53 protein-coding genes and 1 tRNA gene (1 of these 54 running past the window's edge) are annotated in these 56000 nt (G+C 63.3%); 34 read left to right on the top strand and 20 right to left on the bottom strand.

Annotation, left to right across the window (positions count from 1 at the left end; genetic code table 11):
- Positions 1 to 879, bottom strand: partial view of a ribonuclease E gene (rne, locus tag H3H51_RS15360; RefSeq protein ID WP_183089947.1) — the 5' end (the start) only. It extends 2196 nt beyond the left edge of the window; 879 of the gene's 3075 nt are visible here — the first part of the coding sequence; its start codon is at positions 877 to 879; the stop codon falls past the left edge of the window.
- A gap of 566 nt (positions 880 to 1445) precedes the next feature.
- On the opposite strand from rne, the gene rluC reads away from it, so the two are divergent.
- From rluC to sppA, 3 genes are read left to right on the top strand one after another with little or no spacing between them, the layout of a single operon-like run.
- Positions 1446 to 2399 carry a 23S rRNA pseudouridine(955/2504/2580) synthase RluC gene (rluC, locus tag H3H51_RS15355; protein ID WP_183089946.1) on the top strand — a complete coding sequence of 318 codons (954 nt, stop codon included), beginning with the start codon at positions 1446 to 1448 and terminating at the stop codon, positions 2397 to 2399.
- Positions 2392 to 3087, top strand: coding sequence for an HAD-IA family hydrolase (locus H3H51_RS15350; protein WP_183089945.1), 696 nt, complete (start codon positions 2392 to 2394; stop codon positions 3085 to 3087). Before rluC ends, H3H51_RS15350 begins: the two co-directional genes overlap by 8 nt.
- Positions 3077 to 4057, top strand: coding sequence for a signal peptide peptidase SppA (gene sppA, locus H3H51_RS15345; RefSeq protein WP_183089944.1), 981 nt, complete (start codon positions 3077 to 3079; stop codon positions 4055 to 4057). Before H3H51_RS15350 ends, sppA begins: the two co-directional genes overlap by 11 nt.
- A gap of 64 nt (positions 4058 to 4121) precedes the next feature.
- Here the strand turns inward: sppA and H3H51_RS15340 are convergent, their stop codons facing one another.
- Positions 4122 to 4700: a Maf family protein gene (locus tag H3H51_RS15340; RefSeq protein WP_183089943.1), complete on the bottom strand. Its 579-nt coding sequence runs from the start codon at positions 4698 to 4700 to the stop codon at positions 4122 to 4124.
- A gap of 108 nt (positions 4701 to 4808) precedes the next feature.
- Here H3H51_RS15340 and H3H51_RS15335 point away from each other — a divergent pair, with 108 nt between their 5' ends.
- The 13 genes from H3H51_RS15335 to H3H51_RS15275 all read left to right on the top strand — a co-directional run bounded on the left by H3H51_RS15335 (position 4809) and on the right by H3H51_RS15275 (position 14896).
- Complete coding sequence (locus H3H51_RS15335; protein ID WP_183089942.1) at positions 4809 to 5336, top strand: YceD family protein; 528 nt, start codon at positions 4809 to 4811, stop codon at positions 5334 to 5336.
- A gap of 13 nt (positions 5337 to 5349) precedes the next feature.
- On the top strand, positions 5350 to 5532 hold the full coding sequence (gene rpmF / locus H3H51_RS15330) for a 50S ribosomal protein L32 (protein WP_003245185.1): 183 nt from the start codon (positions 5350 to 5352) through the stop codon (positions 5530 to 5532).
- A 3-nt stretch (positions 5533 to 5535) separates the two neighbouring features.
- Positions 5536 to 6546: a phosphate acyltransferase PlsX gene (gene plsX / locus H3H51_RS15325; RefSeq protein ID WP_183089941.1), complete on the top strand. Its 1011-nt coding sequence runs from the start codon at positions 5536 to 5538 to the stop codon at positions 6544 to 6546.
- A 164-nt stretch (positions 6547 to 6710) separates the two neighbouring features.
- A complete protein-coding gene (fabD, locus tag H3H51_RS15320) occupies positions 6711 to 7646 on the top strand; it encodes an ACP S-malonyltransferase (protein WP_183089940.1) in 936 nt (311 codons plus the stop codon).
- A 19-nt stretch (positions 7647 to 7665) separates the two neighbouring features.
- The gene (gene fabG / locus H3H51_RS15315) at positions 7666 to 8409 is read left to right on the top strand and encodes a 3-oxoacyl-ACP reductase FabG (RefSeq protein ID WP_183089939.1); all 744 of its coding nucleotides are present in this window, start codon (positions 7666 to 7668) and stop codon (positions 8407 to 8409) included.
- 187 nt (positions 8410 to 8596) lie between these two features.
- On the top strand, positions 8597 to 8830 hold the full coding sequence (acpP, locus tag H3H51_RS15310; protein WP_160081363.1) for an acyl carrier protein: 234 nt from the start codon (positions 8597 to 8599) through the stop codon (positions 8828 to 8830).
- A gap of 113 nt (positions 8831 to 8943) precedes the next feature.
- Positions 8944 to 10188 (top strand): beta-ketoacyl-ACP synthase II, encoded by a 1245-nt coding sequence (gene fabF / locus H3H51_RS15305; protein WP_183089938.1) that lies wholly within the window; start codon positions 8944 to 8946, stop codon positions 10186 to 10188.
- A complete protein-coding gene (pabC, locus tag H3H51_RS15300) occupies positions 10188 to 11003 on the top strand; it encodes an aminodeoxychorismate lyase (RefSeq protein ID WP_183089937.1) in 816 nt (271 codons plus the stop codon). The genes fabF and pabC overlap by 1 nt, the downstream gene beginning before the upstream one ends.
- A gap of 3 nt (positions 11004 to 11006) precedes the next feature.
- The gene (gene mltG / locus H3H51_RS15295) at positions 11007 to 12056 is read left to right on the top strand and encodes an endolytic transglycosylase MltG (RefSeq protein WP_183089936.1); all 1050 of its coding nucleotides are present in this window, start codon (positions 11007 to 11009) and stop codon (positions 12054 to 12056) included.
- On the top strand, positions 12053 to 12685 hold the full coding sequence (gene tmk / locus H3H51_RS15290) for a dTMP kinase (protein WP_183089935.1): 633 nt from the start codon (positions 12053 to 12055) through the stop codon (positions 12683 to 12685). Before mltG ends, tmk begins: the two co-directional genes overlap by 4 nt.
- A complete protein-coding gene (locus H3H51_RS15285) occupies positions 12678 to 13664 on the top strand; it encodes a DNA polymerase III subunit delta' (RefSeq protein ID WP_183089934.1) in 987 nt (328 codons plus the stop codon). The genes tmk and H3H51_RS15285 overlap by 8 nt, the downstream gene beginning before the upstream one ends.
- A gap of 34 nt (positions 13665 to 13698) precedes the next feature.
- Positions 13699 to 14055, top strand: coding sequence for a PilZ domain-containing protein (locus H3H51_RS15280; protein WP_043310025.1), 357 nt, complete (start codon positions 13699 to 13701; stop codon positions 14053 to 14055).
- Positions 14056 to 14113: 58 nt separating this feature from the next.
- Positions 14114 to 14896: a TatD family hydrolase gene (locus tag H3H51_RS15275; protein WP_183089933.1), complete on the top strand. Its 783-nt coding sequence runs from the start codon at positions 14114 to 14116 to the stop codon at positions 14894 to 14896.
- 237 nt (positions 14897 to 15133) lie between these two features.
- On the opposite strand, the gene H3H51_RS15270 is transcribed toward H3H51_RS15275, so the two are convergent.
- The gene (locus H3H51_RS15270; RefSeq protein WP_183089932.1) at positions 15134 to 16267 is read right to left on the bottom strand and encodes an aminotransferase class V-fold PLP-dependent enzyme; all 1134 of its coding nucleotides are present in this window, start codon (positions 16265 to 16267) and stop codon (positions 15134 to 15136) included.
- Positions 16268 to 16340: 73 nt separating this feature from the next.
- Here H3H51_RS15270 and H3H51_RS15265 point away from each other — a divergent pair, with 73 nt between their 5' ends.
- From H3H51_RS15265 to H3H51_RS15245, 5 genes are all read left to right on the top strand, one after another.
- Complete coding sequence (locus H3H51_RS15265) at positions 16341 to 16979, top strand: TetR/AcrR family transcriptional regulator (protein ID WP_183089931.1); 639 nt, start codon at positions 16341 to 16343, stop codon at positions 16977 to 16979.
- Positions 16980 to 17061: 82 nt separating this feature from the next.
- Positions 17062 to 18030, top strand: a complete 969-nt coding sequence (locus tag H3H51_RS15260; RefSeq protein WP_183089930.1) for a GTP 3',8-cyclase MoaA — start codon at positions 17062 to 17064, stop codon at positions 18028 to 18030.
- Positions 18031 to 18133: 103 nt separating this feature from the next.
- Positions 18134 to 19024 carry a radical SAM protein gene (locus H3H51_RS15255; RefSeq protein ID WP_183089929.1) on the top strand — a complete coding sequence of 297 codons (891 nt, stop codon included), beginning with the start codon at positions 18134 to 18136 and terminating at the stop codon, positions 19022 to 19024.
- A gap of 118 nt (positions 19025 to 19142) precedes the next feature.
- Entirely contained in the window at positions 19143 to 19748 is a 606-nt protein-coding gene (locus H3H51_RS15250; RefSeq protein WP_183089928.1) for a DUF4823 domain-containing protein, read from the top strand.
- A 45-nt stretch (positions 19749 to 19793) separates the two neighbouring features.
- Positions 19794 to 20363, top strand: coding sequence for a DUF1285 domain-containing protein (locus tag H3H51_RS15245; RefSeq protein WP_183089927.1), 570 nt, complete (start codon positions 19794 to 19796; stop codon positions 20361 to 20363).
- An 86-nt stretch (positions 20364 to 20449) separates the two neighbouring features.
- Here the strand turns inward: H3H51_RS15245 and H3H51_RS15240 are convergent, their stop codons facing one another.
- From H3H51_RS15240 to H3H51_RS15205, 8 genes are all read right to left on the bottom strand, one after another.
- Positions 20450 to 20815, bottom strand: coding sequence for a VOC family protein (locus H3H51_RS15240; RefSeq protein ID WP_183089926.1), 366 nt, complete (start codon positions 20813 to 20815; stop codon positions 20450 to 20452).
- A gap of 26 nt (positions 20816 to 20841) precedes the next feature.
- On the bottom strand, positions 20842 to 22482 hold the full coding sequence (locus H3H51_RS15235; protein WP_183089925.1) for a BatD family protein: 1641 nt from the start codon (positions 22480 to 22482) through the stop codon (positions 20842 to 20844).
- Entirely contained in the window at positions 22479 to 24269 is a 1791-nt protein-coding gene (locus H3H51_RS15230) for a VWA domain-containing protein (protein WP_183089924.1), read from the bottom strand. The genes H3H51_RS15235 and H3H51_RS15230 overlap by 4 nt, the downstream gene beginning before the upstream one ends.
- Positions 24266 to 25288, bottom strand: a complete 1023-nt coding sequence (locus tag H3H51_RS15225) for a vWA domain-containing protein (protein ID WP_183089923.1) — start codon at positions 25286 to 25288, stop codon at positions 24266 to 24268. Before H3H51_RS15225 ends, H3H51_RS15230 begins: the two co-directional genes overlap by 4 nt.
- Positions 25281 to 25775: a DUF4381 domain-containing protein gene (locus tag H3H51_RS15220; protein ID WP_183089922.1), complete on the bottom strand. Its 495-nt coding sequence runs from the start codon at positions 25773 to 25775 to the stop codon at positions 25281 to 25283. The genes H3H51_RS15225 and H3H51_RS15220 overlap by 8 nt, the downstream gene beginning before the upstream one ends.
- A complete protein-coding gene (locus tag H3H51_RS15215) occupies positions 25772 to 26713 on the bottom strand; it encodes a DUF58 domain-containing protein (RefSeq protein ID WP_183089921.1) in 942 nt (313 codons plus the stop codon). The genes H3H51_RS15220 and H3H51_RS15215 overlap by 4 nt, the downstream gene beginning before the upstream one ends.
- Positions 26714 to 26738: 25 nt before the next feature.
- Complete coding sequence (locus tag H3H51_RS15210) at positions 26739 to 27698, bottom strand: AAA family ATPase (protein ID WP_183089920.1); 960 nt, start codon at positions 27696 to 27698, stop codon at positions 26739 to 26741.
- Positions 27699 to 27840: 142 nt separating this feature from the next.
- Positions 27841 to 28698 (bottom strand): DUF1353 domain-containing protein, encoded by an 858-nt coding sequence (locus H3H51_RS15205; protein WP_183089919.1) that lies wholly within the window; start codon positions 28696 to 28698, stop codon positions 27841 to 27843.
- Between the two features lie 499 nt (positions 28699 to 29197).
- On the opposite strand from H3H51_RS15205, the gene H3H51_RS15200 reads away from it, so the two are divergent.
- The 5 genes from H3H51_RS15200 to H3H51_RS15180 all read left to right on the top strand — a co-directional run bounded on the left by H3H51_RS15200 (position 29198) and on the right by H3H51_RS15180 (position 38548).
- Positions 29198 to 34060, top strand: coding sequence for an NAD-glutamate dehydrogenase (locus tag H3H51_RS15200; protein ID WP_183089918.1), 4863 nt, complete (start codon positions 29198 to 29200; stop codon positions 34058 to 34060).
- Between the two features lie 207 nt (positions 34061 to 34267).
- Complete coding sequence (locus H3H51_RS15195) at positions 34268 to 34993, top strand: type 1 glutamine amidotransferase (protein ID WP_183089917.1); 726 nt, start codon at positions 34268 to 34270, stop codon at positions 34991 to 34993.
- A gap of 389 nt (positions 34994 to 35382) precedes the next feature.
- On the top strand, positions 35383 to 36792 hold the full coding sequence (locus tag H3H51_RS15190; RefSeq protein ID WP_183089916.1) for a circularly permuted type 2 ATP-grasp protein: 1410 nt from the start codon (positions 35383 to 35385) through the stop codon (positions 36790 to 36792).
- A gap of 11 nt (positions 36793 to 36803) precedes the next feature.
- On the top strand, positions 36804 to 37754 hold the full coding sequence (locus H3H51_RS15185) for an alpha-E domain-containing protein (RefSeq protein ID WP_183089915.1): 951 nt from the start codon (positions 36804 to 36806) through the stop codon (positions 37752 to 37754).
- Positions 37751 to 38548 (top strand): transglutaminase family protein, encoded by a 798-nt coding sequence (locus tag H3H51_RS15180; RefSeq protein ID WP_183089914.1) that lies wholly within the window; start codon positions 37751 to 37753, stop codon positions 38546 to 38548. Before H3H51_RS15185 ends, H3H51_RS15180 begins: the two co-directional genes overlap by 4 nt.
- A 422-nt stretch (positions 38549 to 38970) precedes the next feature.
- Here H3H51_RS15180 and H3H51_RS15175 read toward each other — a convergent pair whose 3' ends face one another.
- From H3H51_RS15175 to H3H51_RS15165, 3 genes are all read right to left on the bottom strand, one after another.
- Positions 38971 to 39612, bottom strand: coding sequence for a Vat family streptogramin A O-acetyltransferase (locus H3H51_RS15175; protein ID WP_183089913.1), 642 nt, complete (start codon positions 39610 to 39612; stop codon positions 38971 to 38973).
- A gap of 167 nt (positions 39613 to 39779) precedes the next feature.
- The gene (locus H3H51_RS15170) at positions 39780 to 39941 is read right to left on the bottom strand and encodes a DUF2986 domain-containing protein (protein ID WP_183089912.1); all 162 of its coding nucleotides are present in this window, start codon (positions 39939 to 39941) and stop codon (positions 39780 to 39782) included.
- A 63-nt stretch (positions 39942 to 40004) separates the two neighbouring features.
- Positions 40005 to 40808, bottom strand: a complete 804-nt coding sequence (locus tag H3H51_RS15165; protein ID WP_183089911.1) for a c-type cytochrome — start codon at positions 40806 to 40808, stop codon at positions 40005 to 40007.
- Between the two features lie 758 nt (positions 40809 to 41566).
- Between H3H51_RS15165 and H3H51_RS15160 the strand changes: the two genes are divergently transcribed.
- The 3 genes from H3H51_RS15160 (at position 41567) to H3H51_RS15150 (ending at position 45930) form a co-directional block, all read left to right on the top strand.
- Positions 41567 to 42772 carry an acetyl-CoA C-acetyltransferase gene (locus tag H3H51_RS15160; RefSeq protein WP_183089910.1) on the top strand — a complete coding sequence of 402 codons (1206 nt, stop codon included), beginning with the start codon at positions 41567 to 41569 and terminating at the stop codon, positions 42770 to 42772.
- Between the two features lie 79 nt (positions 42773 to 42851).
- Entirely contained in the window at positions 42852 to 44996 is a 2145-nt protein-coding gene (locus H3H51_RS15155; protein ID WP_183089909.1) for a 3-hydroxyacyl-CoA dehydrogenase NAD-binding domain-containing protein, read from the top strand.
- 163 nt (positions 44997 to 45159) lie between these two features.
- Positions 45160 to 45930 (top strand): substrate-binding periplasmic protein, encoded by a 771-nt coding sequence (locus H3H51_RS15150; RefSeq protein WP_183089908.1) that lies wholly within the window; start codon positions 45160 to 45162, stop codon positions 45928 to 45930.
- 7 nt (positions 45931 to 45937) lie between these two features.
- Here H3H51_RS15150 and ptrC read toward each other — a convergent pair whose 3' ends face one another.
- Positions 45938 to 46147, bottom strand: a complete 210-nt coding sequence (gene ptrC / locus H3H51_RS15145; protein ID WP_183089907.1) for a type III secretion system co-regulatory protein PtrC — start codon at positions 46145 to 46147, stop codon at positions 45938 to 45940.
- 369 nt (positions 46148 to 46516) lie between these two features.
- Between ptrC and H3H51_RS15140 the strand changes: the two genes are divergently transcribed.
- Positions 46517 to 47248: an amidotransferase gene (locus H3H51_RS15140; protein ID WP_183089906.1), complete on the top strand. Its 732-nt coding sequence runs from the start codon at positions 46517 to 46519 to the stop codon at positions 47246 to 47248.
- A 138-nt stretch (positions 47249 to 47386) separates the two neighbouring features.
- On the opposite strand, the gene H3H51_RS15135 is transcribed toward H3H51_RS15140, so the two are convergent.
- The 3 genes from H3H51_RS15135 to H3H51_RS15125 form a co-directional block, all read right to left on the bottom strand.
- A complete protein-coding gene (locus tag H3H51_RS15135; protein WP_183089905.1) occupies positions 47387 to 48358 on the bottom strand; it encodes a magnesium and cobalt transport protein CorA in 972 nt (323 codons plus the stop codon).
- 89 nt (positions 48359 to 48447) lie between these two features.
- Positions 48448 to 49170 carry a 1-acylglycerol-3-phosphate O-acyltransferase gene (locus H3H51_RS15130; protein WP_183089904.1) on the bottom strand — a complete coding sequence of 241 codons (723 nt, stop codon included), beginning with the start codon at positions 49168 to 49170 and terminating at the stop codon, positions 48448 to 48450.
- A 184-nt stretch (positions 49171 to 49354) separates the two neighbouring features.
- Positions 49355 to 50044 (bottom strand): crotonase/enoyl-CoA hydratase family protein, encoded by a 690-nt coding sequence (locus H3H51_RS15125; RefSeq protein ID WP_183089903.1) that lies wholly within the window; start codon positions 50042 to 50044, stop codon positions 49355 to 49357.
- A gap of 195 nt (positions 50045 to 50239) precedes the next feature.
- On the opposite strand from H3H51_RS15125, the gene H3H51_RS15120 reads away from it, so the two are divergent.
- Both H3H51_RS15120 and H3H51_RS15115 read left to right on the top strand, forming a co-directional pair.
- Positions 50240 to 50446, top strand: a complete 207-nt coding sequence (locus H3H51_RS15120; RefSeq protein ID WP_183089902.1) for a hypothetical protein — start codon at positions 50240 to 50242, stop codon at positions 50444 to 50446.
- Positions 50447 to 50538: 92 nt separating this feature from the next.
- Positions 50539 to 50628, top strand: a tRNA-Ser gene (locus H3H51_RS15115).
- Positions 50629 to 50722: 94 nt separating this feature from the next.
- Here H3H51_RS15115 and H3H51_RS15110 read toward each other — a convergent pair.
- Positions 50723 to 50986, bottom strand: a complete 264-nt coding sequence (locus tag H3H51_RS15110) for a Txe/YoeB family addiction module toxin (protein WP_183089901.1) — start codon at positions 50984 to 50986, stop codon at positions 50723 to 50725.
- Positions 50983 to 51225: a type II toxin-antitoxin system Phd/YefM family antitoxin gene (locus H3H51_RS15105; RefSeq protein ID WP_183089900.1), complete on the bottom strand. Its 243-nt coding sequence runs from the start codon at positions 51223 to 51225 to the stop codon at positions 50983 to 50985. Before H3H51_RS15105 ends, H3H51_RS15110 begins: the two co-directional genes overlap by 4 nt.
- Before the next feature lie 625 nt (positions 51226 to 51850).
- On the opposite strand from H3H51_RS15105, the gene H3H51_RS15100 reads away from it, so the two are divergent.
- Entirely contained in the window at positions 51851 to 54208 is a 2358-nt protein-coding gene (locus tag H3H51_RS15100) for a DNA polymerase II (RefSeq protein WP_183089899.1), read from the top strand.
- A 220-nt stretch (positions 54209 to 54428) separates the two neighbouring features.
- Entirely contained in the window at positions 54429 to 55805 is a 1377-nt protein-coding gene (gene ppnN, locus H3H51_RS15095) for a nucleotide 5'-monophosphate nucleosidase PpnN (protein ID WP_183089898.1), read from the top strand.
- Positions 55806 to 56000 lie beyond the last annotated feature (195 nt).

The following is a 56000-nucleotide window of genomic DNA, read 5'->3' as shown; positions in this document are numbered from 1 at the left end:
CGGGTCGATGACGATGGAACCGCCGGACGGCAGTTTCACTTCGCGCTGGAAGGCGGTTTCGATCTGGCTTTCGATCTGGAAGCGGTTGAACAGCGGCACGCTGTCTTCATACAGCTTGATCTTGCTGGCGTACTGCGGCATCACCTGCTGGATGAAGGACAGGGCTTCTTCCTGGGCTTCGACGCTGTCGACCAGCACTTCGCCGATGTCCTGGCGCAGGTAGTCGCGGATGGCGCGGATGATAACGTTGGATTCCTGATAGATCAGGAATGGCGCAGCGCGATCCTGCGAGGCGTCCTTGATCGCAGTCCACAGTTGAACCAGGTAATCGAGGTCGAGCTGCAGTTCGTCGCTGGAGCGGCCGAGGCCGGCGGTGCGCACGATCAGGCCCATATCGCCCGGGGCGTTGAGGCCGTTCAGGGCTTCACGCAGTTCGTTGCGCTCTTCGCCTTCAATGCGGCGGGAGATGCCGCCAGCACGCGGGTTGTTCGGCATCAGCACCAGGTAGCGGCCGGCGAGGCTGATGAAGGTGGTGAGGGCGGCGCCCTTGTTGCCACGTTCTTCCTTCTCGACCTGGACGATGACTTCCTGGCCTTCCTTGAGCACTTCCTTGATGTTGACGCGGCCGCCTTCGGGCGACTTGCTGAAGTATTCGCGGGAGATTTCTTTCAGCGGCAGGAAGCCGTGGCGCTCGGCGCCGAAGTCGACAAAAGCCGCTTCGAGGCTCGGCTCGACGCGGGTGATGCGACCTTTATAGATGTTGGCCTTTTTCTGCTCACGGGCGCCGGACTCGATGTCCAGGTCGTAGAGTTTCTGGCCGTCTACCAAGGCTACACGCAACTCTTCAGGTTGAGTTGCGTTGATCAGCATTCTTTTCATGTTGTACCAATGGTTTCCGGTGCTGCCGGAAACGGCGGTTGGCACACACGACTCTCACGGTCGGTGTCAGGGCGCGTCAGGAATGGGCGTAAATCATTCCAGTGTCTAGCAACCTTTGGCCAATGGGGCCTGGGCCGCGACGACGCTCCTGCTTGCTGTGGTGACAGAAGCACTCAGTCAGGGGAGGAATCAACCAATCGCTGCGGACGATAATGAAGCGTCTGAGAAAGCTTTGTTGCTACGCAGTCCGACGGTTGTGCATCTCCACCCTACACGTATCGCTAAAATCGGGTGCCGCTCGCAGAATCCGCAGCGGGTTAGCATTTACCGCAAGCTACCTTGGGAGGCTTGCGCGTCTATGGCTCAAGGCTTTGATTTCGGGGCTCTTCGCGCTCTAGTGCGGCGAAGGTCACGTCGGACGGCCTCACGTCCTGAAAGGGTTGCGCTCGGCAGGGATGGCTGTGTTGTTGATCATCCACTGACCGGGCCGCTTTTGGCGGCGTTCGCGACTATATCAGTAATGATTAAGTGCTTCAATTCCATAAAAAATTGTTATGATCGCCAGCATGACTACTGACAATTCTCCAACCTCCGGCGTCCAGCTGCTTGAGGTTGCGCCGGAGCTTGCCGGCCAGCGCATCGACAATTTTTTGCGCACTCAGCTCAAGGGCGTTCCGAAAACCCTGATCTATCGCATCCTGCGCAAGGGTGAGGTGCGGGTTAACAAGGGGCGGATCAAGCCTGAGTACAAATTGCAGGCGGGTGACATCGTGCGGGTTCCGCCGCTGCGCTTGGCTGAGCGTGACGAGCCGGAGCCGTTGGCGCAGGGGCTGCTCGAGCGTCTCGAGGCGGCCATCGTTTTCGAGGACAAGGCGCTGATCGTGCTGAACAAGCCGGCCGGTATTGCCGTGCATGGCGGTAGCGGTCTCAATTACGGGGTGATCGAGGCCTTTCGCCAGTTGCGCCCGGATTGCAAGGATATCGAGCTGGTACACCGCATCGATCGCGACACCTCCGGCCTGCTGATGATCGCCAAGAAGCGCAGCATGTTGCGTCACCTGCACGAGGCGCTGCGCGGCGATGGTGTAGACAAGCGCTACATGGCGCTGGTGCGTGGCAATTGGCCTACATCGAAGAAGCGCATCAGTGCGCCATTGCTGAAAAGCAATCTGCGTTCGGGTGAGCGCATGGTTGAGGTGAATCCGGAGGGCAAGGAGGCGCTCACCGAATTTCGCGTGCTGCGCCGCTTTGGCGAGTTCGCCACCCTGATCGAGGCCAGTCCGATCACCGGGCGTACCCATCAGATTCGTGTGCACGCCATGCATGCCGGCCATTCGATTGCCGGCGACAGCAAGTACGGCGATGACGATTTTTCCCGCGAAATGCGCGACCTGGGTGGCAAGCGCCTGTTTTTGCACGCCTATGCCCTGAAGATCACGCTGCCGGATGGGCAGGTGTTGCAGGTCGAGGCGCCGGTCGATGAGATGTGGGCGCGGACCCTGGAGCGTTTGGGTGCGTGACTATCGTCTGCTGATCTTCGATTGGGATGGCACGTTGGTGAACTCCATCGGTCGTATTGTCGAGGCCATGCACCTGGCGGCCGATGTTTGTGGCTTGTCGCGACTTGATGATGAGTTGGTCAAGGGCATCATCGGGCTGGCATTGCCGGAAGCGATTGCGCAGCTTTATCCCGATATCGATGATCCGTTATTGAACGAGCGGTTTCTGTGTGCCTACAGCGAGCAGTACCTGCAGCTGGAAAGTGAGCCTTCGCCGTTGTTTTTGGGTGTTGCCGAGTCGCTTGAGGCGTTTCGTGCTCAGGGCTATCAGCTGGCGGTGGCTACCGGAAAAAGTCGGCATGGCCTACAGCGCGTGCTGCAGGGGCGGGGTTGGCTGGATTATTTCGATATCACCCGCTGCGCCGATGAAACGGCAAGCAAGCCGCATCCGCTGATGCTGCAGGAGATTCTGGCGCATTTTCATTTGGCGCCCGAGCAGGCGCTGATGGTGGGTGACTCGGTCTTCGATTTGCAGATGGCGCGCAACGCAGGGATGGATTCGGTTGCGGTCGGTTTTGGGGCGCAGTCGCTAGACAGTCTCAAGGTGCATGGCCCGAAGCTGGCTATCAATGAGTTTTCCGAATTGCGCGCCTGGCTTGGGTCGCGCGTACATGAAAAGGCCATCAAGGTGGGCGAGTATGTCGGATGAAGGCAAGGTGTCGGGCGCTGCTAGTGGCGATGACAAGAGCTGGAAGTTGCTGGAGAAAACGCTGCTGGCGAGCGTGCACGAGCAGCGGAGTTCGCGGCGCTGGGGGATATTTTTCAAGCTGCTGACGTTTGTTTACCTGTTTGGCGCGCTGGCGCTGTTCATGCCAGGTCTTGATCTGAAGAAGAGTGCCGCGGCGGGCTCTGAGCATACGGCGCTGATCGAGGTCAAAGGCATGATCATGGCAGACGAAAATGCCAGTGCCGACAATGTCGTCGGCAGTTTGCGTGCCGCCTTCGAAGACGAGAAAACCAAGGGCGTGGTGCTGCGCATCAACAGTCCTGGCGGCAGTCCAGTGCAGTCCGGCTATATCTACGACGAGATCAAACGCCTGCGCGGCGAGCATCCGGATGTGAAGGTCTATGCGGTAATCACGGATCTGGGGGCTTCCGGTGCCTATTACATCGCCAGTGCGGCTGACCAGATCTATGCCGACAAGGCCAGTTTGGTGGGTTCCATTGGTGTGACGGCGGCGACTTTTGGTTTCGTTGGGGTGATGGAAAAGGTGGGTGTCGATCGCCGGGTCTATACCTCGGGGGCGCACAAGGCCTTTCTTGATCCGTTCCAGCCGCAGAAGGCGGAGGAAACCCAGTTCTGGCAAGGCGTGCTGGAAACCACCCATAAGCAGTTCATCGACAGCGTGAAGAAGGGGCGTGGTGATCGGTTGAAATCTGCCGAGCATCCTGAATTGTTTTCCGGCCTCATCTGGTCGGGTGAGCAGGCACTGGGGTTGGGGTTGGTCGATGCGCTGGGCAGTGCTAGCTATGTGGCGAGGGAAGTGATCGGCGCCAAAGAAATCGTCGACTACACCCGCCAGGACAATCCGCTGGATCGTTTCGCCAAGAAGCTCGGCACTAGTGTGGCTGAGCGTATGTCGATCTGGATGGGCTTCCAGGGGCCGTCGCTGCGTTAACGTTGGATAGCTGAGAAAAGAAGCCCGGATTTTCCGGGCTTCTTCATTTATATGGGTATGTGGCTCAAGGGATGCTGACTCCCTGATTGTTGAGCATGCTGACCAGGCGGATCAATGGTAGGCCGACCAGGCTGGTGGCGTCCTCGCCCTCGGTGGCGCGGAACAGGCTCACGCCCAGGCCTTCGGCCTTGAAGCTGCCGGCGCAGTCGTAGGGTTGTTCGGCTTCGAGGTAGCGGTTGATCTGTTCGTCGCTCAGTTGGCGAAAATGTACGGTGAACGGAATGGCGTCGATCTGGCAGTCACCAGTGGCGCTATTGAGTACGGCCAGTCCGGTAATAAAGGTCACGCTGGTACCGCTGGCGGCCACTAGTTGGCGGTGGGCGCGGGTAAAGTCATGGGGTTTGCCGAGGATCTGCTCGCCAAGCACTGCGACCTGGTCGGAGCCGATGATCAGGTGGTGCGGATGTGCTTCTGAGAGGGCGCGTGCCTTGCTTTCGGCCAGGCGGCGTACCAGGTTTTCAGCGTTTTCGCCGGGGTGTGGGGTTTCGTCGACTGCAGGCGCGCTCCAGGTGAAGGGCTGGCGCAGGCGCGTCAGCAGCTCTCGGCGGTAGGGCGAGCTCGATGCAAGCACCAGAGGCTGCATGGGTGTCTCCTGATTGAGTGGTGCGAAATTCTAGTGGCTGCGCCAGGCGACGGACAGTCCGGAATTTCCTTTGACAGGGGTAGGGTGCATCCCTAGAATGTCGCGCCTATGTTGAACGGACCGATTCCACCTCACGTTGATCCGCGCAAACTGGCCGATCGTGGTGTGACCCTTGAGGGGGTGATACCGCTGGCAAGTTTGGAGCGTCTGTGCGACCCGCTGACAGATAATGTCGGTACGGTGCATGCGAAGCTGGACTTCGTACGTGGTGAGCGCCGCGCTGTGAGTATTCATAGCGAGCTGCGGGTTGAGGTCAAGATGATTTGCCAGCGTTGTCTGGAACTGGTCGTCCTGCCGATCCAAAGCGAGTGTGATTACGCTGTGGTGAAGGAAGGTGCGGATACCCAGTCGCTGCCCAAGGGCTATGACGTGCTGGAAGTGGGTGAGGATCCATTGGATCTGCTGGCGTTGGTCGAAGATGAGCTGTTGCTCGCTCTGCCCATCATTCCGGCCCATGCCCATGAAGATTGCCAGCAGCCGGCCGGTCTCGAAGAGCCCGAGTCGAGCGAGGACGAGGTACCGCGGTCCAACCCGTTCAGTGTTTTGGCGCAGTTAAAGCGTGACCCAAACGTTTAGGAGTTAATCAGTTATGGCTGTTCAGCAGAACAAAAAATCCCGCTCTGCCCGCGACATGCGTCGTTCCCACGATGCTCTCGAGGCCAGCACCCTGTCCGTCGAGAAGAGCACCGGTGAAGTTCACCTGCGCCACCACGTTTCGCCAGAAGGCGTATACCGTGGTCGTAAAGTGATCGACAAGGGCGCTGACGAGTAATCCTTGTCCGCTCCGCTGATCGCGATTGATGCAATGGGTGGGGACTTCGGTCCCCACTGCATTGTTCCAGCCAGCGTCGCCTGTCTGGCTGAGTTCCCCTCGCTGCACCTGGTCCTTGTCGGCCAAGCCCCCATTCTCGAAGAACTGATTGCCCGCCACCCGGGTGTCGATCGCGCACGCCTGCGCGTTGAGCACGCCAGTGAAGTCATCGGCATGGACGAGCGTCCTTCCCAAGCCTTGCGTGGCAAACCTGATGCGTCGATGCGTGTAGCGCTCGAGCTGGTGCGCAGTGGTCGGGCGCAGGCGTGTGTCAGTGCCGGCAACACCGGTGCGTTGATGGCGCTTTCCCGTTATGTGCTGAAAACCTTGCCGGGAATCGATCGGCCGGCGATGGTCAGTGCCGTGCCGACCGCGAAAGGCGTATGCCATTTGCTCGATCTGGGTGCCAATGTCGATTGCAGCGCCGAGCACCTCTATCAGTTTGCTGTCATGGGTTCCGTGGCTGCCGAGGCGCTGGGTGTAGTGCGACCGCGCGTGGCGCTGCTGAATGTCGGCATGGAAGAAATCAAAGGCAATCAGCAGGTCAAGCTGGCCGCCAGCCTCCTGCAGCAGGCGCAGGGGCTGAATTACACCGGTTTTATCGAGGGTGACGGCCTGTATCGCGGTGAAGCAGATGTGGTGGTGTGCGACGGTTTTGTCGGCAACATCCTGCTCAAGTCCAGCGAAGGCCTGGCGTCGATGATCCTGGCGCGTATCGAAGCACTGTTCAATGACGGTCTGGCGGCGCGCCTGGTTGGCAGCATGGCATTGCCGCTGCTGCGGCGTCTGCGCAGTGACCTGGCGCCCGCGCGGCACAACGGTGCCAGCTTTCTCGGTTTGCAGGGCATTGTGGTGAAAAGCCATGGTGCGGCTGGCGTCGAGGGCTTCCAGAGCGCCATTCGTCGTGCGCTGGTCGAGGTGCGCGAAAATCTGCCGCAGCGCCTGCACGGTCGTTTGGAAGACCTTCTTCTCTAAATAAGATGGGGCGCATGTCCTGCCCGCTGAACCCTATTGATTTCGCTGGTTCCAAGCCGAGATTGCTCCGCACTGTGACCGCAGGTTTTTCCGTGTCATCCAATGTGCAGTTCCACAGTCTGGCGCTGTCGCGCCAGCCAACTCATTGATAAGGGAATGTTTTGATGCCCACCTCCCTCGCATTTGTCTTTCCCGGCCAAGGTTCGCAGTCGCTCGGCATGCTGGCCGAGCACGCTCAGCAGCAACGGGTTCTGGATACCTTTGGCGAAGCCTCCGAAGCGCTTGGTTATGACCTGTGGGCGCTGACTCAGCAGGGGCCGGAAGAGCGTTTGAATCAGACGGACAAGACGCAGCCGGCCATTCTCACGGCTTCCATCGCGTTGTGGCGTCAGTGGCTGGCTGATAGTGGTGCACAGCCGGCTTTCGTCGCCGGGCACAGCCTGGGTGAGTATTCGGCGCTGGTGGCTGCCGGCAGTCTGAGTCTCACCGAGGCAGTCAAACTGGTCGAATTGCGTGGTCAGTTGATGCAACAAGCCGTACCAGCAGGGCAGGGTGGCATGGCGGCGATTCTCGGTCTGGAGGACGCCGATGTACTGGACGCCTGCGCCGAAGCGGCCAATGGCGAAGTGGTCAGTGCGGTGAACTTCAACGCACCGGGCCAAGTGGTAATTGCCGGCGGTGCGGCTGCTGTCGAGCGTGCGATCGAGGCCTGCAAGGCCCGTGGCGCCAAGCGTGCCATGCCGCTGCCGGTCAGCGTACCGTCGCATTGTGCGCTGATGCGTCCGGCGGCGGAGAAGTTCGCCGAGTCCGTGGCTGCGCTGAATTGGAGCATGCCGAGTATTTCCCTGGTGCAGAACGTCAGTGCGGCGGTACCTGCTGACCTGGATACCCTCAAGCGTGATTTGCTGGCGCAGCTGTACAGTCCGGTGCGCTGGGTGGAAAGCGTGCAGTTCCTGGCGGCGCAAGGCGTTACAGAGCTGGTCGAATGCGGCCCGGGCAAGGTGCTGGCTGGTTTGAACAAGCGCTGCGTGAAAGGCATCACTACTCACAATCTGGACAGTGCGGACGCTTTTGCAGCGGCTCGTGCGGCCCTGGTCTGATCTGGCAAGGAGAGAGCACATGAGTCTGCAAGGTAAGGTTGCATTGGTAACGGGCGCTAGCCGTGGCATCGGCCAGGCGATCGCTTTCGAGCTGGGTCGTCAGGGTGCGCTGGTCATCGGCACGGCCACTTCCGCGGCTGGCGCCGAGCGTATCGGCGAGGCGTTGAAGGCCAATGGCATTCAGGGTGCCGGGCTGGTGCTGGACGTCAGCGACAATGAATCGGTCAGCAGTGTGCTGGAGCAGATCCAGAAGGATTTCGGCAGCGTGGCGATCCTAGTCAATAACGCCGGCATCACCCGCGACAACCTGATGCTGCGAATGAAGGACGAGGAATGGTCCGATGTGATCAATACCAACCTCAATAGCCTGTTCCGTCTGTCCAAGGCTGTGCTGCGTGGCATGACCAAGGCGCGCTGGGGGCGCATTATCAGCATCGGTTCGGTGGTCGGTGCCATGGGCAATGCCGGGCAGGTCAACTACGCGGCGGCCAAGGCCGGGCTGGAAGGCTTCAGTCGCGCCCTCGCGCGTGAAGTCGGCTCGCGCTCGATCACCGTGAATTCGGTGGCGCCAGGCTTCATCGATACCGACATGACCCGCGAGCTGCCGGAAGCCCAGCGTGAAGCACTGCTGACCCAGATTCCTCTGGGGCGCCTGGGGCAGGCGGAAGAAATTGCCAAAGTAGTTGGCTTCCTGGCCTCCGACGGCGCAGCCTACGTCACAGGTGCTACCGTACCGGTGAATGGCGGCATGTACATGAGCTGAATGTGACTCGAGCCTTCAGGAAACTGTCATAAAACCTGTCTAAAGTCGTTACAAAAGTGCAACTGGCCGTAGACAGCGACGTGAACTGTTCCAGAAGGGTCAGGCGTTTGGCTTGAAAGTTAGAAAACCCTTTCTATACACTGCGGCTCAGCTGCACGGATTTTTTCCATAGGAGTGAAAACAAGACATGAGCACCATCGAAGAACGCGTCAAGAAAATCGTCGCCGAGCAACTGGGCGTTAAAGAAGATGAAGTCACCAACAGCGCTTCCTTCGTAGAAGACCTGGGCGCCGACTCCCTTGACACCGTTGAGCTGGTGATGGCTCTGGAAGAGGAATTCGAGACCGAGATTCCGGACGAGCAAGCTGAGAAGATCACCACCGTTCAGGAAGCCATCGACTACATCAACGCCCACGGCTGATTGATCAGTAATCGACGGTTTTCGGACCAGGAGAAACCGCACTGCCTCTAGCGAGGCGTGCGGTTTTTCTTTAGTGGGTGGTAGCGTTTCAAACAAAACAAGAGGATTTCGCTGTGTCGCGTAGACGCGTAGTGGTTACCGGTATGGGCATGCTGTCGCCGTTGGGCGTTGATGTGGCGAGTAGCTGGCAGGGCATCCTGGCCGGTCGCAGTGGCATCAACCTGATCGAGCATATGGACCTTTCCGCCTATTCCACGCGTTTTGGCGGCTCGGTCAAAGGCTTCAACGTCGAGGATTACCTCTCGGCCAAGGAAGCGCGCAAGCTCGATCTGTTCATTCAATATGGTCTGGCGGCCAGTTTTCAGGCCATGCGTGATTCCGGCCTGGAAGTCACCGACGCGAACCGCGAGCGTATCGGTGTGGCTATGGGCTCCGGCATCGGCGGCCTGACCAATATCGAGAACAACTGCAAATCGCTGTTCGAGCAAGGGCCGCGGCGCATTTCGCCGTTCTTCGTGCCCGGCTCGATCATCAACATGATTTCCGGGTTCCTGTCGATCCACCTGGGGCTGCAGGGGCCCAACTACGCCATCGCCACCGCGTGCACCACCGGCACGCATTGCATTGGCATGGCTGCGCGCAACATCGCTTACGGCGAAGCGGACGTGATGATTGCCGGCGGTGCCGAAATGGCCACCAGCGGCCTGGGCATGGGCGGTTTCGGTGCGGCGCGGGCATTGTCCACGCGCAATGACGACCCGACCCGCGCCAGCCGGCCGTGGGACAAGGGCCGTGATGGCTTCGTGTTGTCCGATGGTGCCGGTGCCCTGGTGCTGGAGGAGTTGGAACACGCCAAGGCACGCGGCGCGACCATCTATGCCGAGCTGATCGGTTTCGGCATGAGTGGCGACGCCTACCACATGACTTCGCCGCCCGAAGACGGCGCCGGTGCCGCGCGCTGCATGAAGAATGCCCTGCGTGATGCGGGCCTCAATGCGGACCAGGTGCAGTACATCAATGCCCATGGCACCTCGACCTCGGCGGGCGACAAGGCCGAGGCGGCAGCCGTGAAGTCGGTGTTCGGCGAGCAGGCGTACAGGCTGTCGGTCAGCTCGACCAAGTCGATGACCGGCCACCTGCTCGGCGCTGCCGGTGCGGTAGAGGCGATCTTCAGCGTGCTGGCCCTGCGCGACCAGGTGGCGCCGCCGACCATCAACCTCGATGAGCCGGACGAAGGCTGCGACCTCGACTTCGTGCCGAACCAGGCCAAGGCCATGGCCATCGACGCGGTGCTGTCCAACTCCTTCGGCTTTGGCGGCACCAACGGCTCTCTGGTATTCAGCCGGTTCGCCGGCTGATGCTGAGCTGGGTCGACGGCCGTCCGGCCGGGCAGCTGTCGATCCTTGATCGCGGCCTGGCCTATGGTGACGGCCTGTTCGAAACCCTTTCCGTGCGCCATGGCAAACCGCGCCTGCTGGCGCGTCACCTGACGCGCTTGCAGGAAGGGCTGCAGCGTTTGCGCATTGCGCTCGACCTGTCTGCGCTGGAGGCGGAGTTGCTCGCGTTCAGCGGCGAACTGGGCGAGGGCGTGGCCAAACTGATCGTCACCCGTGGCGAGGGGCTGCGTGGCTACGCAATGCCCGACGCTGCACAGCCTCGGCGTATTCTTCTGGGTAACCCAGCGCCAGCCTATCCCGTTGATAACGCAGTGCAGGGGGTGCGGCTGTTTCCCTGCGCCACTCGTTTGGCCGAGCAGCCGCTGCTGGCGGGGCTCAAGCACCTCAATCGCCTGGAACAGGTGCTGGCCCGTGGCGAATGGCAGGATCCTGCCTATGCCGAAGGGCTGATGTGCGACAGCAGTGGGCGGGTGATCGAGGCTGTATTCAGCAACCTGTTCCTGGTTCGTGATGGCGTGCTGCTGACGGCTGATCTGTCGCGCTGCGGCGTGGCGGGGGTGATGCGTGCGGAGCTGTTGCAGCGCGCGAGCGAGGCGGGCATCGCCGTGCAGGTGCGTGATATCACCCACGCAGAGCTGCTGGCGGCCGATGAAGTGTTCCTGTGCAACAGCCTCTACGGTATCTGGCCGGTGCGTGAGTTGCAGGGGCGCGACTGGTCGGTGGGGCCGTTGACCCGTAAACTGCAGGCCCTTATCCGCAGCCTTCTGGATTCCTGATTCGTGATTCGCAAGTTATTGCTGCTGCTCGCTGTCGGCCTGCTCCTGGCTGTGCTGGCGTTGGCCGTCGCAGCCTGGCGGCTGCATGTTGCGCTGGAGCAGCCGTTGCAGCTCTCTGCTGAGCGCCTGATCGAAGTGGTACCCGGCGATACGCCCAGCGGGGTGCTCAACCGTCTGCAGACTGACGGTGTGCTGGATGGTGCGCTCTGGTTGCGGTTGTACTGGCGCTTCAATCTGCCTGGCCAGCCCTTGCACAGCGGCGAATACCGACTGACCCCTCAACTGACGGCCCGCGATGTGCTGGGTCTCTGGCAGCGGGGTGAAGTGGTGCAGTACAGCCTGACCCTGGTGGAAGGCTGGAACTTCCGCCAGGTCCGCATCGCCCTGGCGCGCCAGGAGGCCCTGCAGCAAAACCTGCCCGCGCTCGACGACAAGGCCTTGATGGCCGCGCTCGGCGAGCCGGATGCCAGCCCTGAAGGGCGTTTCTTCCCCGATACCTACCGCTATGTGCGCGGCATGACGGACCTTGAGCTGCTAAAGGCAGCCAAGCTGCGCCTCGATCAAATTCTTGATCAGGAATGGCAGCAGCGTGCCGCTGACCTGCCGTACAGCAAGCCCTACGACGCCTTGATCATGGCCTCCATGGTGGAGCGCGAAACGGGCGTGCCTGAAGAGCGCGGGCAGATCGCCGGGGTGTTCGTCCGTCGTCTGCGCATCGGCATGCGCCTGCAGACCGATCCCACCGTTATCTTCGGCCTGGGCGACAGCTACAAGGGCAATCTGACCCGCAGCCATTTGCTGATGCCGAGCCCTTACAACACCTACCTGATCAACGGCATGCCGCCGACCCCGATTGCCTTGGCCGGGCGTGAGGCGATCCATGCGGCACTGCACCCGGTTGACGGCAAGAGCCTGTACTTCGTCGCGCGTGGCGACGGCAGCCATGTATTCTCGGACAGCCTGGATGCGCACAACCGCGCGGTACGCGAGTTTCAGCTCAAGCGCCGCAGCGATTACCGTTCCAGCCCCAAACCCGACAAGGAAAAGCCGTGAGCGGTCTGTTCATTACCCTCGAGGGCCCGGAAGGGGCCGGTAAAAGTACCAACCGCGAATACCTCGCCGCGCGCCTGCGCGAGCAGGGCATCGATGTCCTGCTGACTCGTGAGCCCGGCGGCACGCCGCTGGCCGAGCGCATCCGCGAACTGTTGCTGGCGCCCAGCGATGAGGCGATGGCGGCCGATACCGAGCTGCTGCTGGTGTTTGCCGCGCGTGCCCAGCATTTGGCCGAGGTGATTCGCCCGGCACTGGCGCGGGGCGCGGTGGTGCTGTGCGATCGCTTTACCGATGCGACCTATGCCTATCAGGGTGGCGGCCGCGGGCTGTCGATGGAGCGCATTGCGGCGCTGGAAAGTTTCGTCCAGGGCGACTTGCGCCCGGACCTGACCCTGGTCTTCGACCTGCCGGTGGAAGTTGGCTTGGCGCGTGCGGCGGCACGTGGTCGGCTGGATCGCTTCGAGCAGGAAGGGCAGGGCTTCTTCGAGGCAGTGCGCCAGACCTACCTGCAGCGCGCCGCGGCAACAACCAGCCGCTGTCGGATCCTGGATGCCAGCCAATCCTTGGGGGCGGTGCAGCAATCCATCGATGCCTTGCTCCCGGAAATATTGGAGCGTTGCCGTGGCTGAGGCCTACCCCTGGCAGCAAGGACTCTGGCAGCAGATGGCGGGTCGCACCCAGCATGCGCACGCCTACCTGCTGCATGGCCCGGCCGGTATCGGCAAGCGCGCCCTGGCCGAACGCCTGATGGCGCGCTTGTTGTGCCAGCGGCCGAATGGCCTGGATGCCTGCGGTGAGTGCAAGGCCTGCCACCTGTTGGCTGCGGGCACCCACCCGGACAACTTCGTGCTGGAACCGGAAGAGGCGGACAAGGCGATCAAGGTCGACCAGGTCCGTGAGCTGGTGAACTTCGTGGTGCAGACCGCCCAGCTTGGCGGACGCAAGGTGGTGTTGCTGGAGCCGGTGGAGGCGATGAACATCAACGCTGCCAATGCCCTGCTGAAGAGCCTGGAAGAACCCGCCGGCAATACCGTGCTGCTACTGGTCAGTCATCAGCCCAGTCGCCTGTTGCCAACGGTGAAGAGTCGCTGCGTGCAGCAGGCCTGCCCATTACCGGATGAAGCGGCCAGCCTGACCTGGCTGGCGCAGGCCTTGCCCGAGAGCGATGAGGCTGAGCGCCGTGAGTTGCTGACCCTGGCCGGCGGTTCGCCGCTGGCGGCGCGTCGTCTGCAACAGCAGGGTGTGCGCGAGCAACGTGCGCTGGTGGTCGATGGGGTGAAGAAGCTGCTCAAGCAGCAGGCAGGCGTCAGTCAGCTGGCCGAATCCTGGAAAACCATGCCGATGATCATGCTGTTCGATTGGTTCTGCGACTGGACCCAGTTGATGCTGCGTTATCAGCTCACTCGCGATGAGGATGGCCTGGGCCTGACCGACATGCGCAAGGTGGTGCAGTACCTGGCAGACAAGGCGCCACAGCACAAAGTGTTGGCCATGCAGGACTGGTTGTTGATGCAGCGGCAGAAAGTGTTGGGTAAAGCCAACCTGAATGGTGCTTTGCTTCTCGAAGCCCTGCTGGTGCAGTGGGCAAGCCTGCCCGGACCGGGCTAGAATCGGCCATTGGATAGATTGTCAGGAATGTCGAATGAGTCTGCCACCCAATCTCGGCCCGCGTAACGGAATACTGTCCCTGACCATCAAGGACAAGTCCGTGCTCTACGCCGCCTATATGCCTTTTATCAGGAATGGCGGCCTGTTCATCCCCACGGCAAAAAGCTACAAGCTGGGTGATGAAGTGTTCATGCTGCTCAACCTGATGGACGAGCCGGAGAAGATTCCGGTCGCCGGCAAAGTGGTGTGGATCACCCCCAAGGGCGCCCAGGGCAACCGTGCTGCGGGTGTTGGCGTGCAGTTCAACGATGGCGACAACACGGCGCGCAACAAGATCGAAACCTATCTGGCTGGCGCCCTCAAATCGGATCGCCCGACCCACACCATGTAATCCGGGCCCCACGGCTCGCGCCACCTACGGGTGGCGTTTTCGTTTAAGTGGTACTCACATGCTGGTTGACTCTCATTGCCACCTCGATCGCCTGGATCTGGCGGCACATAACGGTTCCCTCGACGCTGCCCTGGAGGCCGCGCGCGGCCGGGGTGTGCAGCATTTCCTGTGTATCGGCGTCAGCGCGGCCAATGCCGCCGCGGTCAAGGGGCTGGCCGAGCAGTACGCCGATGTGGATTGCTCGGTGGGTGTTCACCCGCTTGATCTGGAGCCGGGCGCCGCACCGGTGCTGGACTGGCTGCTCGATGAGCTGAACCACCCGCATGTGGTGGCGATTGGTGAGACCGGCCTGGACTATCACTACGAACCGGAAGCGGCAGAGCTGCAGCAGCAGTCCTTCCGTCTGCATCTGGACGCCGCGCGAATCACCGGCAAGCCGGTGATCGTGCATACCCGCGAAGCGCGTGCCGACACCCTGGCCTTGCTGCGTGAAGCAGCGCTGCCGCAGGCCGGTGTGCTGCATTGCTTTACTGAAGACTGGGACATGGCCAAGGCGGCGCTGGACCTGGGTTTCTATATTTCCCTGTCCGGTATCGTCACCTTCCGCAACGCCGATGCCCTGCGCGAAGTAGCGCGCAAGGTACCTGCTGACCGTCTGCTGGTGGAAACCGATTCCCCATACCTTGCGCCGATTCCCTATCGCGGCAAGGCCAACTTGCCGCAGTACGTACGCGAAGTGGCCGAGTTCCTGGCGCTGGTGCGGGGCGAGCGCTTCGAGGCGCTGGCCGAGCAGACCACGGCCAATTTCAAGCGTCTGTTCCCCTTGGCTCGGGTGGTCTGAGCGCGCGGTTTAGTCAAATCGCAGGCAAAAAAAACCCGGGTTCTGGGGGATGAATCCGGGTCAAGACCATTAGGAGTAAAACAAAGGTACGCGATCCACGGTACCTCGACTGGCGGAGCACTTGGGGGGAGATGCTGCACGCCAGTAGTTCCAGTATTGGCTATGTTTCCCCATCGTCCAGGCTGGTTGCAGCGGTTTTTTAAACGTATTTGGAATACCCGACCCGCTGCTGAGCACTCAGCCTTGTGCCAGCTGGCCTAGCAGGGCCAATGTCTGATCGATCACGGCATGATCCGTGTAGAAGTGCGGTGAAAAGCGTATGCCGGCGCCACGTTGGGCGCAGATCACCTGTTCGGCCTTGAGGCGCGCAAACAGCGCCTGATTGTCCCAGCCGTCCAGGCTGAAGGTCAGGATCCCGGCGCGGCGGTCTGCCAGCAGCGGGCTGTGCAGGTTGGCGCCGTGGATGCCTTGCAGGCCCTGCTGCAGGTGCAGCATGCGTTCTTCCACGCGTGCCGCGACCGTATTCATACCGACTTCCTCCAGCAGCGACAGGCTGGCCTCCAGTGCCATGGCGCCGAGCATGTTCGGGCTACCGCACTCGAAGCGACGGGCGCTGCGTGCCGGTTGCCAGTCACTGCGGTCGTAGTCGCCGGCATGTTCGAGCATGTGCCAGCCGTATTCGTGCAGGGCCAGTTCCTGGCGCAGGTCGGCGCGGCAATAGAACACGCCGAGGCCTTCCGGGCCGAGCATCCACTTGTGCCCGTCCGCCATGGCGAAGGCGCAATCGCTGGCCTGCACGTCGAACGGCTGGGCGCCGAGCTGCTGGATGGCGTCCACGCAGAACAGCACGCCTTGTGCCTTGCAGCCCGCGCCCAGGCGCTCGAGGTCCAGGCGCAAGCCGCTGGCAAACTGCACCGCACTGATCGACATCAGGCGGGTACGTGGCCCGCAGGCGGCCAGCAGTGCGGCCTCGGGATCGGCCCCCATAAGGTTGACCTGAATCACCTCGACCCCGCGTGGCTTGAGCGCCTCCCAGACGATGCGGTTGGAGGGGAACTCCTCGTCGCTGATCACCACCTGATCGCCCGCGCTCCAGTCGAGGCCGAAGGCGACGAACGACAGCGCTTCCGAGGTGTTCTTCACCAGCGCGATATCGGCGCTGCTCGGTGCGTTGAGCAGACGCTGCAGGCGTTCGCGCAGGCGCTTCTCGACTTTCAGCCAGCCGGGATAGTCACGGGCGCCAGAGCGGGCGTTGTCCTCGGCGAAGGCGCGCACGGCCTCTACTGCGCGCTTTGGCCAGGGGGCGACGGCGGCGTGGTTGAGGTAGCGCAGGCCGGGGGCTAGGGGAAACTCATCAATAAAGGCTGACATGGGCGATGATCCGTGCAATTTGGCGCTGAACAGGCATAATAATGCGCCCTGATTTTCATCTTGTAGTCACGTTATGAACAAAGAACCCCGCAAAGTCCGTGAATTTCGTCGTCGCGAGCAGGAAATTCTCGACACCGCGCTCAAGCTGTTCCTCGAGCAGGGCGAAGACAGCGTCACTGTCGAGATGATCGCCGACGCGGTCGGTATCGGCAAAGGCACCATCTACAAGCACTTCAAGTCGAAGGCCGAGATCTACCTGCGCCTGATGCTCGACTATGAGAGCGACCTCAACGCATTGTTCCACTCCGAAGATGTGGCCCGCGACAAGGAAGCCCTGTCCCGTGCCTACTTCGAGTTCCGCATGCGTGACCCGCAGCGCTACCGCCTGTTCGATCGCCTGGAAGAGAAAGTGGTCAAGGGCAACCAGGTCCCGGACATGGTCGAGCAGCTGCACAAGATCCGCACCTCCAACTTCGAGCGCCTGACGCACCTGATCGAGGGTCGCATCGAGGGCGGCAAGCTTGAAGACGTGCCGCCGTACTTCCACTACTGCGCCGCCTGGGCGCTGGTACATGGCGCCGTGGCGCTGTACCACTCGCCCTTCTGGAGCAACGTACTGGAAGATCAGGACGGCTTCTTCCAGTTCCTCATGGACATCGGCGTACGCATGGGCAACAAGCGCAAGCGCGATGGCGATACTCCGGCAGCCTAATGCCATTCAGCCCGCCAATGATGCATTCTGCGCAGACGGCGGCGGGCATATACTCCGGTCTAGACACTGACGGAGTCGCCCCATGATCGTTGACCGCCAGGGCAGGCGTTTCCGCAATCTGCGTATCAGCCTGACCGCCGCCTGCAACTATGCCTGCACTTACTGTGTACCCGACGGCAAGCGTCTGGTGGCGGCGCAGGACGAGCTGTCCGCCGATGCCATGGTGCGTGGCGTGGCCTATTTGATCGAGGCTGCCGGTATCGAGCGCCTGCGTATCACCGGTGGCGAGCCATTGGTCAGCCCCAAGCTCGAACCCTTTCTGCGTGAAGTCAGCCAGCTCGGTCTGCAGGACATCAGCCTGACCAGCAATGGCCAGCTGCTCAGCCGCAAGCTGCCGCTGCTGGTGGAAAGTGGCATGCGCCGCCTGAATATCTCCCTGGATACCCTCGACCCCGATGCGTTCAAGCGCATTGCCCGTGGTGGCGATCTCGACAGCGTGCTGCAAGGGTTGGAAGAGGCGAAGGGGGCCGGGCTCAAGGTCAAGATCAACATGGTGCCGCTGCGCGGGCAGAACCATGATCAGGTCTTGCCGCTGCTCGATTACTGCCTGGAGCGCGGCTTCGAATTGCGCTTCATCGAGCTGATGCGCATGGGCCACCTGGCCCGTGATGGCGGCGGCTTCCAGCAGCAGTTCTATGGCATGGACGAGTTGCTGGCGACCATCGCCGAGCGTTACGAGTTCGTGCAGGCCGATGCGCCGCTGGATGCCACCGCGCTGCGCTACGAGATTCCCGGCCACGGTTTCTTCGGCGTGATCGCCAATGAAAGCGTGCCGTTCTGCCGTACCTGCTCGCGCCTGCGCCTGTCGTCCACCGGCTGGCTGCATGGCTGCCTGTCGTCGAGCAACCGCCATTTTGTCGGTGACCTCCTCGACAAGCCTCGGCACCAGGCGCTGCCAGCGCTGCAACGCTTGCTGGTGCGGGCGTTGGGCGACAAGCAGGACCTGGCCTTTTCCGGCGGCGTCACCGTGATGAAGATCATCGGCGGCTGATAACCGAGCCCGCTGCGCGCATGGCGCGGGCGGGCACACAACCCATTCCCATGCCGGATTTCGCCCAACGCGATCCGGCCCGTTGAAGAAAGATACCGAACCCATGGCTGAGTTCCCGATTGCCTATATCGACCCCGTGTTCCGTCCGCCCAGCGAGGCCAACTCGCTGATCCTGCCGGTGACCAATGGCTGCTCGTGGAATCAGTGTGGGTTCTGCGAAATGTACACTCAGGAGCAGAAGAAATTCCGCGCCCGCGACGAGGCCGTAGTGCTCGAGGAAATCCGCCGGGCCGGCCAGCAGCTGATCGTCCAGCGCGTTTTCCTTGCCGACGGCGATGCCCTGGTGCTGCCAACGCGGCGCCTGTTGAACATCCTCACTGCAATCCGCGAGCACATGCCGGAGGTGCAGCGCGTCTCCAGCTACTGCCTGCCGCGCAACCTGCGCAAGAAGTCGGTGGCCGAGCTCAAGGAACTGGCCGACGCCGGACTGAAGATGGCCTATGTCGGTTGCGAGTCGGGTGACGACGAGGTGCTGGCGCGGGTCAACAAGGGCGAAACCTACGCGTCCAGCCTCAGCGCGCTGGAGAAACTCGGCGAAGCCGGGATCACCCGTTCGGTGATGATCCTCAACGGCCTCGGCGGCACGACCCTCAGCCAGCAGCATGCCGACAACTCGGCCCGACTGATGAACGACTCCCAGCCGGAGTTTCTCTCCACCCTGGTGGTCAGCTTCCCCACAGGCGAGGCACGCTTTCGCCAGGGTTTCAGCGATTTCCAACCGCTGGATCAGCAGGACCTGTTCCTCGAGGTGGAGCGCCTGTTGCAGGGATTGGAGCTGCGCGACACGGTGTTCCGCAGCGACCATGCGTCCAACTACCTGGTGCTCAAGGGCAACCTGGGCGCGGACAAACAGCGCCTGCTGGCCCAGGTACGCCAGGCCATCGAGCAGCCGCAGGCGGCACGCTTGCGTCAGGAGTGGCAGCGCGGGCTGTGAGACGCCGGGTTAACACGGGCGCTAGCTCGCCACGTCGCGGGCATAAGAAGGTTTGGCGCGGAAGCTGCAGTGGTCGTCTATCCGCCGGTTTTCCGACACCGGCTCGGGAGGATATGCAATGCGTAGCTTGATTCTGCTGCTGGCCCTGATCGGGCTGAGCGGCTGCATGAAGGTCAGCGATATGGTCGCCGGTACCGAGTACCACATGCGCGACGCAGGCCTGCTTGACCACAGCGATACCCGCCGCAGCAACTCCTGGCGGCTGCAGCCGGATTCCTTCATCTTCATTTCTCAGAGCCATTTCGTGCCCACCGGCGGCACCTATCCGCGGCCCAACGTGGTGGCGGAAGAGGCCTTCAACGGCTTCGTCGAGTATTTCCCGCTGGTGCGCCGCGCGGCCAAGCCGCAAGGTCTGGATGAAGCGCTGAACGAAGCGCGCACGGCCGGCGCCAATTACCTGCTGTACACCCGCTTCGCCGATGCCGACGACCGCATCGGTACGGTGGAGGAGTGGGAGGACGAGGAAGCGCTCGATCGCCTCGGCGTGGACAGTGGCGTGATCCAGCTGATGTTGATCGAGACCAACACCCGTTACCTGGTGGATACCGCGCGTATCCGCAATCGTGGCGGTTTTCTGACGTTGTATGACACCCAGCCCCAGGACTTGCTGCGACCGCCTTTCGAGCAGTACGCGCGCAGCCTGCTGGGCGTGAGCAATCAATAGCCGCCAGGCTCCGTTATCGTCGGGGCGGGCGCAGAGGAGAGTGTGATGAGTGATCCGGGCAAGGCCGGCGACCTGCTGGCGCAAATTCCCAAGGGCGAAGGCAAGAGCCTGCCGCCGGTGCACCTGTGGAATCCGGATTTCTGCGGCGACATCGATATGCGCATCGCCCGCGACGGCACCTGGTACTACCTGGGTACGCCGATCGGGCGCAAGCCGATGGTCAAGCTGTTCTCCACCATCATCCGCCGTGACGGCGACGACTACTTCCTGATTACCCCGGTGGAGAAGGTTGGCATCAAGGTCGACGACGCGCCGTTCGTGGCCGTCAGCCTGCAGGTCGAGGGCGCGGGTGAGCAGCAGGTGCTGCGTTTCACCAGCAATGTCGAGGACGAGATCGTCGCCGGTGCCGAGCATCCGTTGCGGGTCGAACTGGACCCGCAGACCGAAGAACCTTCGCCCTACCTGCATGTGCGCAGCAACCTGGAAGCGCTGGTGCACCGCAACGTGTTCTACCAGCTGGTGGAACTGGCCGTGCCGCGCGAGATCGACGGCCAGACCTGGCTGGGTGTGTGGAGCAGTGGCGAGTTCTTCACCATCGGGCCGTTGCCGGAGTAATCCGAGCCTGGGCTCCCGCCTTCACGGGAGCGACGGTCAATGCTTGTTTGCGTGATTTCCTGACTGGCGACAGCCTCGGCAGGGGCTCAGATGTTCTGACCGATGCGCCAGAGCACGCCGGACGGGTCGATCACCACGAAGTCACGCATGCCCCAGGGCTGGTCCTGCGGCGGCACCAGGCGCACGCCAAAGTCTTCCGCCACGTTGGAGGCCAGCACTTGCTGCCACCAGGCCTCAACGTCCTCCACCAACAGGTGCATCATCAGGTTGTCGGCCAACTCGGCCACGTAGTAGTCCTGCAACAGGAAGCTGGTGTTGCCGTGATGGAAGTAGGCCACGCCGTCGCTGTCCGAGGCCATGCGCATGCCCAGCGCCTGGTAGAACGCCTTGGAGCGTGCAAAATCCTTGGCCGGTACGAAGGCCTTGATTTCAACGGTCGTCAGATTGCCCATGTGGTTCTCCTTGAGGATCTACAGAATTAGCGCGGGTAGAGCGGTGGCAATGGGCTGGTTTCCTGCGGGCTGCTCGCCGCTTCCAGGGCCGGCAGGCTGCGGATGGCTTTCCACAGGCTCTCGCCTTGCCACTGGTGACCGCTCTCGCTGTACAGCGCGCCATTGAGGCCGTCCATCGCTTCGGACAGCGGGACGAAACGAGCGGCCATGTCGGCCAGGGTTTCCGGTTGCTGGCGGGCCCAGGCGTCGAGGGCCTGGCGGGTGGCCTGGCTGTCGTTGGCCTGGCAGGCGCGCTTGAGGTCGTCGAGCAGGGTGCGTGGGCTGGGGCCGCTCTGCGCGGTGGGCAGAATCGCCGGCTGGCGGCGTGCATGCCACCACAGGCCGAAACCGAGCAGGGTGGTCAGCGCCAGCAGGCCGCTGGCAAGTTGCCAGGGCCACAGCAGCGGGCCTTCACCGGTCAGCGCTTGGTGCGCCGGGCTGTCGACCGGGGTTTCCACATCCAGCGTCGGGTTGCTGGCCACTTGCAGGGTGCGCGCCGGCAGGCTGCTGCGTTCCAGGTGATCCTCGTGGGTGTTCCACCACACCACCTGCAGCTCCGGCAGCTCGATGCGCCCGCTCTGGCTCGGCACCAGGGCTTCATGTTCTTCGCGGCTGCCGATCAGCCCGCGTTCGCTGACTTCGTTGTTCAGTTGCGGCTGGTCCGGGTAGCGGCGCAGGCCGTTGGCCGTGGTAGCGGGCAGCGGCGGCAGCTGGGCGCTGGACAGGCCTTCGACGCGCAGCATGACGTTGCGGGTCAGCGAGTTGCCGACGCTGGCCTTGTCCGGCTCCGGGGTCCAGGCCTCGCTGAGGCTGATGGCGCGAGCCGGCAGCCAGGGCGCATCGGCCGGGTAGTCGGCCGGCTTGGGTTTGACGGTCAGTGGAATCTGCGGCGACTTGACCCGCGTCAGGCGGCCCGGGCGTGGACCGAAGGGGTTGTAGTCCTGCGTCGAGTCGCGTTCGGCCGGGGTGGCGCTGAAGGTTTGCGAGGGGATGTTCAGCTCGCCGCTTTTCTGCGGAAAGATCGCGTAGCGTACTTCGATCACGCCGTGGCGCACGCCGTTGAGGGTCTTCTCGTAGACGCGCGGATCACCGAGCTGCTCGACGCGAGCGTCGGGGATGTTGAGCTGGGTCAGGCTGCTGTCGTCGTACAGCGACACCGAATGGTAGATGCGCAGGGTTAGCACCGCCTGGGCCTGCACGTAGACGCTTTCCTGGTCCAGGCTGGCGTCGATGAAAATCGGCGAGAGCGTGCCGCCGCTGTTCTGCGCATCCCCCTTGAGCACCTGCAGGGTGATCGCCTGGCTGCTGGCATCTCCCAGCTTGAGCGGCGGAATCACCACGAAGCCGGTCTGCCTGGGCATCAGGGTAATGATCCAGCGGGTGGTGGCCTGGGTCTTGCCGTCGTAGGTGGCCAGGCGGTTCTCTTGGCGCGTGCTGATGACTTCGAACAGTTGCGCGAGCGGTTCCAGCTCGGGCTTGCCGAAGACGGTGACATCGTCAGATTCGAGGATCAGGTCGAGGCTTTCGCCTTCGCTCAGGCGGGCACGGTCGACCGTGGCGGTCAGGCTGGCGGCGCTGGCCTGCCAGGCGAGCAGGCTGAGGAGGAGGGCGCAAAGCAGACGACTCATTGGGACTGTTCCTGGCGCTGTTGCTGTTCGTAGAGGAATTTGCGCCGCAGCAGCTCGCCCGGATCATCGGGGATCTGCCGCAACCATTGTTCCAGGGCGTCGCGGCGTTCGTCGCCCAGCGGCTCGGCGGCGGCCGCTTGCTGCTGCTGGCCATCCTGGCCGGGCTTGGCGGGTTGGGCGTCAGCGTTGCCGGCAGGCTGCTGGCCCTGGGGGTTGGCTTTCTGCGGGTCGGCCTGGCCGTCCTGCTGTTGACCATCCTGTTTGCTGGGTTGTGGGTCGCCGTCGGCGGCTTGGCCCTGGCTGCCGGTATCCGTTTGTGGGGTGCCAGCGTCGTCCTGCTTCTGTTGCGCGGACGTCTGCTCGCTTTGTTGCCCCTGGCCTTGCTGGTTCTGTTGCTGTTGTTGGTCTTGCTGCTGTTTCTGTTGCTGCAGGAGCTGTTCGACCAGCTGCTTGTTCTGCTGGGCTTCGGCGAGCTCGGGTTGCAGCTCCAGGGCCTGTTCGTAGGCGTCCAGCGCGGCTTCCAGCTCGTTGCTCTTGGCCAGGGCATTGCCGCGGTTGTAGTGATCGATGGCGCTGCCGCCCTGGGCGAAGCGTTCGGCGGCGGCTGGGTAGTCACCCGCGCGGTACAGCGCTTCACCCTGCCAGCGCGGATCGCTGAAGTGCTCGGCGGCTTCCTTGGGTTGCTGCGCGTCGAGCAGGCGCTGGCCCTGCTGGTCGGGGCGCAGCCACAGGTCGCGGAATTCGAAGGCGTAGCTGGGTTGCGGCGCCGCCATCAGCAGCAACGGCAGGCAGAACAGCCAGCCCCGGCGCCCGGCGCAGGCGGCGAGCAGCAGCAGGGGTAGGAGCAGCCAGTGGCCCTGGTCGGCCCAGGCGGCCAGTTGTGTCGGCTCGCTGTTCTCGCGCAGGCTCTGCGCGCCCTGCAGCAGGCCGAGGCCCTGCAGGTCGCGCTCATCCAGGCGTGCCTGGCGATAGAGGCCACCGACTTCGCCAGCGAAGCGCTTGAGCCCGGCGCCATCCAGGCGCGGCAGGAGGATGCTGCCGCTGCTGTCCTTGAGGAAGCTGCCGTCTTCGCCGCGCACCGGTGCGCCCTGTGGGGTGCCGATACCGAGGATGGCCAGGCGCTCGCCCTTGCTGCCGAGAGCTGTGCGGATGGCGCTGCGTTCGTCCGCGCTCAGTTCGCTGGTGATCAGCAGCAGGCGGCCCTGGCCCTGGGCGCCTTGCTCCAGCAGGTGCAGGGCCTTGTCCACGGCCAGGTCGGCACGCCGCCCGGGCTCGGGCATCAGCGAGGGCTTCAGCGCTTCCAGCAGGTTGCGCGCGGTGCTTTGGTCATCTGACAGCGGCACCAGGGTGTGGGCGCTGCCGGCGTAGACGATGATCGCGGTCTGCGCGTCCATGCGCTCCTGCAGCAGGTCGAGCAGCTTGCGCTTGGCCTGTTCCAGGCGATTGGGCGTGGCGTCGGTGGCGAGCATGGCAGGAGTCAGTTCGAGCATCACCACCAGTGGGTCGGCGCGTTTCTGGCTGGCCATCTCGACGCGTTGCCAGCTCGGGCCGAGCAGGGCGACCAGGGCCAGCAGCCAGGCGATACCGAGGGCAATCCACGGCAGGCGATTGTTGCGGGTGCGCCCGCCACTCAGCAGTACGGCCTGGAACGCCGGCGGCAGCAGCAGTTGCCAGCGCCCGCTACGGCGTTGGCGGTGCCAGAGTTGCCAGAGCAGCCAGCCGAGCAGCGGCAGCAGGAGCAGCCACCAGGGACGCAGCCAATGTGGCCAGAGCAAGGCGAGGCTCATGCGGCGCGTCTCCCGATGCGATTGGCCAGGGTTTGCAGGGCGTGCGGCCACAACTCGCGGGCAATCAGCAGCAGGCTCAGTAGCAGCGCGGTGCCCAGTGGCCAGGCGTACAGGGCCAGCGCCGGGCGGGCACGGGTCGGTTGTTGCAGGGCAGGCTCGAGCTGGTCGAGGGTCGCTTCGATGTGCTTCAGTTCTTCGCTGTCGCGGGCGCGGAAGTAGGTGCCGCCGGTCTGTTCGGCGATGTTCATCAGGGTCGGCTCGTCCAGGTCGATGCCCGGGTTGAGCCCGAGTGCGCCCATGATCCCGCTCTGCTGCGGGTCGGCGCCGATGCCGATGGTGTAGATCTTCACCTGTTCCTCGGCGGCCAGGCGCGCAGCCGTGCGTGGCTCGATCTCGCCGCCGTTGTTGGCGCCGTCGGTGATCAGCACCAGCACGCGGCTGTCGGCCGGGCGCTGGCGCAGGCGTTTGACCGCCAGGCCGATGGCGTCGCCGATGGCGGTCTGCGGGCCGGCGATGTTGATCAGCGCTTCGTCGAGCCAGGTGCGCACGGTGTGGCGGTCGAAGGTCAGCGGCGACTGCAGGTAGGCGCGGCTGCCGAACAGGATCAGGCCGACGCGATCACCGCGACGGTCTTCGATGAAGTCGCCGAACAGCTTCTTCACCAGCTCCAGGCGCGAGACTTCCTCGTCGTTCCAGGTCATGTCGCTGTAGCTCATCGAGCCGGAGACATCCACCGCCACCAGCAGGTCGCGGCCGCTGGCGGGCAGGGGCAGCGGTTCACCAACCCATTCCGGGCGCGCGGCGGCGCAGAGCAGCAGCAGCCAGAGCAGGGCAAACGGTGCCTGCTGGCGCCACGCCGGCAGGTTGGCTCGGGCGCGGCGGCCGCTGAGGCCTTCCAGCTCGGCGAGGAAACTGACCTTGAGCGCGGCTTCGCCACTGTCCGCCGCTGGCAGCACCCGACGCAGCAGCCAGGGCAGCGGGGCGAGCAGGAAGACCCACAGCCAGGTGAATTCAAACATGCTTGCGAATCCAGGTGTCGACGGCCTGGTTGAGGCCGTTGATGGCCTTGTCGTCGAGGCTGCAATGGCTACGGTAGGTGCCTTCCACCAGGATCATCCAGCGGGTCAGGCCGGCGGCCGGGCAACGGCTGTCGAGAAACGCCAGCCAAGCGCGCCCGCTGAGTACATGGCTGTGCTCCTGTGGGTAGTGGGCGCGGGCCAGGCGCTTGAGCAGGGCATTCAGCTGTTGCAACCAGGGGCCGGCGTGCTGGCCGTCGTAGGGGCGCACCATGCGCGCCAGTTCTGCCAGCGCAGCCAGGCGCAGCGGATCGAGCACCTGTTCGGCCTGCTGGTGCTGCTTGCGCTGCGGCAGGTAGCGGCGCAGGTACCACAGGCCCCAGCCCAGCAGTGGGATGAGGATCAGCAGCAGCCACCAGCCCGGCGCCAGCGGCCACCAGGACACCGGCGGCGGGGCGATGGTGGGTTGCAGCTGGTCGAGCGGGTTCATGGACGTTTCCCCGGACGCTGCCCGCTAAGGTGGTCGCGCAGTTGTTCGACCATGTCGCTGGCGGTGGACAGCGACAGCAGGGGCACGCCGAGCTTCTGCGACAGGCGCTGCCAGCGTGCGCGACGTTGCTCGCCAAGGGCGTGGTAGGCCGCGCGCAGGTCGGGGTTCTGGGTGTCCAGTTCGAGCTGTGCGCCGTGTTCGACGAAACGCAGCAGGCCCGCGGCCGGCAGGGCGTGGTCGAGCGGGTCGGACAGCGGCAGGAGGATCAGGTCGGTATGCCGGGCGAGCAGGGTCAGTTGCTGCTCGGTGGCGTCGCTGAGGGCGCGCTCGTCGCACAGGATCAGCACCAGGCTGCCCGGGCGCAGTACTTCGCGGGCGCGGCGCAGGGCCAGGCCGAAACTGTCGCGCGCGCTCTGCGCTTCGCTGTGCAGGTTCTGGTTGGCCCGCGCCAGGCGGTTGAGCAGTTGCAGCAGGCTTTGCTTGCTGCGCCGTGGCTTGATTTCGTGGTGCTCGTTGTCGCCGAACACCAGGCCGCCGATGCGGTCGTTGTGGGCCAGGGCGGCCCAGCCGATCAGGCTGGCGGCGTGGGCGGCGAGCACCGACTTGAACAGCAGGCCGGAGCCGAAGAACAGCCGGCGGCTTTGCTCGACCATGATGAAGATCGGCCGCTCGCGCTCCTCATGGAACAGCTTGGTGTGCGGCTCCTGGGTGCGCGCGGTGACGCGCCAGTCGATGGTGCGTACGTCGTCGCCAGGCTGGTAGACGCGCACCTGGTCGAAGTCGACGCCGCGCCCACGCAGTTTGGAGTGGTGCAGGCCGATCAGCGGGCTGCGCCGCGCCGGGGTGGAGAACAGCTGCACTTCGCGCACGCGATGGCGCATCTCGATCAGCTCGGCGAGGCTGACGCGAATGCCGGGTTGCGTGGGCTGGGCGTGCATGGACATGGGCTCGTCGGACGGCGGCTCAGGCCACCGCCACCGTGTCGAGGATGCGCTGGATCACGCGGTCCTGGTCGATGCCGGCGGCTTCCGCTTCGAACGACAGGATGATGCGGTGGCGCAGCACATCGAACAGCACCGCCTGGATGTCTTCCGGGCTGACGAAGTCGCGCCCGGCCAGCCAGGCATGCGCACGAGCGCAGCGGTCGAGGGCGATCGAGCCGCGCGGGCTGGCGCCGTAGGCGATCCACTCGGCCATCTCGGCGTCGTACTTGGCCGGGGTGCGCGTGGCCATCACCAGCTGCACCAGGTATTCCTCCACGGCATCGGCCATGTACAGGCCGAGGATTTCCTTGCGCGCGGCGAAGATCGCCTGCTGGGTCACGCGGCGCTCGGGCTTGTCCTCGCCGTTGAGCGCATCGCCACGGGCCTGGGCGAGGATCTTGCGTTCCACGCTGGCGTCGGGGAAGCCGATCTTCACGTGCATCAGGAAACGGTCGAGCTGGGCTTCGGGCAGCGGGTAGGTGCCTTCCTGCTCGATCGGGTTCTGGGTGGCCATCACCAGGAACAGCGGCGACAGGTTGTAGGTGCTGCGGCCAATACTGACCTGGCGCTCGGCCATGGCTTCGAGCAGGGCCGACTGCACCTTGGCCGGGGCGCGGTTGATCTCGTCGGCCAGCACCAGGTTGTGGAAGATCGGCCCTTGCTGAAATACGAAGCTGCCGGTTTCCGGGCGATAGATCTCGGTGCCGGTGATGTCGGCGGGCAGCAGGTCGGGGGTGAACTGGATGCGATGGAACTCGGCTTCGATGCCTTCGGCCAGTTCCTTGATCGCCTTGGTCTTGGCCAGACCAGGGGCGCCTTCGACCAGCAGGTGGCCGTCGGCGAGCAGGGCGATCAGCAGGCGCTCGATGAGCTTTTCCTGGCCGAGAATCTGGGTAGCGAGAAATTGTCGCAGCGCGAGCAGCGCTTCACGATGGTCCATCGAGATACTTCCTGGATAGGGACTGACTGGGAGCCGAACGCACCCGACCGGGGTGCTAACTCTACTGCATTGCGGCCTTGCCTGGGATAGCCCGAGCTGCGCCGTGCAAGCCAGTTCCCTTTTCCTGGAAAAGGGACGCGGCTCAAGCAGACTGCTGGCGTTGCGCGAAGTTCACTGCAGCCTGCGGCAAAGCGCTCGGCAGTGGGGTCAGGCAGCGCAGTGGCGGGTGTTCGGCCGTTGGGCCGCGCACATCAGGCGCGCCGAGCAGGCGCACCGCCAGGTAGTAGGCAAAGGCCAGCGGGCGGATCATTCCGGCCTCGCGCAGCATCTGGAAGAACAGCAGGTCGGCCTCGTGCTTGGCCACTGGGGCGACGTTCAAATATTGGTACAGCGCGTCGTGCACCAGGCTGGCGGGGTGGGCCAGCGGCCAGAACACTTCCTGCTCGTGTACCGAGCCGGCCTCCAGGCGCAGCAATCGGTGCTGCTTCTCCCACCAGTCCGGGATGCCGATGATCGCCAGCCAGTAGAACGGCACCTTGGGTGTACAGCCATCCCAGGCATAGGTGGTAGGGCGGTCGAAGGCGTAGCGCACGCTGCGTTGCGCCAGGTCCACCTCGGCCTGGCCGGGGTTGATTAGCAGCAGGCCGTCGTGGATCACCAGCCATTCGCCATAGAAGTAGCGCCCGGCAAATTGCGGGCAATGGCGCAGCAGAGGGCGGTCGATGAAGTTGAGCCAGGGGCCGGCATGGTCGCGGCAGGTGAACCCCCATTTCGACTGATCGGCCTGGCGTGCGGCAGCGGCGCGGCGCAGGCGTTCCTTACGACCGATCCAGCGCGGCAACAGCACGCCGAGATAGACCGGGATGCCAGCCCACAGCAACGGAGCGATCAGGCTGGGACGCAGCCAGGCGGCCAGCCCCAGCAGGAGCAGGCCGAGGGCGGTAACCAGCAGGTTGCCGAAATGGACGACGAGGGGGCGTTGGCGCGGATTCAACTGCATGGTTTCCCTACCAGACTGCGTGGGCGTGGGCACCTTAGCAGCTTGCCACACTGCGCTGCGGGTTATGTCCCCGTTGGTTGCTCGGGTGGGCTGCGCCCGGACGCTGGAGTCGGGTCCTCCTGGATTCCCGCCTTCGCGGGAATGACGAGTAAAAAGCAAGCTGCGTGGCCCGTGTTAACCGTCATTCCCGCGAAGGCGGGAATCCAGATTGGCAGTGAGCAGAGTCAGGATGTGGGACTTTCTTTCTTGGCAACACGTGACAGGGCCAGAATTTGCCTGTGTAGGCAGCCGCAGCACCTACATGGCGATGAACGAATATGTCGCAGGGCCGCAAGCGTCCTGTCATGGGCTGTCGCTAAGCTGGGTGTGACCTATTGGTCGTCGTACGGACTGCTCGGTTTCGTTAATTGCCTAGACTGTTCCGATAGCGGATTCGCGCTGCGCTGTTTCCCCAGCGACGTACGGCACCCTCGAATAACAAGTCCAGTGGAGCATCACCATGGCGTTCTTCACCGCGGCCAGCAAAGCCGACTTCCAGCATCAACTGCAAGCGGCCCTGGCACAGCACGTCAGCGACAAGGCACTGCCACAACTCACCCTGTTCGCTGAACAATTCTTCGGCATCGTCGCCCTCGACGAGCTGACCCAGCGCCGCATCAGTGACCTGGCGGGTTGCACCCTGTCTTCCTGGCGCCTGCTCGAGCGCTTCGACCCGGCCAAGCCAGTGGTGCGCGCCTACAACCCCGACTACGAGAAGCACGGCTGGCAGTCCACCCACAGCGCCGTGGAAGTGCTGCATGCCGACCTGCCGTTCCTGGTCGACTCGGTGCGTATGGAGCTGAACCGTCGCGGCTACAGCATCCACACCCTGCAAAACAGCGTGTTCAATGTGCGACGCAAGAAGAATGGCGACCTGCAGGAGCTGGTGGCCAAGGGCAGCACCGCCAAGGATGTGCAGCAAGAAGCGCTGATGTACCTGGAGATCGACCGCTGCGCCAATGCCGGCGAATTGCGTGCGCTGGAAACGGCGCTGCAGGATGTGCTCGAGGAAGTGCGCCTGGCGGTTGCCGACTTCCGCCCGATGAAGGCCCGTGCCGAAGAGCTACTGGCCGGGCTGGACAAGGCCAAGCTCAAGGTCGATGGCGCCGAACTGGCCGAAGTGAAGACCTTCCTCGCCTGGCTGCTGGACAACCACTTCACTTTCCTCGGTTACGAGGAATTCACCCTGGTCGAGGAGAAGGACGGCGGCCACCTGGTGTATGACCAGAAATCCCTGCTCGGCCTGTCGCGCCGCCTGCGTAGCGGCCTGACCAAGGACGAGCTGCACGTCGAGAAGGAGGCGGTCGACTACCTGCGTGAGCCGCTGCTGCTGTCCTTCGCCAAGGCCGCGCTGCCGAGCCGCGTGCACCGCCCGGCGTACCCGGATTTCGTCTCCATTCGTGAGCTGGACGCCAAGGGCCGGGTGGTCAAGGAATGCCGCTTCATGGGCCTGTACACCTCGGCGGTGTATGCCGAGAGCGTCAATCGCATTCCCTTTATCCGCCGCAAGGTGGCGGAAATCGCCCAGCGCTCCGGCTTCGACCGCCAGGCGCACCTGGGCAAGGAGCTGGAGCAGATCCTCGAAGTGCTGCCGCGTGACGACCTGTTCCAGACCCCGGTGGACGAGCTGTTCAACACCGCCATCGCCATCGTGCAGATCCAGGAACGCAACAAACTGCGCCTGTTCATCCGCCGCGACCCTTACGGCCGCTTCGCCTACTGCCTGGCCTACGTGCCGCGCGACGTGTACTCCACCGAGACCCGGGTGAAAATCCAGCAGATCCTCATGGAGCGCCTGGGCGCCAGTGACTGCGAGTTCTGGACCTATTTCTCCGAGTCGGTGCTGGCGCGGGTGCAGTTCATCCTCAAGGTCGACCCGAAGAACCGCACGCAGATCGACCCGGCGCGCATCGAGAAGGAAGTCATCCAGGCTTGCCGGTCGTGGAAGGACGACTACGCCAGCCTGGTGGTGGAAAGCTTCGGCGAGGCCCAGGGCACCCAGGTGCTGGCCGACTTCCCGAAAGGCTTCCCGGCCGGCTACTACGAGCGTTTCGCCCCGCACTCGGCGGTGGTCGACATGCAGCACCTGCTCAGTCTCTCCGAGCAGCGCCAGCTGGTGATGAGCTTCTACCAGCCGCTGGCCCAGGGCGATCGCGAGCTGCACTGCAAGCTGTACCACGCCGATACGCCGCTGCCGCTGTCGGACGTGCTGCCGATCCTGGAAAACCTCGGCTTGCGCGTACTCGGTGAGTTCCCCTACAAGCTGCGCCGCGCCGATGGTCGCGAGTTCTGGATTCACGATTTCGCCTTCACCGCGGCCGAAGGTCTGGATATCGATATCCAGCAGCTCAACGACACCCTGCAGGATGCCTTCGTGCAGATCGTCGGTGGCTTTGCTGAGAACGATGCCTTCAACCGCCTGGTGCTGACCGCCTCCATCCCCTGGCGCGACGTGGCGCTGCTGCGCGCCTATGCGCGCTACCTCAAGCAGATCCGCCTGGGTTTCGACCTGAGCTATATCGCCAGCACCCTGGTCAATCATGCCGAGGTCACCAAGGAGCTGGTGCGCCTGTTCAAGACCCGCTTCTACCTGGCGCGCAAGCTCACCGTTGAAGACCTCGAGGACAAGCAGCAGAAGCTGGAGCAGGCCATCCTCGCCGCGCTGGACAATGTCGCGGTGCTCAACGAAGACCGCATCCTGCGGCGCTACCTGGACCTGATCAAGGCCACCCTGCGCACCAACTTCTACCAGCCGGGCGCCGACGGCCAGGCCAAGCCGTACTTCAGCTTCAAGCTCAGCCCGCGGCTGATCCCGGAGATTCCACGGCCGGTGCCCAAGTACGAGATCTTCGTCTACTGCCCGCGCGTCGAAGGCGTGCACCTTCGCTTCGGCGACGTGGCCCGTGGTGGCCTGCGTTGGTCGGATCGCGAAGAGGACTTCCGTACCGAAGTGCTCGGCCTGGTGAAAGCGCAGCAAGTGAAGAACGCGGTGATCGTGCCGATGGGCGCCAAGGGCGGCTTCATCCCGCGCAAGATGCCGGTGGGCGCCAACCGCGACGAGGTTCTGGCCGAGGGCATCGCCTGCTACCGCATCTTCATCAGCGGCCTGCTCGACATCACCGACAACCTCAAGGACGGCGCCGTGGTGCCGCCCGCCAACGTGGTGCGTCACGACCCGGATGATCCGTACCTGGTGGTGGCAGCCGACAAGGGCACCGCGACCTTCTCCGACATCGCCAACGGCATCGCCCTGGACTACGGCTTCTGGCTCGGCGATGCGTTCGCCTCCGGTGGCTCGGCCGGTTACGACCACAAGGGCATGGGTATTACCGCCAAGGGTGGCTGGGTTTCAGTGCAGCGTCACTTCCGCGAGTGCGGCATCGACGTGCAGAAAGACCTGACCACGGTGATCGGCATTGGCGACATGGCCGGCGACGTGTTCGGCAACGGCCTGCTGCTGTCGGACAAGCTGCAGATGGTCGCCGCCTTCAACCACATGCACATCTTCATCGACCCCAACCCGGATGCGGCCAAGAGCTTCGTCGAGCGCCAGCGCCTGTTCGACCTGCCGCGCTCCAGCTGGGCGGACTACGACGCCAAGCTGATTTCCGCGGGCGGCGGGATCTTCCTGCGCAGCGCCAAGAGCATCGCCATCAGCCCGGAAATGCAGGCGCGCTTCGACATCAGCGCCGACAAGCTGGCGCCGACCGAGCTGCTCAATGCGCTGCTCAAGGCGCCGGTCGACCTGCTGTGGAACGGCGGCATCGGAACCTATGTGAAGTCGAGCAAGGAGAGCCACGCCGACGTCGGCGACAAGGCCAACGACGGCCTGCGGGTCAACGGCTGTGAGCTGCGCGCCAAGGTGGTGGGCGAGGGCGGCAACCTCGGCATGACCCAGCTCGGCCGCGTCGAATACGGCCTGAGCGGCGGCGCCAGCAACACTGACTTCATCGACAACGCCGGCGGCGTGGACTGCTCCGACCATGAGGTGAACATCAAGATCCTGCTCGGCGAAATCGTCGGCGCCGGCGACATGACCGGCAAGCAGCGCAACAAGCTGCTGGCCGAGATGACTGATGCGGTCGGCGCGCTGGTGCTGGGCAACAACTACAAGCAGACCCAGGCCCTGTCCCTGGCCGAGCGTCGCGCCCGCGAACGCCTGGCCGAGTACAAGCGCCTGATGGCCGCGCTGGAAGCGGCCGGCAAGCTGGATCGCGCGCTGGAGTTCCTGCCGTCCGACGACGAACTCAATGAGCGTGCGGCCAGCGGTCGTGGCCTGACCCGGCCGGAGCTGTCGGTGCTGATTTCCTACAGCAAGATCGACCTCAAGGAAGCACTGCTCAAATCCCTAGTGCCGGACGACGACTACCTGGCCCGCGAGATGGAAACCGCGTTCCCGGCGCAGCTGAGCAAGAAGTTCGCCGAGCCGATGCGTCGCCATCGCCTGAAGCGCGAGATCGTCAGCACGCAGATCGCCAACGACCTGGTCAACCACATGGGCATCACCTTCGTGCAGCGGCTCAAGGAGTCCACCGGCATGAGCGCGGCGAATGTCGCCGGCGCCTACGTCATCGTGCGCGACGTGTTCCGCCTGCCGCACTGGTGGAAGCAGATCGAGGCGCTGGACTATCAGGTGCCGGCCGAACTGCAGCTGATGCTGATGGATGAACTGATGCGCCTGGGGCGCCGCGCCACGCGCTGGTTCCTGCGCAGCCGCCGCGATGACCTGGACGCCGCCCGCGATGTCGGTCACTTCGGTCCGCGTGTGGCCGAGCTGGCCATGCGCCTGGATGAGCTGCTGGAAGGCCCGGCGCGCGAGCTGTGGCTGTCGCGCTACCAGGGCTTCGTCGAAGCCGGCGCGCCGGAGGAATTGGCCCGTGTGGTGGCCGGCACCAGTCACCTGTACACCCTGTTGCCGATCATCGAGGCGGCGGATGTCACCGGCAAACCGGCCTCGGAAGTTGCCACCGCCTACTTCGCCGTAGGTGGCGCGCTGGAGCTGTCCTGGTACCTGCAGCAGATCACCAGCCTGCCGGTGGAAAACAACTGGCAGGCCCTGGCCCGCGAAGCGTTCCGCGACGATCTCGATTGGCAGCAGCGCGCCATCACCATCGCCGTGCTGCAGATGGCCGAAGGGCCGGCAGATATCGAGGAGCGGGTGGTCTTCTGGCTGGAGCAGCACCGCACCCTGGTGCAGCGTTGGCTGGCGATGCTGGGCGAATTGCGTGCGGCCACCGGCACCGATTACGCCATGTACGCGGTGGCCAACCGCGAGTTGATGGACCTCGCGCAGAGCGACAAGCAGGGCGTGCGCATACCCTGACGGCGCCCCCTGCGTAGGATGGGTTAGCCGTGACGCGGCATAACCCATCGCCCTGGCCATGCGGTCGACTGGCTTCTCTCAGCAGAGGGGCTAGTCGGCCGCAGGTGCCTCGGTTAGCCTGCTCGCAAATAAAAAGTCCGTCAGACCGATGTGGGTTCGTGTTTCGGCACGCGCCTTGCCTTGGCAAGCGGACAACGGAGAGTAGTCATGACCGACATCCTGATCCTTACCCACGTCGATTATTGTGCTCCGGGCCACCTTGCCACCGTTCTGGCTGAGCAGGGTCTCGACTTCACGATACTGCGCGCCGATCTTGGCGAGCTGGACGGCTATGACCTGGACCGCCCGCGTGCCGTGGCGGTGATGGGCGGGCCAATGAGCGTCAACGATCCGCTGCCCTGGATAGGGGTAGAAGTTGCCGCATTGCAGCACTTCATTCAGCGCGACATCCCCATCATCGGCCATTGCCTCGGCGGGCAACTGATTGCCCGTGCCCTGGGCGCGGCCGTGCACCGCATGCCGTACACCGAAGTGGGTTGGCAGCCGCTGATCCGCCGCGAGCGAGCCAGTCCCTGGCTGGCGCACCTGCCGGTCGAGTTCCCGGTTTACCAATGGCATAGCGATACCTTCGATTTGCCCAAGGGCGCCGAGTGGCTGCTGTCCAGTCCCTGGTGCCCGAACCAGGGTTTCACCTGGGGTGACAAGGTGCTGGCCCTGCAAGGCCACCCGGAAATGACCGAGGAGCTGGTGCGCGGCTGGCTGAGCGACTGGTCGCACCTGCTCGACGAAACCCAGGCCAGCCAGCAGGGCATGCGCCAGATGCTGACCGACCTGCCGGCACGGGTGGAAGCGCTCAATCGTGTGGCCGATGGCTTCTACCGACACTGGCTGGCGCTGGCCTTCAATGAGCAACCTATCGCCCAGGCCGTCTGAGCCTGCTTTGTGTAGGAGCCAGCTTGCTGGCGATCCGAGGCCTGATAGCGCACTGATCGCCAGCAAGCTGGCTCCTACAGGGCGATGCAGGTCCATCGGTAGGGCGGGTGAAACCCGCGTTGGCATATGCGCAGGCTCACCCGTCCTACAGGCCAGCCATGCACCCAACCACACGGATTCACTCGCCGCTTTTGCGCTGGTCGCAGCAGGGGATACATGTGGCCAGCCTTGCCATTCCATGGGGCGATGCTGTTCGCGACGCCGGGCAGGCTGCACCAAAGCGGTGCTCCGCTGGTCGATTGAATATCCAGGTTATTGAAAAATAACAATAAAAATCCATGGCACGGCCCTTGCGATGACTCCTCTGTCCGGGTGACAAGGAGTACGGCATGGCCGGTATCTTTTACGACGAAATGTATGACGCGAGCGGTATTGTCCGCCCGCACTACCGGGAGTTTGCCCGCTGGTTGGCAGACACGCCGGAAGAACTGCTGGCCCAGCGCCGGCGTGAGGCCGATCTGCTGTTCCACCGCGCTGGCATCACCTTCACCCTGTATGGCGATGATCAGGGCACCGAGCGCCTGATTCCCTTTGACACCATTCCCCGCAGTATCCCCGCCAGCGAATGGCGCATGGTCGAGGCCGGCTGTATCCAGCGGGTCAAGGCGCTGAACATGTTCCTCGCCGACCTCTATCACGATCAACGCATTCTCAAGGCCGGCATCATTCCACCCGAACAGGTGCTGGCCAACGAAGGTTACCAACTGGCGATGCAGGGCCTGGATCTGCACCGCGACATCTACGCGCACATCGCCGGGGTCGACCTGGTGCGTGACGGCGATGGCAGCTACTACGTGCTGGAAGACAACCTGCGCACACCGAGCGGCGTCAGCTACATGCTGGAAGACCGCAAGATGATGATGCGCCTGTTCCCCGAGCTGTTCGCCATGCAGCGCGTGGCGCCCATCGACCACTACCCGAACCTGCTGCTCGATACCCTGAAAAGCTCCAGCCCGCTGGATAACCCCAACGTGGTGGTACTCACCCCGGGGCGCTTCAACAGTGCCTACTTCGAGCACGCGTTCCTCGCTCGCGAGATGGGCGTGGAACTGGTCGAAGGGGCCGACCTGCTGGTGCGTGACGACAAGGTATTCATGCGCACCACCGCCGGCCCGCAGCCGGTGGACGTGATCTACCGGCGCCTGGACGACGCCTTCCTCGACCCGCTGGCCTTCAACCCCGACTCCATGCTCGGCGTGCCTGGCCTGCTGGCCTCGTACCGCAGCGGCAACGTGGTGCTGGCCAACGCCGTGGGCACCGGGGTGGCGGACGACAAGTCGATCTACCCCTACGTCACCGACATGATCCGCTTCTACTTGGACGAAGAACCGATCCTGAAGAACGTGCCTACCTGGCAGTGCCGCAAGCCCGAAGACCTGTCCCACGTATTGGCCAACCTGCCCGATCTGGTGGTCAAGGAAACCCAGGGCTCCGGCGGCTACGGCATGTTGGTTGGCCCGGCCTCGACCAAGGCTGAAATCGAAGCCTTCCGTGCCCGCCTCAAGGCCAAGCCGGAAGCCTATATCGCGCAGCCCACGCTGTGCCTGTCGACCTGCCCGACCTTCGTTGAAAGCGGCATTGCGCCGCGCCATATCGACCTGCGCCCGTTCGTTCTGTCCGGTCGTGAAACCCGTCTGGTGCCTGGTGGCCTGACCCGCGTTGCATTGCGCGAGGGCTCACTGGTGGTCAACTCGTCGCAGGGCGGCGGGACCAAGGACACCTGGGTGGTCGAGGATTAAGGAAACGCATCATGCTGAGTAGAACTGCCTCCGATCTGTACTGGATGTCGCGCTACCTGGAGCGCGCCGAAAACCTCGCCCGGATGCTCGACGTCAGCTATTCGCTGTCGCTGATGCCGCAGGATGGCCGTGGCGATGGCCTCGAAGAACTGGCCATGCCGCTGCTGATCACCGGCACCCTGGATGCTTACCTGGAACGCTTCGGGCAGATGCATGCCGAGCGCATGCTGCACTTCTTCGCCCTCGATGCGGACAACCCGGCCAGCATCTACTGCTGCCTGGAAGGTGCGCGCAGCAACGCCCACGCCGTGCGCGGGCGGATCACGGCCGACATGTGGGAAAACATCAACGCCACTTGGCTGGAGATGCGCGGCATCGCCGCCCAGGGCCTCGGGCGCTACGGCATCAGCCGTTTCTGCGAGTGGGTCAAGGAGCGTTCGCACCTGTTCCGTGGCGCCACCTTCGGCACCATCATGCGTGGCGAGGCCTATCGCTTCATCCGTCTCGGTACCTTCATCGAACGCGCGGACAATACCTTGCGCCTGCTCGATGCGCGCTACGAGATGCTCGGCGAGGAAGCCGACGCGGTCAGCGACACCTCGGCGCGTGGCTACTACCAGTGGAGTGCGCTGCTGCGTGCGCTGTCCTCCTTCGAAGCCTTCACCGAGATCTACCGTGGCTCGCCGCGTACTCACAAGATTGCCGAGTTGCTGTTACTGCGCCCGGATGTCCCGCGCTCGTTGCGTGCCTGCATGGAGGAGCTGAACCTGATGCTCTCCGGGTTGCCGGGCGAGAACGGCCGGCTGTCCCAGCGCATGGCTGCGGAACTCGACGCACGGTTGCGCTATACCAGCATTGACGAGGTCCTAGATGAAGGACTGCATGTCTGGCTCACTGATTTCATCCTGCTCGTTCGCCAGTTGGGCAGCTCCATCCACACTTCCTATCTGGAGGTTGTATGAGACTCTCGATCCGTCACGACACCACCTACAACTACGATGACCAGGTGCGTGCCAGCATCCAGTACCTGCGCCTGACACCCCAGGAAAGCGCCCGCCAGCGCGTGATCAGCTGGCAACTCGACCTGCCGCGACCGGTGCGGGCGCAGCGTGATCCGTACGGTAATATCCTCCACGTCCTGACCCTCGACGAACCCCACGAAGCGCTGGTAATCGGTGCCCGTGGCCAGGTCGAGATCGACGAGTTGTGCGAGTCGGAGCGCGACAGTCATTCGGCACTGCCGTACCTGCGCACCACCCGGCTGACCCATGCCGACGATGCCCTGCGTGACTTCGCCCAGACCAGCAGCGGCGGGCGCACCGACCGCGACGGCCTGAGCGACCTGATGCATGGCCTGCACGAGCACATGGCCTACGTGCCGGGTGCGACCCAGGTCGATACCTCGGCTGCCGAAGCCTTCTCCGGCCGCGCCGGCGTTTGCCAGGATCACTCGCACGCCTTCCTGGCCTGCGCTCGCAGCCTGGGCGTGCCGGCGCGCTATGTGTCCGGCTACCTGTACACCGAGGACAGTGGCCACCTGGCCAGCCACGCCTGGGTCGAGGCCTGGCTCAACGATGCCTGGTACAGCTTCGACGTGACCAACCAGCTGGACAAGCCTGAGCGGCACCTCAAGCTGGCAGTCGGCCTCGACTACCTCGACGCCTGCCCGGTACGCGGCATGCGCCGTGGCGGTGGTGGCGAGCAGATGCATGCGCGGGTCAATGTGGCGGCGCTGATGCAGGTGCAACAGCAGTAAGCGCTAGTTGGCTATCGAGTGAGCTTTGCTTTATCCCCTCACCCATTGGGAGAGGGGCAGGGGTGAGGGTGCTTCACCGGTGACTCAGCGCCTGCCTGCAACTGCGTAGGTGGCGGAGAAGGATCACCTTTCTACCTCGTCGTTCCCGCGCAGGCGGGAATCCAGTGTGCCCCCTTCCTGGGTTCCCGCCTGCGCGGGAACGACGGGGCAGGCCTGATGATCCTGCGCTCAGCAGGCGCGGGTTTCACCCGCCCTACAAGTGCCCGCAAACCTATCGATCCATCCCTGATGGTCCCCACGCTCCGCGTGGGAACCAATCCCGCGACGCTCAGCGTCGCAGAGCTGTCGGTCTGCACAAAACAGCGGGTGGACGCACGAGCGTCTAAGGCTGCATTCCCTGGTGCACAGGGACGATCAACTTGCTAGGTGTCGGCTGTACAGCGGCGCAGCGCGTCAATGTCTCCCGCGACGATCAGCCCCAGGTTCCGGGTGATCTTTTCAACTGGCCAATCCCACCATGCCAAAGACTCCAGGATGGCGACAGTGTCTGGGTCGAAGCGGCACTTGATGGGAGTGGCTGGGTTGCCGCCAACAATGGTGTACGCGGGAACATCTGAGATCACGACTGAGCGCGAGGACACAATGGCGCCGTTGCCAATCTTGACGCCAGGCATGATCAGCGCCTCATAGCCGATCCACACATCATTTCCGACAATCGTGTCGCCTTTGTAGGGTAGGTCTCCGGGCTCGGGCATGACCTTCTCCCAGCCGTTGCCGAAGATCTGAAAGGGGTAGGTCGATATCCCGGAAAGTTTATGGTTGGCGCCGTTCATGATGAACTTCACGTCGCGAGCAATGGCGCAGAACTTGCCGATGATCAGTTTGTCACCGATGAACGGGAAGTGATAAAGGACATTGCGCTCGAAATTCTCCGAGTCCTCCGGATCATCGTAATAGCTGTAATCGCCGACGAGAATGTTGGGGTTCTTGATTGTGTTTTTGATGAAGCACACCTGGGGAAAGCCATCCATAGGGTGTGTTTTTTTGGGGGAGGGTCCCTGCATGGTGGTCTCCTAATGCTCAGGTGTGATCAGTTGCCGATGGCTCCCATGCTCTACGTGGTAGCCCATCCCGTGACGTTCTGCTTCACAGTGCTTCTGCCGCCAAGACAAAGCAACGAATGGACGCCGGAGACTGGCCGCATGCCTACGCAGCGCATGGGGGCGATCGTTTAGCTCTCAGCAGAAACGTCCACGTCCTGAGTGGCCTCAGCCGCTAGCTTCAATCGGTCAGCTTTGCTGATGTATTTGGTCTTGCTCTTGGGCGCCAACTTGGCACTGGCCTTTTTGGCGTGGGCTTTCAGTAACTGGTTTATTTTCTTACGACGATTCATGGTGTTCGACTCGGTGTGCCCATGGCTCCCACGTAGGTGTATGGGGGCGAGCGTTGGAAGACATTATCCACCGACCTTGCGCCCAGCCATATGGCGCAGATAAGCCAGCAGCTGATCCAGCTCGCCACGACTCAATACATCCGCAGAGAACCCCGGCATCTTCGCCTGCGGCCATTTGCGCAGGCTCTGCGGGTTGCGGATGTACTGGCGCAGGTAATCGCCGGCCAGGTACTCGGTGGGGCTATGGGGAATATTCAGGTCAGGCCCGAAGTGTGAGTCCCCGGCGCCATTGAGGCGGTGGCAGGCCAGGCAGTTTTTCTGGAACTGGACGAAGCCGGCCTGCACCTTCGCCGGGGCGTTGGCCGCTGGCAGCAATGCCGGAAAGCGCTCGGCCACGGGCGCCAGCACGCGGATGCGGGCGATCTGGAAGGGCCACTGCTCGGGGCCGATCTGCCCGGCTTCGGGATTCACCCACACCAGATAGAACGGCCCGGCGCTGGGTTTGCCGGGGGCCAGTGGTGCCCAGGGCTTGCTCGGGTCTTCCACCGCCAGCCAGGCTTGCGCGCCCTGGTGAGCCAGCAGCGCCGCGGCTGGCAGTTCGGCGGCGAAGCCATCGAGGGCCAGCACTTGCAGATGGTCGCCCGGTGCCACGCCGTCCAGCAGGGCGGCTATCGGCACGGCGAGGAAGTCCATGTCGCGCTTGTAGGCCACATCGCTCAGCACCTGCAGGTTGCGTGCTTGCGGGTGGGCCCGCAGCTCGGCGCTGCTCCAGCTGCGTGTGCCGCTTGGCAGTTCCAGCTGCAATTGCGCGGCATGGACACAGGGCAAAGCCAGGCACGCGAACAGGATGATGAACAGTTGGCGCATGACATTACCTCCGGATTCTGGCGCCGGGGCACGCTAGGTTCTGTACGGAAAGTGCCTACGCATCGGTGATGCTGCGTTAAAAACAGGCTCAGAATGCTCATTTACAGCTCGTAAACTGCGCTTCTTCGCCTGTTTTTGCCTTGCCTGACCTTCGCTCGGCGACTTTTCGTGCAGAACCTAACACAGGGCAATCAGGCAGAGCGACCAGCGCTGCGCCAGCCGCCTCCAGGCGGGGCGCAGCAACCGGGTAGGGTGGCTGTGATCAACTGACCAGTCGGGTGACGTTCGGCAGGATCAGGATGATGGTGGTGGCCAGCACGATCAGCGTGGCCTGGCGGAACTTGGCGTGTTTGAGCATGGTGTACTGCCTTTGTTCTTGTTGGCGTTTCGGCTGCCGTCCGCGCTGATTGCCTCGGACGACGCTCCACGCCGGGGCGCGGATAAAAAACCGCCCCGGCAAAACCCGGCGGCGGTACCTTGCACTGCTAACTCTAGGGCCCGCGTCACGCCTGGCTTAGACGACTTCGTTTCTAGGACATAACAGGCAAAGCCGCGTGGTTATTGGCTTGCACCTGAAATCCCCGGCCAGGCCTTGCGCCAGAGCCTTCGCTTCAGCAGATGCGCGGGGCGCACAAAAAATGACCGCCCGTCTGAGCCCAACGGTCAATGGACCTGAGCGCATTGGTCATTGAGTCCAGGCCGCGTGGCAGTAAGGTTAGGCAACCCGGCATCCGCCGCTGCCCGTTACCGAGGACGTCATGACCGAAGCACTGATTTTCGACGCCGTGCGCACGCCGCGCGGCAAGGGTAAGAAGGACGGCTCGCTGTACAGCGTCAAGCCGGTCAACCTGCTGACGGGCCTGCTGCGCGCGCTGCAGGAACGCAATGGCCTGGATACCCGCCAGGTCGACGACGTGGTGCTCGGCTGCGTGACGCCGGTGGGCGACCAGGGCGCCGATATCGCCAAGACCGCGGTGATGGCCGCCGACTGGGACGTCAGCGTCTCCGGTGTGCAGATCAACCGCTTCTGCGCTTCCGGTCTGGAAGCGGTGAACCTGGGTGCGATGAAGGTGCGTTCCGGTTTCGAGGACCTGGTGGTGGTCGGCGGCGTGGAATCCATGTCGCGCGTGCCAATGGGTTCCGACGGCGGCGCCTGGGTGATGGACCCGGAAACCAATATGCACACCCACTTCACCCCGCAGGGCATCGGCGCCGACCTGATCGCCACGCTCGAGGGTTTCAGCCGCACCGATGTAGATGCCTACGCCTTGCGCTCGCAGCAGAAGGCTGCGCGTGCCAGTGCTGACGGCTCGTTCGCCAAGTCGCTGATTCCGGTGGCTGACCAGAATGGCATCGTGTTGCTCGACCACGACGAGTTCGTGCGTGGCGATTCCACCCTGGAAGGCCTGGGCAAGCTCAAGCCGAGCTTCGAGATGATGGGCCAGATGGGCTTCGACTCCACCGCGCTGCGCGTGTACAGCCATGTGGAGCAGATCAACCATGTGCACACGCCGGGCAACAGCTCGGGCATCGTCGACGGTGCGGCGCTGATGCTGATCGGCAGCGCCGCCAAGGGCAAGGAGCTGGGCCTCAAGCCGCGTGCGCGCATTGTCGCTACGGCGGTGACCAGCACCGACCCGACCATCATGCTCACCGGCCCGGCGCCGGCCACGCGCAAGGCCCTGGCCAAGGCCGGGCTTTCCGTCGAGGACATCGACCTGTTCGAGGTCAACGAAGCTTTCGCCTCGGTGGTGATGAAGTTCATGAAGGACATGGGCGTGTCCGAGGACAAGGTCAACGTCAACGGCGGCTCCATCGCCATGGGCCACCCGCTGGGCGCCACCGGCTGCGCCATCCTCGGCACCCTGCTCGACGAGCTGGAGAAGCGCGAACTGCGCTACGGCCTGGCCACCCTCTGCGTGGGCGGCGGCATGGGTATCGCCACCATCATCGAACGTATTTGATCTCGTAGGGCGGGGGTGCAACCCGCGCACATGAACAACGCGGGTTGCACCCGCCCTACGCATCCAGGGAATCAGAAAAATGACTGACGCCATCCGTTACGAAAAAGGCCAGGACAATATCGTCGTCCTGACCATGGACATGCCTGGCCAGAGCGCCAACACCATGAACGGGGTCTACCGCGAGGCAATGGAGAAGGCCATCGTGCGTCTCGAAGCCGAGAAGGATTCGATCGCCGGGGTGATCGTCGCGTCGGCGAAGAAGACCTTCTTCGCCGGCGGTGACCTCAACGAGCTGATCAAGGTCACCAAGGCCGACGCCAAGCCGTTCTACGAGGGCATTCTCGAACTCAAGGGCCAGCTGCGCCGCCTGGAGACCCTGGGCAAGCCGGTGGTCGCGGCCATCAACGGTGCCGCGCTGGGCGGCGGCTGGGAAATCTGCCTGGCCTGTCACCACCGCATCGCCCTGGACAATCCCAGCGTGCAACTCGGCCTGCCGGAAGTGACCCTCGGCCTGCTGCCGGGCGGCGGCGGGGTGGTGCGCATGGTGCGCCTGCTCGGTCTGGAGAAGGCGCTGCCGTACCTGGCCGAAGGCAAGAAGGTGCGCCCGGATGCGGCGCTCAAGGCTGGCCTGATCCACGATACCGCCAGCACGGTCGAGGAGATGCTGAGCAAGGCGCGCACCTGGGTTCTCGCCAACCCGGCGGCCAAGCAGCCGTGGGACGTTCAGGGCTACAAGATCCCCGGTGGCACGCCGAGCAGCCCGAATGTGGCGCAGATGCTAGCCATCGCCCCGAGTGTGTTGCGTGACAAGACCAAGGGCTGCTTCCCGGCGCCGGAGAAGATCATGTGCGCCGCCGTCGAGGGCGCCCAGGTCGACTTCGACACCGCGCAGATCATCGAGGCGCGCTACTTCACCGAGCTGACCACCGGCCAGGTGGCGAAGAACATGATCGGCACCTTCTGGTTCCAGCTCAACGAGATCAACGCCGGCAGCTCACGCCCGCAAGGTATTGCGTCGTACGTAACCAAGAAGGTCGGCGTGCTCGGTGCCGGCATGATGGGCGCCGGTATTGCCTATGTGTCGGCTGCGGCTGGTATCGACGTGGTGCTGAAAGACGTGTCGATCGAGGCGGCGGAGAAGGGCAAGGACTACTCGGCCAAGATCCTCGACAAGAAAGTCAGCAAGGGCCAGATGACGGTCGAGAAACGCGATGCCTTCCTGGCGCGGATCAAGCCAACGGTCAGCGATGCCGACTTCGACGGCTGCGACCTGATCATCGAGGCGGTGTTCGAAGATCGTGGCCTCAAGGCCAAGGTCACTGCGGCTGCCGAGAGCGCCGCGCTGCCTGACGCAGTGATCGCCTCCAACACCTCTACCCTGCCGATCACCGGCCTGGCCACGGCGGTGCAGAAACAGGACAAGTTTATCGGTCTGCATTTCTTCAGCCCGGTCGACAAAATGCCGCTGGTGGAGATCATCCGTGGTGCCAAGACCAGCGACGAGACCCTGGCGCGTGGCTTCGACTACGTGCTGCAGATCAAGAAGACTCCGATCGTGGTCGAGGACAGCCGTGGCTTCTTCACTTCGCGCGTGTTCGGCACCTTCACTAACGAAGGCATCGCTATGCTCGGCGAAGGCGTGAGCGCGGCGATGATCGAGAACGAAGCGCGCAAGGCTGGCATGCCGGTGGGCCCGCTGGCGATCAGCGATGAAGTGTCGATGAGCCTGATGGAGCACATCCGCCAGCAGACCATCGCCGACCTGGCCGCCGAGGGTAAGCAGATTCCTCAGCACCCGGCGTTCAACGTGATCGAGCTGATGCTCAAGGAGTACAAGCGTCCGGGCAAGGCGGCTGGTGGTGGCTTCTACGACTACCCGGCGGGTGGCAAGAAACACCTGTGGGCGGAGCTCAAGGCGCGCTTCGAAAAGGCCGATGGGCAGATTCCGCAGGTGGACGTACGGGATCGCATCCTGTTCATCCAGGCGATCGAGACCGTGCGTTGTGTGGAGGAGGGCGTGTTGAAGTCTGTGGCCGACGCCAACATCGGTTCGATCTTCGGCATCGGCTTCGCGGCCTGGACCGGTGGCGCGCTGCAGTTCATCAACCAGTATGGCGTGCAGGACTTCGTTGCCCGTGCCCAGTACCTGGCCGAGCAGTACGGCGAGCGCTTCCTGCCCCCAGCGTTGCTGCTGGAAAAAGCGGCCAAGGGTGAGCGTTTCTAAACGCTTGGTTGACCTGCACACGCTTGCACAAAACCGGCCCCAGGGCCGGTTTTGCTTTTATGGCGTTTCCCGTTGCGCTCTGTCAGTCTTTCGCCAGGAGTGATTGCCTACACTCGCAGGGTGTTGGGTCCGGGCTGGAGAACAGGTGACAGCACATCGAAGTTTGACCACGACTCTGGCCATCGCCGGTTTGCTGCTGGCGATGGCGAGCGGAATGGCTCGTGCCAGCGAGCCTTTGAATATCTATGTCGGCCAGGGACAGATGCCCTATGCCGACGACACTCCAGGTAATCACGGTCTGTTCGGCGACCTGATGGAGGCGCTGTGCCTGCATCTTCAGCGCGAGTGCCATTATCAGAGCGTGCCCTGGAAGCGCGTACAACTCGAAATGGCGCGTGACCCGCACGGCATCGTGCTTAATCTGGGGCGCACCGCTGAGCGTGAAGCAGGCTTTATCTGGCTGCTCGATGTGCTGCCGTCGGCTTATGTTCTGGCCGGGCGCGAGAAGTCCTTCGACAGCCTGCAGCAGGCGCTGGATGCGGGTCCAGTGGTAGTCATGGGCGGAACCCCACGTGCGCTGGAGCTGCAAGGGCTCAAGCAGCCTGGTCAGGCGGTGGTCGAGGTGACCGATCCAGCACAGGCGGCAGGCATGTTGCGCAGCGGACGGGTGAGGAGCTGGTACGAGATTGACCTGCGCGTGCGCTACCTGTGGCGCGAGTTGGGTTTTCCCGCGGACGCAGTGCAGATCGGCAAGGCCATCAGCGTGACCCACAGCTTCATTGCCGGCAGCCCGGTGCTGCAAGATGCGCCAGTGATTCAACAGCAGATGCAGCAGGGCTTTGCGGCCATGCGCCAGGATGGCAGCTGGCAGCGGATTCTCGCGCGCTACCTGGGTGACGAGGCGGCTGCGCAGATCCTGCGCGACATGCCCTGAGCCTGGTTCAGGCCGCCATGCACCAGCCGTTGCGTTGGCAGACCACTTCGTGGATATCCAACTTCTCGCTCTGCCGGGTCGGCATGCGCAGGGTCAGCAGGCTGCCGTCTTCCAGGTGCACGGTGGATTCCGACTCGAAATGCATGCCGCTTTCGTCGAGGCTGACATAGGTCACGCCGTAGCTGGTGGCGGTGCTGAAGGCTTCGGTGATGGTCATGGTGGCGTTCTCCAGTGGCGGTGCCGCGCAAGGCGGCACCGAACGGTTCACTTGCCAGCGGCCTTGGCGGTCGCTTGGTGGTTGGCGGCGGCTGCAGGGCTGGTGAAGGCCGATGCGGCGATCAGGCTGGCGATGGCGGCGAAACTGCTCATGGTCTGTTTCCTCTGGGTTGGGGCGGGTTGATCCCGACGGCTGCATGATTGACGAGCAACCCCATCAGCAGAAGTGAATGGCATGCATGGTGACTATCGAGCCCAGTGATGCCCTGCGACAGATTGTCCGCTGAGCTGCTGTTGCGCTGTGCGCCTGCTTGGGTGCAGTCTTCGCGCTGCACTAATCCATCTTCCGCTTGAGGTACCCACGCCCTTTATGTCCTTGCGCATCTGCATTCTGGAAACCGATGTACTCCGCCCCGAACTGATCGACCAATACCAGGGCTACGGCCGCATGTTCGAGCGCCTGTTCGCTCAGCAGCCGATAGCGGCTCGCTTTGAGGTGTTCAACGTGGTGGAGGGCCAATACCCCTCTGACGAGGAGCGCTACGACGCCTATCTGGTGACCGGTAGCAAGGCGGATTCCTTCGGTGCGGATGCCTGGATTCAGACGCTCAAGACCTACCTGCTCAAGCGCTACGAGAACGGCGACAAGCTGCTCGGCATCTGCTTCGGCCATCAGTTGTTGGCGCTACTGCTCGGCGGCCGTGCCGAACGTGCTCAGCAGGGCTGGGGCGTGGGTATTCATCGTTACGAGGTGAAGCAGCGTGCGCAGTGGATGAGCCCGGCGCTGGAGGACCTGACCTTGCTGATCAGCCATCAGGACCAGGTGACTGCGTTGCCGGAGAAGGCCACCCTTCTGGCCTCCAGCGAATTTTGCCCGGTGGCGGCCTACTGCATCGAGGATCAGGTGCTGTGCTTCCAGGGCCACCCGGAGTTCGTCCACGACTACTCCAAGGCGCTGCTGGACATTCGCCAGACCTGCATTGGTGAGCCGGTCTACACCCAGGCTGTGGCCAGCCTGGAACATCAGCACCAGGGCGCGACGGTTGCCGAGTGGATGATGCGTTTCGTCGCCAACGGCAAGCGCGACCTGCAGGGCGCCTGAGCCCTGCCACACGGGAGCCCTGCGGCTCCCGTGTTTTTCTGGTGCTGGTAAGTCCATGGCCGACGTGGGGCCATGTAGGGTGGATAACGCTCCGCTTATCCACCGCCCAGGCAATCCGGGGCGGGCAGTGTTCGCCTGTTACAGCCAGTCCATGCGCTTGAAGTTGGCGAACAAGCCCACGCAACCCAGCGCAATGACCCCCAGCACGCCGAAGTAGCCGTAATGCCAGGTCAGCTCCGGCATGTTCTGGAAGTTCATCCCGTAGATACCCGCCACCGCAGTGGGAAACGCCAGGATTGCTGCCCAGGCCGCGAACTTGCGCTGGGTGATGCTTTGCCGCGACGACTCCAGCAGCAGGCCGATCTCGATCGCGTGGTCGGCCATCTCGCGCAGACCGGTGAGGTCTTCCAGCAGGCGATTGACGTGGATCGCGATGTCGCGGAAGTACGGGCGCATGTGCTTGTCGATGAACGGGAAGTCGAGCTGCTGCAGTTCCTGGCAGATCTCCGCCATCGGCGCGATTTGCCGGCGCAGTCGCAGCAAGTCGCGACGCAGGCCGTGGATGCGTTCCACGTCGGTCTGGCTCAGTGGGCGGTTGAGCACGGTTTCCTCGATGTCCTCCAGCTCGCCGTGGATGCAGTCCATCAACGGCCGGTAGTTCTCGATCACGAAGCTGAGCAGGGCGTAGAGCACGAAGTCTTCGCCATGCTCCAGCAGCAGCGGGCGGGCCTCGCAGCGCTGGCGCACGGTGGAGTAGGAGGCCGAGTTACCGTAGCGCGCACTGATCACGTAGCCCTTGCCGGCGAACAGTTGGCTTTCGACGAACTCCAGGCGACCGTCTGCGCGCACCGGGGAGTAGAGCACCATGAACAGGGCGTCGCCGAAGGTTTCCAGCTTGGGCCGGGTATGCCGGGTGATGGCATCTTCCATGGCCAGTTCATGCAGGTTGAACTGCTGCTGCAGGCAGGTCAGCTCGGGGCTACCGGGGTCACGAAGGCCGATCCAGACGAAATGGTCGGGTTTGGCCGCCCATTCACTGCCTTCTTCCAGGCTGATATCGGTGACCTTGCGGCCCTTGTGGTAGGCAGCGGCTGCAACGACATGACCCATGGGCGATCCTCGAACGTGACGATGGAGCGCAGCTTAACCCAGGCGTGACAGGCGTGCAGGAGGGGTGCCCGACTGGGTCGGGCAGGGGATCAGGCCTTGGCCAGCTGCTGATCGAGTTGACCGATGCACTGCTGCATCAGTTCCTGGCAGCGCTGCATCAGCAACGGCAGGTCGTCCATGGTCATGCCGGCCGTGGGGATGGCGGGCAACGAGCTGATCAGTACGCGACCGCTGTTCCAGCTATTCAGGCGCAGGCGCCCGGCGTAGCTGCTGACACACACCGGCACGATCGGCACGCCGGCGGCGATGGCCATCTGGAAGGCGCCTTTCTTGAACGGCAGCAGGCCCTTGCCCAGGTTGCGCGTGCCCTCGGGGAAGACCCAGATCGAGGTGTCGCGGTTACGCAGCGTCTCGGTGGTCTCCAGCATTGCCTGCTTGGCTTTGCGTGCATTGCCGCGGTCGATCAGTACGTTGCCGGCCAGCCAGTAGAGTTGGCCGAAGAACGGTACCCACTTCAGGCTCTTCTTGCCGATGCTCACGGTGCGTGGTGGTACCACGCGGCCAAGCACATAGAGGTCGTAGTTGGACTGGTGGTTGGCGATCACCACGCAGGCCTGTTCCTGGGTGAACAGGCTCTTCACGTCGGTCTTCACCCGCAGGCGCAGCAGGCACAGGGCCGGCAGCGAATACAGGCGCGCACACAGGCGGCTGTTGTCCGGGTTGAACGGGCGGCACAGGCCGAGCAGCAGGCCGAGTACGCCAGCCAGAATAAAGTGCAGCCCCATCAACAACATGCGCGCGAGGAAAAGCATCGGAAAGCCTATCGGCAGACAAAAGGTCGCGCAGTGTACGGGCGTGCACTGCTTTCGGCAATTGACCCCGATCAGAGGTTATTACCAGGCATTTCCACGCTGATGCCGACGAATAGCGGCAGATTTCGTCCAAAAAAACAAAAAGCCCGGCACTGGGCCGGGCTTCTCATTGCCGCGCGGGCGGTCAGCCGAGGTGCTGCTGATCCAGTTCGATGGCCTTGTCCAGGGTTTCCAGGAAGGCCTTGCGCACTTTCAGCTTGGTGTTCTTATGCGCGGTCATGTTGATCTTCTTCAACTGCTGGGCAGTGGCGACGGCGGTGGCCATCAGTTCATCGGTCGCTACCACCTTGTCGAGGAAGCCAGCGTCCACGGCGCCTGCCGGGTTGAAGATCTCGCCATTGATTACCGAGCGGTGGAAGGCGGCCTTGCGCAGGCGGTCACAGGCCAGCTCGATACCGGCGTGGTGCATGGTCATGCCGATCTGCACTTCGTTCAGGCCGATGTTGAACGGGCCTTCGACGCCGATGCGGTAGTCAGCGGACAGCAGGATGAAGGCGCCTTTGGCGATGGCGTGGCCCGGGCAGGCGACGATGATCGGGAAGGGGTGGCTGAGCATGCGGCGCGCCAGGGTGGAGCCGGCGGTCACCAGGGCCACGGCGTTCTGCGGGCCGGAGGTCATCACCTTGAGGTCGTAACCGCCGGAGAGGATGCCCGGCTGGCCGGTGATGATCACTACGGCGCGATCCTGCACGGCCTGGTCCAGCGCGGCATTGAAGGCGGCGATCACGTCGGGGGAAATCGCGTTCACCTTGCCATTGTTCAGGGTCAGGGTGGCAATGCCGTCTTCGAGTTGGTAGCTGATCAGGTCGCTCATGGCGGAGTTCCTAGTCCTGGGTGGGCTGAAGTGGCGCTGACGTTACCCAGCAAGGCGCCGTGGGTAAAGCCCTTTGGCTGACCGGGTGGTCATGCCAGCATGTGCCGCCGTGGCTATGGAAGCCATTGAAAGGCCCGATTGGCTGGCTGGGCGAGGCCTGACTTAGGTTAGCCGCCTGTTACGGGAGTGCCTTACATGCCGCGTGTTCTTCATCTATTACTGCGCGCCAGCCTGGCGCCAGTGCTGCTTGGCCTGACGCTACTGGCCAACAGCGGCCAGAGTCACAGTCCATCCGGCGTGCTGCAGCTATTCGCTGTCAGCTTGTTCATTTCCCTGGGTTTTCTTCTGTTTGGCGACCAGCGCTTCGCAGCGCCCACCAAGGAAACCCGCGCGTCTACATAAGCGCATGAATCGCCTGAAAAAATCTTTTGCCTTCGCAGGGCTGTTCGGCTACATTAGCGCGCCTCGACGGACTGACCAGTTCGACGAGACCCGGTGAAGTGTCCGAGCGGTTGAAGGAGCACGCCTGGAAAGTGTGTATACGAGAAATCGTATCGTGGGTTCGAATCCCACCTTCACCGCCAGATAGCTACACATAAAGCCCTGATAACTAACAAGTTTTCGGGGCTTTTTGCTTTCCGGGTTTCGCTAGTGTCGATGAAGTGTCGAAAACCGGATTTATTCGTAGTGCGACCAGAGCCGCAGCACCTTCACCACCTGTTCTTCCTGTAGCACCTGATAAACCAGCCGATGCTGGATATTGATGCGGCGAGAGTAAGCGCCGGACAGGTCGCCAACCAGTTTCTCGTAGGGGGGCGGATTCTGAAGCGGGTTGCCCTGTACTACCTCCAGCAGTGCTTTAGCCTTTTCCTTCAAGCCCGCAGCAGCGAGCTTCTGTGCGTCTTTCTGAGCTTGTTTCGTATAGACGAGCTGCCAAGTCACCAGTCCAATTCCTTAGCGCAATCGTCTACAGGCTCGGCCATGCCTTCCTTGATGGATTCGCGCATGCCAGGAATCGACAGGAGATACAGCGTCTCTTGAATGGCGTCCCAATCCTCAGCCGATACCAGAACGGCGTTGGTGCGCTTGCCCGAAATCAGAATGGGCTGATGCGACTCGGCGGATTGATCCATGAGCCGATAGAGGTTGGTGCGTGCTTCGCTGGCGGTAAGTGTTTTCATGAGAGCCGGCCTTTTGTCGATCGACGCAGCGTACGCTAATTCGTACGTTATGTTAATTCCCCCCTCATCGGTTAGCGGGTTGAGTTGCAAGGCGGTTACGGAGTCGGAACCGCTCTTGAACAGTTTTATTCTTTAGCCTGGGCCAAAAGGCAAATTGCCACCATTTGAGTGATGCGCGTCACATTCCGTGGCTGGTCGTAGTGTCGACAGCGTCACAACTCTTGCTAGGCTTGGGAAGCACTCAATCAGGAGCTTTCCGATGAAGGAACAACGGAAATTTGTGGCTTTACGCGCCCACATTGGCGACTTACTGCTCGACGGCGCGCAAATCGTCAGTCGAGAACCTCTCACTCTTCGCGTTAACGGCCATTTACTCCGGGTTCAGCATGGAATGCTGATCGGATACTCCGCCGCCGCTTAGCATCCAGTTCTGCTGCCGCAAGGCGCCTCCAAGCGTGGAGCAGCTGTGACGGCCAAACGCCGTCATGGCGCTCCATGGTCAGCACGTTAGATTTCTCAACCATTCCCTCGATGGGCTCCGGCCTGTTGTTGCGGATGCTTGCGCGCAATCCTGGCTGCTGGCACGTAGAATTACTGCGTGAATCAAAGGCTTGAGGTTGCAGCGGTGAATCTACAGCAGGGCTTTGTCCTGACCCGGCACTGGCGCGATACGCCAGCGGGCACGGAGGTCGAGTTCTGGCTGGCGACCGACGTAGGGCCTCGGCATGTCCGCCTGCCTCACCAACCGTCGGTGGCGTTTATTCCGGCCAAGCAGCGCGAGTTGGCTGAGTCACTGCTGCGTCGTGAGCGTGACGTTGAGTTGCGCCCACTGGGGCTCAGCGATTTCCGTCATCGTCCGGTGCTCGGGTTGTACTGCCAGCAGCACCGCCAGTTGATCAATCTCGACAAGCTATTGCGCAAATCCGGGGTGGATGTCTACGAGGCCGATGTGCGGCCGCCGGAGCGCTACCTGATGGAGCGCTTCATCACCGCCCCGGTAAGCTTCAGTGGCACCGCCGATGCCAGCGGCACGCTGTTTGACGCCCAGCTCAAGCCGGCACCGGACTACCGTCCGCGGCTGAGGTTGGTGTCCCTCGATATTGAAACCACCGAACACGGCGAGCTGTATTCCATTGCCCTGGAAGGCTGCGGCCAGCGCCAGGTGTACATGCTTGGACCGCCGAATCGCGAGGCCGAGGTGGATTTTGCCCTCGAGTACTGCGACAGCCATGCGCAACTGCTCGAACGCCTCAACGACTGGGTGGCTACCCACGACCCCGACGCGATCATCGGCTGGAACCTGGTGCAGTTCGACCTGCGTGTGCTGCACGAGCATTCGCAGCGCCTGCAGGTGCCGCTGCGCCTGGGGCGTGGCGGCGAGGTCATGGGCTGGCGCGCCCACGACAGCAGCAACCACTACTTCGCCTCGGCGGCGGGGCGGCTGATCATCGATGGTATCGAGGCGCTGCGTTCGGCGACCTGGAGTTTTCCTTCGTTCAGCCTGGAGAACGTCGCGCAGACCCTGCTCGGCGAGGGCAAGGCGATCGACACGCCGTACCAGCGCATGGATGAGATCAACCGCATGTTCGCCGAGGACAAGCCGGCCCTGGCCACTTACAACCTCAAGGACTGCGAACTGGTCACGCGGATCTTCGCCAAGACCGAGTTGCTGACCTTCCTGCTGGAGCGCGCCACGGTCACCGGCCTGCCGGTCGATCGCAGTGGCGGCTCGGTAGCGGCGTTCTGTCACCTGTACATGCCGCTGATGCACCGCCAGGGCTTCGTTGCGCCGAACCAGGGCGAGCGCATGCCGGAGGCCAGCCCCGGCGGTTTTGTCATGGATTCCTCGCCCGGCCTGTACGACTCGGTGCTGGTGCTGGACTACAAGAGCCTTTATCCGTCGATTATCCGCACCTTCCTGATCGACCCGCTGGGGCTGATCGAGGGGCTGCGTGAGCCGGACGAAAGCACCTCGGTGCCGGGTTTTCGCGGTGCGCGGTTCTCCCGCACGCGGCATTGCCTGCCAGCCATCGTTTCGCGCGTGGCCGAGGGGCGCGAAGCGGCCAAGCGCGACGGCAATGCGCCGCTGTCGCAGGCGCTGAAGATCATCATGAACGCCTTCTACGGCGTGCTTGGCTCCAGTGGCTGCCGCTTCTTCGATCCGCGCCTGGCTTCGTCCATCACCCTGCGCGGGCACGAGATCATGCGCCGTACCCGCGCGCTGATCGAAGCCCAGGGGCATGTGGTGATCTACGGCGACACCGACTCGACCTTCGTCTGGCTCGGCCATGAACACGGCGAGGCAGACGCTACGCGCATCGGTCGCGCGCTGGTGCAGCACGTCAACCAGTGGTGGGTTGAGCACCTGCAACAGGAGTTCGGCTTGGAGAGCGCCCTGGAACTGCAGTTCGAGACGCACTTCCGGCGCTTCCTGATGCCGACCATCCGTGGCGCGGAGGAGGGCAGCAAGAAGCGTTATGCCGGCCTCAAGCGGCTTGCCGATGGTAGCGAGGAGATGGTCTACAAGGGCCTGGAAACCGTACGCACCGACTGGTCGCCGTTGGCCCAGCAGTTCCAGCAGGAGCTGTACCGGCTGGTCTTCGATCGCCAGCCGCACCGCGAGTACGTGCGCGACTTCGTGCGCCGCACCCTGGCGGGCGAGCTGGACGAGTTGCTGATTTACCGCAAGCGTTTGCGCCGCCGCCTCGACGACTACCAGCGCAACGTACCGCCGCATGTGCGCGCGGCCCGCATTGCCGATGAGTACAACGCGCGCCAGGGCCGCCCGCAGCAGTACCAGCGCGGTGGGCGCATCAGCTATGTGATGACCGTCGCCGGCCCCGAACCGCTGGAAACCCGGCATGCGCCGATCGACTACGACCACTACGTGACGCGTCAGCTGCAGCCGGTGGCCGACGCCATCCTGCCATTCGTCGATGACGATTTCGCTGCCTTGATAGATGGCCAGATGGGCCTGTTTTGAGCGCCAGTCGCAACGCAGATGTCAGCAACTTTGCTTATAGTGCGGGTAACCGCCGAACCACTGCGGGCCCGCTGCAACAGATCGTCGGGTTCGCTTGTCTGAATCCGTAACGTCGGCTGCGCCAGCAGCGTCGAACCCCGTGAGCACCGCAGCGGTGCTCGCCCATCCAGATGCTCGGGCCACTGCCTGGCCCACGCGCATCGCTCTCATGGAACCGAGAATGCCATCACGACACGTCATCAATGCTCAGGTCAGCCCCAAGGGCAGCCTGGAAACCCTGTCCCAGCGCGAAGTGCAGCAACTCAGCACCGCCGGCTCGGGCAGCATCTACAAGTTGTTCCGCCAGTGCGCCCTGGCGATCCTCAACACCGGCGCGCGTATCGATAACGCCAAGACCATCCTCGATGCCTATCAGGACTTCGAGGTGCGCATTCACCAGCAAGACCGTGGCGTGCGCCTGGAACTGCTCAACGCCCCGGCAGATGCCTTCGTCGACGGCGAGATGATCGCCAGTACTCGCGAGATGCTGTTCAGTGCCCTGCGTGACATCGTCTACGCGGCCAACGAGCTCGAGAGCCTGCGCATCGACCTCGACAGCTCCCAGGGCATCACCGATTATGTTTTCCACTTGCTGCGCAACGCGCGCACCCTGCGCCCCGGCGTGGAGCCGAAGATCGTGGTGTGCTGGGGCGGTCACTCGATCAGCACCGAGGAGTACAAGTTCACCAAGAAGGTGGGCCATGAGCTGGGCCTGCGCGGCCTGGACGTGTGCACCGGCTGCGGCCCGGGCGTGATGAAGGGGCCGATGAAAGGCGCCACCATCAGCCACGCCAAGCAGCGCAACCTGACGGGCCGCTACCTGGGGTTGACCGAACCGGGGATCATCGCGGCCGAGGCGCCGAACCCGATCGTCAACGAGCTGGTGATCCTGCCGGACATCGAGAAACGCCTGGAGGCCTTCGTCCGTGTCGGCCACGGCATTATCATCTTCCCCGGCGGTGCTGGCACGGCCGAGGAGTTCCTCTACCTGCTGGGCATCCTGATGCACCCGGACAACCAGGAACTGCCGTTCCCGGTGATCCTCACCGGGCCGAAGAGCGCCGGGCCGTATCTGGAACAACTGCATGCCTTCGTCGGCGCCACGCTGGGCGAAGCGGCGCAGCGTCATTACCAGATCATCCTCAACGACCCCGCCGAAGTGGCGCGGCAGATGGCCGAAGGGTTGAAGGCGGTCAAGCAGTTCCGCCGCGAGCGCAACGATGCTTTCCACTTCAACTGGCTGCTGAAGATCGACGAGGGCTTCCAGCGCCCGTTCGATCCCACCCACGCCAACATGGCCAGCCTGCAGCTCAGCCGCGAGCTGCCGCCCCACGAACTGGCTGCCAACCTGCGCCGCGCGTTCTCCGGCATCGTCGCTGGCAACGTCAAGGACAAGGGCATCCGTCTGATCGAAGAGCACGGCCCGTACGAGATCCACGGCGACGCGGCGATCATGCAGCCGCTGGACCGGTTGCTGCAGGCCTTCGTGGAGCAGCACCGCATGAAGCTGCCAGGTGGCGCGGCCTATGTGCCGTGCTACCGAGTGGTGGAGCGCTGAGCCGCCCTACCTCTAGGCTTCCGGCCAGAACCCTCTCCCGCTGGGGAGAGGGCAGGGTGAGGGGGCGCGGTCTGTTGTGGCTCAATGATTCTGGACACCCCGATAGGGCGTTAAGCTTCGCCCAGCCATGAGGTGTTTGCGTGACCAGAAGATCATTCAGTACAGATTTCAAACTCGAAGCAGCCGGCCTGGTTT

The sequence above is a fragment of the Aquipseudomonas ullengensis genome (assembly GCF_014174475.1).
GTDB lineage: Bacteria > Pseudomonadota > Gammaproteobacteria > Pseudomonadales > Pseudomonadaceae > Aquipseudomonas > Aquipseudomonas ullengensis.
The sequence above is the reverse complement of the archived record's forward strand: the minus strand, read 5'-3'. Positions and strand labels throughout refer to the sequence as shown.

Excerpts from the sequence above, each read along its gene's own strand:
- rluC (WP_183089946.1), top strand. The coding sequence starts at position 1,446 with ATGACTACTGACAATTCTCCAACCTCCGGCGTCCAGCTGCTTGAGGTT.
- sppA (WP_183089944.1), top strand. The coding sequence starts at position 3,077 with ATGTCGGATGAAGGCAAGGTGTCGGGCGCTGCTAGTGGCGATGACAAG.
- H3H51_RS15340 (WP_183089943.1), bottom strand. The coding sequence starts at position 4,700 with ATGCAGCCTCTGGTGCTTGCATCGAGCTCGCCCTACCGCCGAGAGCTG.
- H3H51_RS15335 (WP_183089942.1), top strand. The coding sequence starts at position 4,809 with ATGTTGAACGGACCGATTCCACCTCACGTTGATCCGCGCAAACTGGCC.
- rpmF (WP_003245185.1), top strand. The coding sequence starts at position 5,350 with ATGGCTGTTCAGCAGAACAAAAAATCCCGCTCTGCCCGCGACATGCGT.
- fabD (WP_183089940.1), top strand. The coding sequence starts at position 6,711 with ATGCCCACCTCCCTCGCATTTGTCTTTCCCGGCCAAGGTTCGCAGTCG.
- fabG (WP_183089939.1), top strand. The coding sequence starts at position 7,666 with ATGAGTCTGCAAGGTAAGGTTGCATTGGTAACGGGCGCTAGCCGTGGC.
- acpP (WP_160081363.1), top strand. The coding sequence starts at position 8,597 with ATGAGCACCATCGAAGAACGCGTCAAGAAAATCGTCGCCGAGCAACTG.
- pabC (WP_183089937.1), top strand. The coding sequence starts at position 10,188 with ATGCTGAGCTGGGTCGACGGCCGTCCGGCCGGGCAGCTGTCGATCCTT.
- H3H51_RS15280 (WP_043310025.1), top strand. The coding sequence starts at position 13,699 with ATGAGTCTGCCACCCAATCTCGGCCCGCGTAACGGAATACTGTCCCTG.
- H3H51_RS15275 (WP_183089933.1), top strand. The coding sequence starts at position 14,114 with ATGCTGGTTGACTCTCATTGCCACCTCGATCGCCTGGATCTGGCGGCA.
- H3H51_RS15270 (WP_183089932.1), bottom strand. The coding sequence starts at position 16,267 with ATGTCAGCCTTTATTGATGAGTTTCCCCTAGCCCCCGGCCTGCGCTAC.
- H3H51_RS15265 (WP_183089931.1), top strand. The coding sequence starts at position 16,341 with ATGAACAAAGAACCCCGCAAAGTCCGTGAATTTCGTCGTCGCGAGCAG.
- H3H51_RS15260 (WP_183089930.1), top strand. The coding sequence starts at position 17,062 with ATGATCGTTGACCGCCAGGGCAGGCGTTTCCGCAATCTGCGTATCAGC.
- H3H51_RS15255 (WP_183089929.1), top strand. The coding sequence starts at position 18,134 with ATGGCTGAGTTCCCGATTGCCTATATCGACCCCGTGTTCCGTCCGCCC.
- H3H51_RS15250 (WP_183089928.1), top strand. The coding sequence starts at position 19,143 with ATGCGTAGCTTGATTCTGCTGCTGGCCCTGATCGGGCTGAGCGGCTGC.
- H3H51_RS15245 (WP_183089927.1), top strand. The coding sequence starts at position 19,794 with ATGAGTGATCCGGGCAAGGCCGGCGACCTGCTGGCGCAAATTCCCAAG.
- H3H51_RS15240 (WP_183089926.1), bottom strand. The coding sequence starts at position 20,815 with ATGGGCAATCTGACGACCGTTGAAATCAAGGCCTTCGTACCGGCCAAG.
- H3H51_RS15235 (WP_183089925.1), bottom strand. The coding sequence starts at position 22,482 with ATGAGTCGTCTGCTTTGCGCCCTCCTCCTCAGCCTGCTCGCCTGGCAG.
- H3H51_RS15230 (WP_183089924.1), bottom strand. The coding sequence starts at position 24,269 with ATGAGCCTCGCCTTGCTCTGGCCACATTGGCTGCGTCCCTGGTGGCTG.
- H3H51_RS15225 (WP_183089923.1), bottom strand. The coding sequence starts at position 25,288 with ATGTTTGAATTCACCTGGCTGTGGGTCTTCCTGCTCGCCCCGCTGCCC.
- H3H51_RS15220 (WP_183089922.1), bottom strand. The coding sequence starts at position 25,775 with ATGAACCCGCTCGACCAGCTGCAACCCACCATCGCCCCGCCGCCGGTG.
- H3H51_RS15215 (WP_183089921.1), bottom strand. The coding sequence starts at position 26,713 with ATGCACGCCCAGCCCACGCAACCCGGCATTCGCGTCAGCCTCGCCGAG.
- H3H51_RS15210 (WP_183089920.1), bottom strand. The coding sequence starts at position 27,698 with ATGGACCATCGTGAAGCGCTGCTCGCGCTGCGACAATTTCTCGCTACC.
- H3H51_RS15205 (WP_183089919.1), bottom strand. The coding sequence starts at position 28,698 with ATGCAGTTGAATCCGCGCCAACGCCCCCTCGTCGTCCATTTCGGCAAC.
- H3H51_RS15200 (WP_183089918.1), top strand. The coding sequence starts at position 29,198 with ATGGCGTTCTTCACCGCGGCCAGCAAAGCCGACTTCCAGCATCAACTG.
- H3H51_RS15195 (WP_183089917.1), top strand. The coding sequence starts at position 34,268 with ATGACCGACATCCTGATCCTTACCCACGTCGATTATTGTGCTCCGGGC.
- H3H51_RS15190 (WP_183089916.1), top strand. The coding sequence starts at position 35,383 with ATGGCCGGTATCTTTTACGACGAAATGTATGACGCGAGCGGTATTGTC.
- H3H51_RS15185 (WP_183089915.1), top strand. The coding sequence starts at position 36,804 with ATGCTGAGTAGAACTGCCTCCGATCTGTACTGGATGTCGCGCTACCTG.
- H3H51_RS15180 (WP_183089914.1), top strand. The coding sequence starts at position 37,751 with ATGAGACTCTCGATCCGTCACGACACCACCTACAACTACGATGACCAG.
- H3H51_RS15175 (WP_183089913.1), bottom strand. The coding sequence starts at position 39,612 with ATGCAGGGACCCTCCCCCAAAAAAACACACCCTATGGATGGCTTTCCC.
- H3H51_RS15170 (WP_183089912.1), bottom strand. The coding sequence starts at position 39,941 with ATGAATCGTCGTAAGAAAATAAACCAGTTACTGAAAGCCCACGCCAAA.
- H3H51_RS15165 (WP_183089911.1), bottom strand. The coding sequence starts at position 40,808 with ATGCGCCAACTGTTCATCATCCTGTTCGCGTGCCTGGCTTTGCCCTGT.
- H3H51_RS15160 (WP_183089910.1), top strand. The coding sequence starts at position 41,567 with ATGACCGAAGCACTGATTTTCGACGCCGTGCGCACGCCGCGCGGCAAG.
- H3H51_RS15155 (WP_183089909.1), top strand. The coding sequence starts at position 42,852 with ATGACTGACGCCATCCGTTACGAAAAAGGCCAGGACAATATCGTCGTC.
- ptrC (WP_183089907.1), bottom strand. The coding sequence starts at position 46,147 with ATGACCATCACCGAAGCCTTCAGCACCGCCACCAGCTACGGCGTGACC.
- H3H51_RS15140 (WP_183089906.1), top strand. The coding sequence starts at position 46,517 with ATGTCCTTGCGCATCTGCATTCTGGAAACCGATGTACTCCGCCCCGAA.
- H3H51_RS15135 (WP_183089905.1), bottom strand. The coding sequence starts at position 48,358 with ATGGGTCATGTCGTTGCAGCCGCTGCCTACCACAAGGGCCGCAAGGTC.
- H3H51_RS15130 (WP_183089904.1), bottom strand. The coding sequence starts at position 49,170 with ATGCTTTTCCTCGCGCGCATGTTGTTGATGGGGCTGCACTTTATTCTG.
- H3H51_RS15125 (WP_183089903.1), bottom strand. The coding sequence starts at position 50,044 with ATGAGCGACCTGATCAGCTACCAACTCGAAGACGGCATTGCCACCCTG.
- H3H51_RS15120 (WP_183089902.1), top strand. The coding sequence starts at position 50,240 with ATGCCGCGTGTTCTTCATCTATTACTGCGCGCCAGCCTGGCGCCAGTG.
- H3H51_RS15105 (WP_183089900.1), bottom strand. The coding sequence starts at position 51,225 with ATGAAAACACTTACCGCCAGCGAAGCACGCACCAACCTCTATCGGCTC.
- ppnN (WP_183089898.1), top strand. The coding sequence starts at position 54,429 with ATGCCATCACGACACGTCATCAATGCTCAGGTCAGCCCCAAGGGCAGC.